This is a genomic window from Novosphingobium sp. Fuku2-ISO-50, assembly GCF_001519055.1.
Lineage (GTDB): Bacteria > Pseudomonadota > Alphaproteobacteria > Sphingomonadales > Sphingomonadaceae > Novosphingobium.
This window is the reverse complement of sequence record NZ_KQ954288.1, coordinates 167909-223443: the sequence shown is the minus strand read 5'-3', so window position 1 is coordinate 223443 and position 55535 is coordinate 167909. Positions and strand designations below refer to the sequence as shown.

57 protein-coding genes and 1 pseudogene (1 of these 58 cut by a window edge) are annotated in these 55535 nt (G+C 64.6%); 28 read left to right on the top strand and 30 right to left on the bottom strand.

Annotated elements, in window-relative coordinates:
* The first annotated feature begins 147 nt into the window (after window positions 1-147).
* Complete coding sequence (gene clpB, locus AQZ50_RS08260; protein ID WP_067745259.1) at window positions 148-2727, top strand: ATP-dependent chaperone ClpB; 2580 nt, start codon at window positions 148-150, stop codon at window positions 2725-2727.
* A gap of 86 nt (window positions 2728-2813) precedes the next feature.
* On the opposite strand, the gene AQZ50_RS08255 is transcribed toward clpB, so the two are convergent.
* The gene (locus AQZ50_RS08255; RefSeq protein ID WP_067745256.1) at window positions 2814-2996 is read right to left on the bottom strand and encodes a hypothetical protein; all 183 of its coding nucleotides are present in this window, start codon (window positions 2994-2996) and stop codon (window positions 2814-2816) included.
* A 99-nt stretch (window positions 2997-3095) separates the two neighbouring features.
* Complete coding sequence (locus tag AQZ50_RS21150; protein WP_255354602.1) at window positions 3096-3221, bottom strand: hypothetical protein; 126 nt, start codon at window positions 3219-3221, stop codon at window positions 3096-3098.
* Window positions 3222-3513: 292 nt separating this feature from the next.
* Here AQZ50_RS21150 and AQZ50_RS08250 point away from each other — a divergent pair, with 292 nt between their 5' ends.
* Window positions 3514-5106 (top strand): amidase, encoded by a 1593-nt coding sequence (locus AQZ50_RS08250; protein ID WP_231730171.1) that lies wholly within the window; start codon window positions 3514-3516, stop codon window positions 5104-5106.
* Here the strand turns inward: AQZ50_RS08250 and AQZ50_RS08245 are convergent.
* The 5 genes from AQZ50_RS08245 to AQZ50_RS08225 form a co-directional block, all read right to left on the bottom strand.
* Window positions 5084-8404 (bottom strand): DUF3857 domain-containing protein, encoded by a 3321-nt coding sequence (locus AQZ50_RS08245; protein ID WP_082703498.1) that lies wholly within the window; start codon window positions 8402-8404, stop codon window positions 5084-5086. The genes AQZ50_RS08250 and AQZ50_RS08245 overlap by 23 nt on opposite strands.
* 57 nt (window positions 8405-8461) lie before the next feature.
* Complete coding sequence (locus AQZ50_RS08240; RefSeq protein ID WP_067745253.1) at window positions 8462-9541, bottom strand: phosphotransferase family protein; 1080 nt, start codon at window positions 9539-9541, stop codon at window positions 8462-8464.
* A gap of 22 nt (window positions 9542-9563) precedes the next feature.
* Complete coding sequence (locus AQZ50_RS08235) at window positions 9564-10655, bottom strand: Zn-dependent alcohol dehydrogenase (protein WP_067745250.1); 1092 nt, start codon at window positions 10653-10655, stop codon at window positions 9564-9566.
* An 85-nt stretch (window positions 10656-10740) separates the two neighbouring features.
* Entirely contained in the window at window positions 10741-12033 is a 1293-nt protein-coding gene (locus AQZ50_RS08230; protein WP_067745247.1) for an acyl-CoA dehydrogenase family protein, read from the bottom strand.
* Between the two features lie 171 nt (window positions 12034-12204).
* Entirely contained in the window at window positions 12205-13092 is an 888-nt protein-coding gene (locus AQZ50_RS08225; RefSeq protein WP_067745244.1) for an SDR family NAD(P)-dependent oxidoreductase, read from the bottom strand.
* A gap of 193 nt (window positions 13093-13285) precedes the next feature.
* Here AQZ50_RS08225 and AQZ50_RS08220 point away from each other — a divergent pair, with 193 nt between their 5' ends.
* The 3 genes from AQZ50_RS08220 to AQZ50_RS08210 are packed head-to-tail and all read left to right on the top strand — an operon-like array spanning window position 13286 to window position 16447.
* A complete protein-coding gene (locus tag AQZ50_RS08220) occupies window positions 13286-14449 on the top strand; it encodes an acyl-CoA dehydrogenase family protein (protein ID WP_067745241.1) in 1164 nt (387 codons plus the stop codon).
* A gap of 46 nt (window positions 14450-14495) precedes the next feature.
* Window positions 14496-15635, top strand: a complete 1140-nt coding sequence (locus tag AQZ50_RS08215; protein WP_067745239.1) for an acyl-CoA dehydrogenase family protein — start codon at window positions 14496-14498, stop codon at window positions 15633-15635.
* Window positions 15636-15646: 11 nt separating this feature from the next.
* Window positions 15647-16447 (top strand): SDR family oxidoreductase, encoded by an 801-nt coding sequence (locus AQZ50_RS08210; protein ID WP_067745431.1) that lies wholly within the window; start codon window positions 15647-15649, stop codon window positions 16445-16447.
* On the opposite strand, the gene AQZ50_RS08205 is transcribed toward AQZ50_RS08210, so the two are convergent.
* Both AQZ50_RS08205 and gmk read right to left on the bottom strand, forming a co-directional pair.
* Entirely contained in the window at window positions 16401-17315 is a 915-nt protein-coding gene (locus AQZ50_RS08205; protein ID WP_082703497.1) for a metallophosphoesterase, read from the bottom strand. The genes AQZ50_RS08210 and AQZ50_RS08205 overlap by 47 nt on opposite strands.
* Window positions 17316-17373: 58 nt before the next feature.
* Window positions 17374-18051 (bottom strand): guanylate kinase, encoded by a 678-nt coding sequence (gene gmk, locus AQZ50_RS08200; protein WP_067745236.1) that lies wholly within the window; start codon window positions 18049-18051, stop codon window positions 17374-17376.
* Window positions 18052-18119: 68 nt separating this feature from the next.
* Here gmk and AQZ50_RS08195 point away from each other — a divergent pair, with 68 nt between their 5' ends.
* Window positions 18120-18650, top strand: a complete 531-nt coding sequence (locus AQZ50_RS08195) for a hypothetical protein (protein WP_231730170.1) — start codon at window positions 18120-18122, stop codon at window positions 18648-18650.
* Here the strand turns inward: AQZ50_RS08195 and AQZ50_RS08190 are convergent.
* Both AQZ50_RS08190 and AQZ50_RS08185 read right to left on the bottom strand, forming a co-directional pair.
* Entirely contained in the window at window positions 18641-19012 is a 372-nt protein-coding gene (locus AQZ50_RS08190; RefSeq protein ID WP_067745234.1) for a hypothetical protein, read from the bottom strand. The genes AQZ50_RS08195 and AQZ50_RS08190 overlap by 10 nt on opposite strands.
* 30 nt (window positions 19013-19042) lie before the next feature.
* A complete protein-coding gene (locus AQZ50_RS08185) occupies window positions 19043-19528 on the bottom strand; it encodes an SspB family protein (RefSeq protein ID WP_067745231.1) in 486 nt (161 codons plus the stop codon).
* Between the two features lie 137 nt (window positions 19529-19665).
* On the opposite strand from AQZ50_RS08185, the gene hisB reads away from it, so the two are divergent.
* The 15 genes and pseudogenes from hisB to AQZ50_RS08115 all read left to right on the top strand — a co-directional run.
* Window positions 19666-20259: an imidazoleglycerol-phosphate dehydratase HisB gene (gene hisB, locus AQZ50_RS08180; RefSeq protein WP_067745228.1), complete on the top strand. Its 594-nt coding sequence runs from the start codon at window positions 19666-19668 to the stop codon at window positions 20257-20259.
* A complete protein-coding gene (gene hisH / locus AQZ50_RS08175; RefSeq protein ID WP_082703496.1) occupies window positions 20252-20884 on the top strand; it encodes an imidazole glycerol phosphate synthase subunit HisH in 633 nt (210 codons plus the stop codon). Before hisB ends, hisH begins: the two co-directional genes overlap by 8 nt.
* Window positions 20885-20900: 16 nt before the next feature.
* A complete protein-coding gene (hisA, locus tag AQZ50_RS08170; protein WP_067745224.1) occupies window positions 20901-21629 on the top strand; it encodes a 1-(5-phosphoribosyl)-5-[(5-phosphoribosylamino)methylideneamino]imidazole-4-carboxamide isomerase in 729 nt (242 codons plus the stop codon).
* Between the two features lie 17 nt (window positions 21630-21646).
* On the top strand, window positions 21647-22408 hold the full coding sequence (gene hisF / locus AQZ50_RS08165) for an imidazole glycerol phosphate synthase subunit HisF (protein WP_067745221.1): 762 nt from the start codon (window positions 21647-21649) through the stop codon (window positions 22406-22408).
* Window positions 22409-22501: 93 nt separating this feature from the next.
* A complete protein-coding gene (locus AQZ50_RS20930; RefSeq protein ID WP_231730169.1) occupies window positions 22502-22681 on the top strand; it encodes a PEP-CTERM sorting domain-containing protein in 180 nt (59 codons plus the stop codon).
* Window positions 22682-22731: 50 nt separating this feature from the next.
* Window positions 22732-23055 carry a phosphoribosyl-ATP diphosphatase gene (locus AQZ50_RS08160; protein WP_067745219.1) on the top strand — a complete coding sequence of 108 codons (324 nt, stop codon included), beginning with the start codon at window positions 22732-22734 and terminating at the stop codon, window positions 23053-23055.
* 2 nt (window positions 23056-23057) lie between these two features.
* Window positions 23058-23435, top strand: coding sequence for a histidine triad nucleotide-binding protein (locus AQZ50_RS08155; protein ID WP_067745217.1), 378 nt, complete (start codon window positions 23058-23060; stop codon window positions 23433-23435).
* Window positions 23436-23508: 73 nt separating this feature from the next.
* Entirely contained in the window at window positions 23509-23967 is a 459-nt protein-coding gene (locus AQZ50_RS08150) for a YbgC/FadM family acyl-CoA thioesterase (protein ID WP_067745214.1), read from the top strand.
* A 22-nt stretch (window positions 23968-23989) separates the two neighbouring features.
* Window positions 23990-24691: a protein TolQ gene (gene tolQ / locus AQZ50_RS08145; protein ID WP_067745425.1), complete on the top strand. Its 702-nt coding sequence runs from the start codon at window positions 23990-23992 to the stop codon at window positions 24689-24691.
* 3 nt (window positions 24692-24694) lie between these two features.
* The gene (locus AQZ50_RS08140) at window positions 24695-25150 is read left to right on the top strand and encodes an ExbD/TolR family protein (RefSeq protein WP_067745210.1); all 456 of its coding nucleotides are present in this window, start codon (window positions 24695-24697) and stop codon (window positions 25148-25150) included.
* Between the two features lie 11 nt (window positions 25151-25161).
* Window positions 25162-26202 (top strand): hypothetical protein, encoded by a 1041-nt coding sequence (locus tag AQZ50_RS08135; RefSeq protein WP_067745207.1) that lies wholly within the window; start codon window positions 25162-25164, stop codon window positions 26200-26202.
* Window positions 26203-26215: 13 nt separating this feature from the next.
* Window positions 26216-27619: a Tol-Pal system beta propeller repeat protein TolB gene (tolB, locus tag AQZ50_RS08130; RefSeq protein ID WP_067745204.1), complete on the top strand. Its 1404-nt coding sequence runs from the start codon at window positions 26216-26218 to the stop codon at window positions 27617-27619.
* Window positions 27620-27693: 74 nt separating this feature from the next.
* On the top strand, window positions 27694-28227 hold the full coding sequence (gene pal, locus AQZ50_RS08125) for a peptidoglycan-associated lipoprotein Pal (RefSeq protein ID WP_067745201.1): 534 nt from the start codon (window positions 27694-27696) through the stop codon (window positions 28225-28227).
* 112 nt (window positions 28228-28339) lie between these two features.
* Window positions 28340-28888, top strand: a complete 549-nt coding sequence (locus AQZ50_RS08120) for a J domain-containing protein (protein ID WP_067745422.1) — start codon at window positions 28340-28342, stop codon at window positions 28886-28888.
* 14 nt (window positions 28889-28902) lie between these two features.
* A pseudogene (locus AQZ50_RS08115) lies at window positions 28903-29730 on the top strand (S1C family serine protease); the annotation flags it as partial.
* Here AQZ50_RS08115 and AQZ50_RS08110 read toward each other — a convergent pair.
* From AQZ50_RS08110 to AQZ50_RS08090, 5 genes are all read right to left on the bottom strand, one after another.
* A complete protein-coding gene (locus tag AQZ50_RS08110; protein ID WP_067745195.1) occupies window positions 29723-30898 on the bottom strand; it encodes a CCA tRNA nucleotidyltransferase in 1176 nt (391 codons plus the stop codon). The pseudogene AQZ50_RS08115 and the gene AQZ50_RS08110 overlap by 8 nt on opposite strands.
* The gene (locus AQZ50_RS08105) at window positions 30895-31512 is read right to left on the bottom strand and encodes an NUDIX hydrolase (protein ID WP_067745192.1); all 618 of its coding nucleotides are present in this window, start codon (window positions 31510-31512) and stop codon (window positions 30895-30897) included. The genes AQZ50_RS08110 and AQZ50_RS08105 overlap by 4 nt, the downstream gene beginning before the upstream one ends.
* The gene (locus AQZ50_RS08100) at window positions 31509-32081 is read right to left on the bottom strand and encodes a DUF1285 domain-containing protein (protein WP_067745420.1); all 573 of its coding nucleotides are present in this window, start codon (window positions 32079-32081) and stop codon (window positions 31509-31511) included. Before AQZ50_RS08100 ends, AQZ50_RS08105 begins: the two co-directional genes overlap by 4 nt.
* Window positions 32082-32103: 22 nt before the next feature.
* The gene (locus AQZ50_RS08095; protein ID WP_067745190.1) at window positions 32104-32628 is read right to left on the bottom strand and encodes a GNAT family N-acetyltransferase; all 525 of its coding nucleotides are present in this window, start codon (window positions 32626-32628) and stop codon (window positions 32104-32106) included.
* An 89-nt stretch (window positions 32629-32717) separates the two neighbouring features.
* Entirely contained in the window at window positions 32718-34130 is a 1413-nt protein-coding gene (locus tag AQZ50_RS08090) for a helix-turn-helix domain-containing protein (protein ID WP_067745187.1), read from the bottom strand.
* A 157-nt stretch (window positions 34131-34287) separates the two neighbouring features.
* On the opposite strand from AQZ50_RS08090, the gene AQZ50_RS08085 reads away from it, so the two are divergent.
* Complete coding sequence (locus tag AQZ50_RS08085) at window positions 34288-35886, top strand: isocitrate lyase (protein WP_067745183.1); 1599 nt, start codon at window positions 34288-34290, stop codon at window positions 35884-35886.
* A 120-nt stretch (window positions 35887-36006) separates the two neighbouring features.
* Window positions 36007-36165 carry a hypothetical protein gene (locus AQZ50_RS20720; RefSeq protein ID WP_197412417.1) on the top strand — a complete coding sequence of 53 codons (159 nt, stop codon included), beginning with the start codon at window positions 36007-36009 and terminating at the stop codon, window positions 36163-36165.
* A 117-nt stretch (window positions 36166-36282) separates the two neighbouring features.
* On the opposite strand, the gene AQZ50_RS08080 is transcribed toward AQZ50_RS20720, so the two are convergent.
* Entirely contained in the window at window positions 36283-37506 is a 1224-nt protein-coding gene (locus AQZ50_RS08080) for an alkaline phosphatase family protein (protein WP_067745181.1), read from the bottom strand.
* Between the two features lie 127 nt (window positions 37507-37633).
* On the opposite strand from AQZ50_RS08080, the gene AQZ50_RS08075 reads away from it, so the two are divergent.
* Window positions 37634-39541 carry a KUP/HAK/KT family potassium transporter gene (locus AQZ50_RS08075; protein WP_067745178.1) on the top strand — a complete coding sequence of 636 codons (1908 nt, stop codon included), beginning with the start codon at window positions 37634-37636 and terminating at the stop codon, window positions 39539-39541.
* 11 nt (window positions 39542-39552) lie between these two features.
* Here AQZ50_RS08075 and AQZ50_RS08070 read toward each other — a convergent pair whose 3' ends face one another.
* On the bottom strand, window positions 39553-41265 hold the full coding sequence (locus tag AQZ50_RS08070; RefSeq protein WP_231730168.1) for a transferrin-binding protein-like solute binding protein: 1713 nt from the start codon (window positions 41263-41265) through the stop codon (window positions 39553-39555).
* Between the two features lie 62 nt (window positions 41266-41327).
* Window positions 41328-42644: a surface lipoprotein assembly modifier gene (locus tag AQZ50_RS08065; protein ID WP_231730167.1), complete on the bottom strand. Its 1317-nt coding sequence runs from the start codon at window positions 42642-42644 to the stop codon at window positions 41328-41330.
* Between the two features lie 538 nt (window positions 42645-43182).
* On the opposite strand from AQZ50_RS08065, the gene AQZ50_RS08060 reads away from it, so the two are divergent.
* Window positions 43183-43875 (top strand): glutamine amidotransferase, encoded by a 693-nt coding sequence (locus tag AQZ50_RS08060; RefSeq protein ID WP_067745171.1) that lies wholly within the window; start codon window positions 43183-43185, stop codon window positions 43873-43875.
* Here AQZ50_RS08060 and AQZ50_RS08055 read toward each other — a convergent pair.
* Window positions 43867-45030, bottom strand: coding sequence for an aminotransferase (locus AQZ50_RS08055; protein ID WP_067745168.1), 1164 nt, complete (start codon window positions 45028-45030; stop codon window positions 43867-43869). The two genes, AQZ50_RS08060 and AQZ50_RS08055, sit on opposite strands and share 9 nt — an antisense overlap.
* Before the next feature lie 125 nt (window positions 45031-45155).
* Here AQZ50_RS08055 and AQZ50_RS08050 point away from each other — a divergent pair, with 125 nt between their 5' ends.
* Window positions 45156-45410 (top strand): GlsB/YeaQ/YmgE family stress response membrane protein, encoded by a 255-nt coding sequence (locus tag AQZ50_RS08050; protein ID WP_067745165.1) that lies wholly within the window; start codon window positions 45156-45158, stop codon window positions 45408-45410.
* A 524-nt stretch (window positions 45411-45934) separates the two neighbouring features.
* Here AQZ50_RS08050 and AQZ50_RS20385 read toward each other — a convergent pair.
* From AQZ50_RS20385 to rlmN, 3 genes are all read right to left on the bottom strand, one after another.
* Window positions 45935-46354 carry a hypothetical protein gene (locus AQZ50_RS20385; protein ID WP_197412416.1) on the bottom strand — a complete coding sequence of 140 codons (420 nt, stop codon included), beginning with the start codon at window positions 46352-46354 and terminating at the stop codon, window positions 45935-45937.
* Window positions 46355-47040: 686 nt separating this feature from the next.
* Window positions 47041-47631, bottom strand: a complete 591-nt coding sequence (locus AQZ50_RS08040) for a hypothetical protein (RefSeq protein WP_067745159.1) — start codon at window positions 47629-47631, stop codon at window positions 47041-47043.
* A gap of 27 nt (window positions 47632-47658) precedes the next feature.
* On the bottom strand, window positions 47659-48927 hold the full coding sequence (rlmN, locus tag AQZ50_RS08035; RefSeq protein ID WP_067745417.1) for a 23S rRNA (adenine(2503)-C(2))-methyltransferase RlmN: 1269 nt from the start codon (window positions 48925-48927) through the stop codon (window positions 47659-47661).
* 178 nt (window positions 48928-49105) lie between these two features.
* On the opposite strand from rlmN, the gene AQZ50_RS08030 reads away from it, so the two are divergent.
* On the top strand, window positions 49106-49804 hold the full coding sequence (locus tag AQZ50_RS08030; RefSeq protein ID WP_067745156.1) for an outer membrane protein: 699 nt from the start codon (window positions 49106-49108) through the stop codon (window positions 49802-49804).
* A gap of 10 nt (window positions 49805-49814) precedes the next feature.
* Here AQZ50_RS08030 and AQZ50_RS08025 read toward each other — a convergent pair whose 3' ends face one another.
* From AQZ50_RS08025 to AQZ50_RS08000, 6 genes are read right to left on the bottom strand one after another with little or no spacing between them, the layout of a single operon-like run.
* Entirely contained in the window at window positions 49815-50324 is a 510-nt protein-coding gene (locus AQZ50_RS08025; RefSeq protein ID WP_067745153.1) for an invasion associated locus B family protein, read from the bottom strand.
* Window positions 50321-50524: a hypothetical protein gene (locus tag AQZ50_RS08020; protein ID WP_067745150.1), complete on the bottom strand. Its 204-nt coding sequence runs from the start codon at window positions 50522-50524 to the stop codon at window positions 50321-50323. Before AQZ50_RS08020 ends, AQZ50_RS08025 begins: the two co-directional genes overlap by 4 nt.
* On the bottom strand, window positions 50524-50706 hold the full coding sequence (locus AQZ50_RS08015; protein ID WP_067745147.1) for a DUF4169 family protein: 183 nt from the start codon (window positions 50704-50706) through the stop codon (window positions 50524-50526). Before AQZ50_RS08015 ends, AQZ50_RS08020 begins: the two co-directional genes overlap by 1 nt.
* Complete coding sequence (locus AQZ50_RS08010; RefSeq protein WP_067745145.1) at window positions 50706-51335, bottom strand: phosphoglycerate mutase family protein; 630 nt, start codon at window positions 51333-51335, stop codon at window positions 50706-50708. Before AQZ50_RS08010 ends, AQZ50_RS08015 begins: the two co-directional genes overlap by 1 nt.
* A gap of 4 nt (window positions 51336-51339) precedes the next feature.
* Window positions 51340-51831: a GreA/GreB family elongation factor gene (locus AQZ50_RS08005; protein ID WP_067745142.1), complete on the bottom strand. Its 492-nt coding sequence runs from the start codon at window positions 51829-51831 to the stop codon at window positions 51340-51342.
* Between the two features lie 45 nt (window positions 51832-51876).
* A complete protein-coding gene (locus AQZ50_RS08000) occupies window positions 51877-53913 on the bottom strand; it encodes a lytic transglycosylase domain-containing protein (protein ID WP_082703494.1) in 2037 nt (678 codons plus the stop codon).
* Window positions 53914-54015: 102 nt separating this feature from the next.
* Here AQZ50_RS08000 and dapA point away from each other — a divergent pair, with 102 nt between their 5' ends.
* Entirely contained in the window at window positions 54016-54897 is an 882-nt protein-coding gene (gene dapA, locus AQZ50_RS07995; protein WP_067745136.1) for a 4-hydroxy-tetrahydrodipicolinate synthase, read from the top strand.
* Between the two features lie 635 nt (window positions 54898-55532).
* On the opposite strand, the gene AQZ50_RS07990 is transcribed toward dapA, so the two are convergent.
* Window positions 55533-55535, bottom strand: the 3' portion of a protein-coding gene (locus tag AQZ50_RS07990; protein ID WP_067745134.1) for a 3-hydroxybutyrate dehydrogenase. It continues 780 nt past the right edge of the window; 3 of the gene's 783 nt are visible here — the last part of the coding sequence; its start codon lies beyond the right edge, outside the window; its stop codon occupies window positions 55533-55535.

Sequence of the window (55535 nt, the reverse complement as noted above, 5' to 3'; positions counted from 1 at the left end):
GGGATACTGCCCCAAAAACTTGGCGAAAGCGCCATCCGTTAGCTGTCTTCGCCGACAGATGGAGGTTTTGTCATGCTATATTTGATCCACCTCCTTGTGTGGCTGAAACGCAACACTACCTTCCGTGAAAAGGAGGGAACCTGACCCATGAACCTCGAAAAATTTACCGACCGCGCCAAAGGCTTTTTGCAGGCTGCGCAGACGCTCGCCATCCGCCTCAATCATCAACGCATCACGCCCGATCACGTCCTGAAAGTGTTGCTCGAAGACCCCGAAGGCATGGCCAGCGGGCTGATCCAGCGCGCCGGGGGCAATGCGGCGATTGCCAATGCCGAGATCGACAATGCCTTGGGCAAGATTGCCGCAGTCAGCGGGTCCGGCGCGCAAAGCTCGCCCGGGCTCGACAACGATACCGTGCGCTTGCTTGATCAGGCCGAACAGATCGCGACGAAGTCGGGCGACAGCTATGTCACCGTCGAACGCATTCTGGTCGCGCTGACGCTTGCCACGACGACGGGGGCGGGCGCAGCGTTGAAGGCTGCCAATGTCAATGCGTCTGCGCTCGAAGCGGCGATTTCGGCGCTGCGCGGCGGGCGCAATGCCGACAGTGCTGGCGCGGAAAACGCCTATGACGCGATGAAGAAATACGCCCGCGATCTGACCGAAGCAGCGCGCGAGGGCAAGCTCGACCCGGTGATCGGTCGCGACGAGGAAATCCGCCGCACCATCCAGATCCTGGCCCGGCGGACCAAGAACAACCCGGCGCTGATCGGCGAACCCGGCGTCGGCAAGACTGCCATCGCCGAAGGCCTTGCGCTGCGTATCGCCAATGGCGACGTGCCCGAATCCTTGCGCAATCGCCGCTTGATGGCGCTCGACATGGGTTCGCTGATCGCGGGGGCGAAGTATCGCGGCGAATTCGAGGAACGGTTGAAAGCCGTGCTCGACGAAGTCAAAGGCGCCGAGGGCGAGATCATCCTGTTCATCGACGAGATGCACACGCTGATCGGCGCGGGCAAGACCGAAGGCGCGATGGACGCCTCGAACTTGCTCAAGCCTGCTCTGGCGCGCGGCGAGCTGCACTGCATCGGCGCGACCACGCTCGACGAATATCAGAAATACGTCGAAAAAGACCCCGCCTTGCAGCGGCGGTTTCAGCCGGTGTTCGTCGGCGAACCGACTGTCGAGGACACCATCTCGATCCTGCGCGGGATCAAGGAAAAGTACGAGCTGCACCATGGCGTGCGCATCGCCGATGCTGCGATCGTGGCCGCGGCGACGCTGTCCAACCGCTATATCGCCGACCGCTTCTTGCCCGACAAGGCGATCGACCTGATGGACGAGGCGGCGAGCCGCATCCGCATGGAAGTGGAAAGCAAGCCCGAGGAAATCGAAAACCTCGATCGCCGGATTATCCAGCTCAAGATCGAGGAAATGGCGCTCGCCAAGGAAACCGATGCCGCATCGAAAGAGCGGCTCGTTGCTTTGCGTGAGGAACTGGCCAATCTCGAACAGCAATCGAGCGAGCTGACCACCCGCTGGCAGAACGAACGCGACAAGATCGCCGCCGAAGGCAAGATCAAGGAAGCGCTCGACACCGCGCGCAGCGAACTGGAACAGGCGCAGCGTCAGGGCGATCTCGGTCGCGCCGGGGAACTGGCCTATGGCCGCATTCCCGAGCTCGAACGGCAATTGGCCGATGCGCAAAGCCAGTCGCAGAACGCGCTGCTGCGCGAGGAAGTGACGGCCGACGATATCGCCGGCGTGGTCAGCCGCTGGACCGGGATTCCGGTCGACCGGATGCTGTCTGGCGAGCGCGAAAAGCTGCTGCACATGGAAGAAGCGCTGGGCAAGCGCGTGATCGGCCAGACCCAGGCCGTGACGGCTGTGTCCAAGGCGGTGCGACGCGCACGGGCGGGGTTGCAGGATCCCAACCGGCCTTTGGGCAGTTTTCTGTTCCTCGGGCCCACCGGCGTCGGCAAGACCGAGCTGACCAAGGCGCTCGCCGGATTCATGTTCGACGATGATAACGCCATGGTCCGCATCGACATGTCGGAATTCATGGAAAAGCACAGCGTCAGCCGGTTGATCGGCGCGCCTCCGGGCTATGTCGGCTATGACGAGGGCGGTGTGCTGACCGAGGCAGTGCGGCGTCGACCCTATCAGGTCGTGCTTTTCGACGAAGTGGAAAAGGCGCACAGCGATGTGTTCAACGTGCTGTTGCAGGTGCTCGACGACGGGCGCCTGACCGACGGGCAGGGTCGCGTGGTCGACTTTACCAACACGCTGATCATCCTGACCAGCAATCTGGGCAGCCAGTATCTGGCCAATCTGGACGAAGGGCAGGATGTGGCGAGCGTCGAACCGCAAGTCATGGACATCGTGCGCGCCCATTTCCGCCCCGAATTCCTTAACCGGCTGGACGAGATCATCCTGTTCCATCGGCTGGGGCAGCAGCACATGGCGCCGATCGTCGAGCTGCAGGTGGCGCGCGTTGCCGCCTTGCTCAAGGATCGCAAGATCACGCTCGACCTCTCCGACGCGGCCAAGCGCTGGCTGGGCCGGGTGGGCTATGACCCGGTCTATGGCGCCCGCCCGCTCAAACGCGCGGTGCAGCGCTATATTCAGGATCCGCTGGCCGAAAAGCTGCTCGCCGGCGAAGTGCCGGACGGCCATGCCGTTCACATCGACGAAGGCGACGGCGCGCTGACCTTCGACGTGGAGTAAGACGAAGAGGGGCGATTCTGAGCCGGGTCGCCCCATTCGTCATGAATGGACCCGCGCCGCGCGCGTAATGCAGGTTTGATCAGGCTTCAGTGCGGCTGGCCGCAATGGGGCAGGCGCACCGCCAGCGTGTCGATCGCGTGCTGCAGGTGAATTGCGGCGCGCACTTCGCCCGCGCTGTCGAGCAGGTCGATCGCCTGTTGCATCAGGATTGCGGCCTGAAGCAGGCAGGTATCGTCTTCACTTTCAAAGTGGTGAAAGGCAGTTTCCATCGCATCATCCGCAAGCGCTACAAGGGTGGGGACGGCTGGTAGGCCGCTGGGAGAGTTTCGCAAATCGCCGTTACGGACGGGTTCACTGAACCATAAGGTTCATTCGCCCATCAGGTGCAGCGCAATGCGCCGCCGCTGCCCGGCATGGCGATGCTCGATCAGAACACCCCCTGCCAAGTGCCGGGCGCGCGCCTGTCGCATGCCGTTATGATAGGGCAAAGTCATACGCGCGTGCCGCTATTTTTTGGGTTCATTGCGGATTTGCGGGAACTCGCATTTGAGTGCGTTTTTCAGAGTATCGTCATCCCGGACTTGATCCGGGATCCAGCTTCCTTCTTGGCACGCGCCGATCATCAACGCACCCTGCCAGCGGTCCGACACATAAAACGGTGGCGTCAAACGAAAGCTGGACCCCGGATCAAGTCCGGGGTGACAAAGTTGACAAACTCATCCAGCAAATCCGCGATGGACGACTTTTTTGCGACCCGGCTTGTCATCCGGTCAAAGGCGCGGTGTCATGGCGCCCATGGATCTGACCCGAACCGCTTCGCGCGCCCACCTTTCCCGCCCCAGCCTTTCGCGCCGCTCGATGATCGCGCTGGCCGCTGTTGCCGCAGCGCTTGTCACGCGGCGAACCGCCGGTGCCGCGTCACCACCGGCGGGGCATGCAGACTGGGGATCGGGGCCCCTGACCGGCTGGTCCGCGCGGGCGCTGGTCGCTGCGATTGCCGCGAGGCACGTCTCGGCGGTCGAAGTCATGACGGCGCACCTCGACCGGATCGATGCGGTCAATCCCAAAGTCAACGCGATTGTCGGCATGCCCGATCGCGCGCACTTGCTGGCGCAGGCCGAAGCCGCCGACCGGCTCGTGGCCAGCGGGGCGCCGCTCGGCCCGCTGCACGGCCTGCCCCATGCGGTCAAGGATCTCGAAGCCGTGGCCGGTCTGCCGTTCACGATGGGCTCGCCGATCATGGCGCATCAGATCGCCGCGCATGACGGCATCGTTGCCGAGCGGTTGCGCCGCGCCGGGGTGGTGTTCATCGGCAAGACCAACACGCCCGAATTCGGGCTGGGCTCGCACACGTACAACCCGGTCTGGGGCGTGACTCGCAACGCGTGGAACCCGGCGCTTTCGGCTGGCGGCAGCAGCGGCGGCGCGGCGGTCGCGCTGGCGACCCACATGGTGCCTTTGGCCGATGGCAGCGATTATGGCGGTTCGCTGCGCAATCCGGCGGGATGGAACGGCGTTTTCGGATTTCGCACCAGCCTCGGGCGCGTTCCGTCCGAAGCGCATGATGACTGGATTCCCTCGCCGGGCGTGGCCGGGCCGATGGCGCGCAATGTCGGCGATCTGGCGCTCATGCTCTCCGTCCTGGCCGGATGGGACGCGCGCATGCCGCTGTCGATGGAATCCGACGCGAGCGTGCTGCGCGCGGTCGAACCTGTGGCGATGAAGGGCAAACGGATTGCCTGGTCGGGCGATTTCAGCGGCAAAGTCCCGTTCGATCCCGGCGTGCTCGATACTTGTCGTCAGGCGCTCGACCGCTTTGCCGCTATGGGCGCGCATGTCGAAGAGGCGGTGCCCGATTTCCCCGTAGACGAGGCCTGGCGCGCATTCGTCGGCCTGCGCCATTGGCACAACGGCGCAAGCATGCTGCCGCTTTACAACGACCCGGCCAAACGCGCGCTGCTGAAACCGGAAGCGATCTGGGAAGTCGAAGGCGGCTTTGGCCTGTCGGGCTATGACGTGGCCGCGCTGTCGGCGATCCAGACCGGCTGGAGCCGCGGGGTCGCCGCCTTGTTCCGCCGCTATGACTATTGGATCGTGCCGACAGCACAAGTCTGGCCGTTCCCTGTCGAACAGCACTGGCCCAAAGTGGTCGGCGGGCAGGCGATGCACAGCTATCACGAATGGATGCAGGCAGTCTGCCTGATCACGCTGTCTGGCTGTCCCGCCCTGGCCGTGCCCGCCGGCTTCGGCCCTTCGGGCCTGCCGATGGGCGTCCAGATCATCGCCCCGGTCCATGGCGAGGCGGCGTGTCTGGCGGCAGCGGCGGCCTACGAGGCGGCGGCGGGCGATTTGTTGGCTAGAACCCCGCCGGTGGGGTGATGCCGTAATCGGCCCAGATCGTGTCGATCTCCGGCCGGGTGCTGCGCGCGCGGGACAAGTCGGCGAGCGCGTGGTTGCGGTCGCCGAGGCGGGCATAGGCAATGCCCCGGCCATAGAGCGAACTGACCAGATCGGGCGAATGGCGCAGCGCTGCCGAATAGTCGGAGATGGCGCCTTTGGTGTCGTTGCTGCGCAGACGGGCAAGGCCGCGACTGTCGAGATAGGTCGGGGTGTCGGCAGAGAGTTTCAGCGCCGCATCGCAATCGGCCAGTGCGGTGTCGAGCGCCAGATTGCGCGTCGCCTTGAACCAGCACACCATATTGAGCGCGTGCGGATCGTCAGGGTGTTTCGCAACGGTCTCGCCGGCGAGTTTCAGTGCTGCGGCGGCCTCACCGCGTTTGGCGAGGAGATCGAGCCGCAGCCCGGTCAATATCAGGGGGTCGGCCTTCAGCCGCTCGGCTTCGTCCAGCGCTGCGGCTGCCACATCGAGCCGCCCGCCGGTGATCGCACCTTGCGCGCGCAGCAGCCATGCCCGCGCGTCTTTCGCATCGAGCTTGAGTGCGGCGGCAATATCCGCTTCGCGCCGTGTGGTATCGGTGATCGGCACGAGTTGGGCATGGATCAGGTAATCGTGCGCCGTCGGATGATGCGCGAGCAGATACTCGGCATCGGCCATCGCGCCTGTGATATCACCGGTTTGCTGGCGCACGCTCAGGCGCAGGAGGCGGACCCGGCGATCGTCGGGCGCTTTGTCGAGCGCCGCGTCGGCGGCATCGAGCGCTTCTTCGCGGCGGCCCACACCGGCCAGGGCCATGGCACGCAGCGCTGCGATGCGCAGGCCGGGCGAGAGCGCCAGCGCGGAATCGAAATCGGCGAGCGCCAGCGCGGTATGATCGAGTGCGAGATGCGCGGTGCCCCGACCGATCAGGGCCACGAGATCGCTGCGATTGGCTGCGATGACTGTGTCAAAGGCCGCCAGCGCGCCAGCATAATCCTTTTGCCGCAAGAGCACGGTGCCGCGCGCCGACAGCGCGAGGCCGTTTTTCGGATCTTTCGCCAGCACGTTTTCTGCCTCGGCCAGCGTGCGCGTGTCATCCTTGCCATCGCGCGCCAAGGCCTGCGCGAGCACGCCATGCGCGACGGGCAGTGCGGGGTCGATCGCCAGCGCGTCCTGTTCCTCGGCGATTGCTCTGGCTGTCTCGCCCCGGTCGAGCAGGACCGCGCCGTTTTGCACATGCGCCTTGGCCAGCGCCGCCCGGTCTCCGGCCAACGCGGCGAAATCGGCGCTGGTGTGCAGATAGGTATCGGGCAGGCGAATGAACGCGCCGTCGTTCGACAGCTCCTGCAGCGCAGCGCGTACGCCTTCCGCCTCGCTCGCGGGCAATTCCGCCTTGAGCGCGCGGCTGTCGTTGTCCATCGTCACCGTGGCGTGGTCGAGCGTGACTTTGCGGTGAAACGCATAAAGCTCGCCGACCGTGCGATCGACATCGTGCGACTGCAGCGTAAAGCCCTCGCCCGCCTGCGGCAGGATCACGACTTCGTGATTGGCCCACCATTGCGGGTACGTGAAAGCATAAGGCGCCTGGGGATCAAGTTCGCCATCGCGGGTTGTGTCGAATTTCCATCCGACGCGCGCGCGATCGAGCTCGTACCAGCGTATCCTGCCGCTGCTGTACCAGTCCATCTTTGCCTTGCCGCGCAATGTGATCACGTAATCGCCGCTTGGTTCTTCCTGTCCGGCGGTGACCGCGTCGGGCGTGATGAAGTCATAGGTTTCGCGCCACAGCTTTTTGAGCGCGAGGTCGAGATCGGCGGTCGACAGCCCGGCGTATTTCATCCGCATCGATGCGCCGTTTTCCCCACGAAAGCGCATTTCCGCCGAGGCCCTGGCCGGAACTTCGATCCCTTGCGACGCGTCGAGCGTCAGGCTCGTCAGGCTTTGCGGGGCAGATGGGGCGGGGGGCTTGAGCGCGATGAGGTCGCTGCCTAGCGCGGTCGCGGGCAGGCCCACCTGATAATCGGGCGCTTCCAGCCGGTCGAGCCGGGTGTCGCCTTCACGCGTGCCGTCGAGCCAATAGCTTTTGCCGCCGATCCGCGCCTCGACCAGGACATGGTCAAACGCGGCCATCGTCGGCAGGCGGTGCGCGGTGGCATCGCCGTCTTCGGTGTTGACCATGACGGGGCGCGCCTCGATGCCGAGCCCATGGAGCAGCGCGATCAGCAGCGCGGTCTTGCCCTTGCAATCGCCATAGCGGCGTTGCCAGGTCTGGTCGGCGGGGGCGGGGACATAGCCGCCATCGTCCATGCCGATGAACAGATAGCGGACCTGTTCCTCGACCAGCGCGAGCGCCAGTTCGGCGCGGCGCAGCGGATCGGGCGAGGCGACGGCAAGGCGCGCGATTTCGGCCTGCAACGGGTTGCGATGTTCGGGAACGTCGGGCGAAAGCGTCGCGGCATGGTCGAACAGCGCGGCGAACGTGCGCGAGACCTGCCGCCAGTCGGCAAAGTCGCTGATATCGACAAGATTGACCATGCCAAAGCGCGCCGGCGCATTCGACGGCGCGCTTTGGGTGACGACATTGCCGACATCGGCGAGCAATTCATCCTGACCGCCGTTTTCGATCAGCTTCGGCTGCACCACGCCGGGCATGGCGCGCCACTGCACCGGGTGGCCTTTGGGCCAGGTCACGCGCAGGCGATAGCGGCCATAGGCCCAGCCGTCCTGTGGGCCATAGAACCCGGCTATGCGTCCGCCGGTCGCCGGATCGCGGCGCACGATCGTATAGGCCGCGTCGATGACATCGCCGACGCGCACGTCCTCGCCTTGTTGCGAGGCGGTCAGTTCGCCATCGAGCGTCGCGTTCTCGAGGTTCTTTTCGCGCTGGACGACCTGTAATTTGGCACCTTTGCCAAGCAGGTCGATCGTCTTGCCATCGCGCAGGATGCGAAAGCGATGGATCGTCAGCACTTCGAGGCTGGGATCCCAATTGATTTGCAAGGCGCCCGCATCGAGCCCTTGCGATGTGGCGATGCGATAGGTGTTGGCGCGATAGCTGGCGACCCCGCCGTCGATGACATGAACCTGCTGGTCGAGCAAAAGTTCGATGACGGCGGCGCCGTCGACTTTGTCGGGCGCGGGCGGGATCGTCGCGGGCAAGACCCAGTCGGGCGGCGGCGCGATGGTCGGTCGCGCGGCCTCGTCCGCCAGTGCCGGTTGCGCTGTCGTGGCGAGCAGCACGGCCACTGCAAGCGGACGAGGGGGAAAACGGAGGCTGGCGGGGGATCGAAAGCTGAGCATCGGTGTCAGCCTAACGCGATCCCCCATCCGGCGCCAGCACCGGAAAGATCCGAATCTTCAGGCGCCTGCGCGGATGGCGTGATCGAGCGCCAGCGCGGCCAGCGGCTGGACCCGTTCGGACATGGCCTTGGCATGGGCGGACGAGGCGGTGCCGTCGATGACTCGCTTCTTGATCCCCTGAATAATCGAGGCGAGGCGGAAGAAATTGTAGGCGAGATACCAGTCGATCTGCGTCAGGCCGTCGCGCCCGGTGCTGGCGCAATAGCGTTCGACGACTTCTTCGAGTTCAGGAATGCCCAGCGCCTTGCGGTCGAGATCCTTGACTCCGGAACGTCCGCCGTTGTCCTGCGCCCAGGCGGTGCAGAAATAGGTGAAATCGGCCAGCGGATCGCCCAGCGTCGACAGTTCCCAGTCGAGCACGGCGAGCACTTTGGGTTCGCCCCTGGCAAAGATCAGGTTGTCGATGCGGTAATCGCCATGGACCACGCTCACGCGGGTCTGTTCGGGCAGGGTCGTCGGCAGGAATTCGATCAGCCGCTCCATTTCGGGCATCGTTTCGGTTTCCGACAGGCGGTACTGCTTGGTCCAGCGATCGACCTGGCGCCCGAAATAGTTGCCCGGCTTGCCGAAATCGGACAGCCCCACGGCATCGACATCGATCGTATGAAGCGCGGCCAACGTATCGACCATCGCGTCATAATGCGCGCGGCGCTCGGCAGGCGTCGCGTCGGGCATTGCCCCGTCCCAGATCGTATGCCCATCGACGCAGCCCATGACATAGAACCACGATCCGATCACCGCATCATCGGTACACAGCCCATATTGCCGCGCGACCGGAAAGCCGGTTTCAAACAGCGCGGCCTGCACCTTGTATTCGCGATCGACCGCGTGGGCCGAAGGGAGCAGCTTGCCAAACGGCTTGCGGCGCAGGACATAAGGGCCCGAAGGCGCATCGATGCGATAGGTCGGGTTCGATTGGCCGCCCTTGAATTTCGATACCGACAGCGGGCCGGTGAACCCCGCGACATGGGCCTCGAACCATTGCGTCAGCCGCGCTTCGTCGAGCCGGTCGTCGCCTTCGGGCACGACGGTCCCGGTAAACGCGGTCTGCGCGTCCATCGCGGGGGGTGTGGTCATGGTATTCTCCGGGGATTGCTGGTCATTGATCGAAGACGATGACGGAACGCGCGGAATGGCCCGCTTTCATCTTGTCAAAGCCGGCATTGATGGCTTCGAGCGGGATGCGTTCGGCGATGATCGTGTCGAGATCGAGCAATCCGCGCATGTAGAAATCGACCAGACGCGGCAGATCGACCGGAAACCGGTTCATCCCCATGATCGCGCCCTGAAGCTTCTTGCCCGACAGCAGATCCATCGCGCTCAGGCTGACGCGTTCGGCCAGCGGCAGCATGCCCAGGATTGTCGCCGTTCCGCCACGCCGCAGGCTGGCCACGGCAAGGCTGGCCGATTGCGGGCGACCGACGGCCTCGATCGCATGATCGACCCCGCCTTTGGTCAGCTCGACGATCTGTTTGGCCGCATCGGGCGCGGCGGCGTCGATCGTGTCGGTCGCGCCCAGCCGGATCGCCAGATCGCGCTTTTCAGGGATCGGGTCGGCGGCGATGATCCGCCCTGCGCCGGCAATTTTCGCCGCGTTGATCGTGGCAAGCCCGACGCCGCCGCAGCCGACGACGGCGACCGTTTCACCCGGCGTCACTTTGCAGGCGTTGAACACCGTGCCCGCGCCGGTCGTCACTGCGCAACCGATCACCGCCGCGCGGTCGAGCGGCATGTCGCGATGGATCGCGACGCAGGCATGTTCGTGAATCAGCATCATTTCGGCAAAGGCCGAAAGATTGAGCATCTGGTTGACCATGGCGCCATCGCTTTTGCGCGTCAGGCGCGGCGGCTCGCCGGGGGCGCGGCGGGTCTCTGCGCCCAGGCACAAGGCCATGCGCCCGGTCACGCAAAATTCGCAATGACCGCAAAATGCCGAAAGGCAGGTGACGACGTGGTCGCCCTTTTTCACCGTGCGCACTTCGCTGCCGACTTCTTCGACAATACCCGCCGCTTCGTGCCCTGCAACGCAAGGCATGGCGTGGGGATAGGTCCCTTCGATGAAATGGAGATCCGAATGGCACAGGCCGCAAGCCGCCGTGCGGATCAGGACTTCGTGCGGGCCGGGCTTTGAAATGCCCAGGCGTTCGATCACCAGCGGCTTGCCGGCTTGTTCCAGAACGGCGGCTCTCATGGCAGGATTCCCCTATTTTCGGCAGGAACGCGATTGCGGCAGGTATGGGGATGCCCCGACCTTCATGGCCGGGGCATCGACAGGATCAGCGCGCGACGCCCAGGTCGCCCGAGCTGAATTCGGTCTTGTCGCCCGGTTTGTCGCTGTGACGCGCAAATTCGATGCGGGCGATGGCGCGGTTGTGCACTTCGTCGGGACCATCCGCGAGGCGCAGCGTGCGCTGGCCCGCATAGGACTGGGCAAGACCGAAATCTTCGGACACACCGGCGCCGCCGTGCGCCTGGATCGCATCGTCGATCACGCGCAGCGCCATGTTCGGCGCCTGCACCTTGATCATCGCGATTTCGAGCGCAGCCGCCTTGTTGCCGACTTTGTCCATCATGTCCGCCGCCTTGAGGCAGAGCAGGCGGGTCATGTCGATGTCGATACGCGCCGCTGCGACGCGCTGTTCCCAGACCGATTGTTCGGAAATTGCCTTGCCGAACGCGACGCGGCTTTGCAGACGGCGTACCATCTTGGCCAGCGCTTCTTCGGCTGCGCCGATCGAGCGCATGCAGTGATGGATGCGGCCCGGCCCGAGGCGGCCTTGCGCGATCTCGAACCCGCGCCCTTCGCCGAGCAGGATGTTTTCCACCGGCACGCGGACATTGTTGAGCCGCACTTCCATGTGGCCATGCGGTGCGTCGTCATAGCCGAATACCGGCAAATGGCGGATGATTTCGACTCCCGGAGCGTCCGCGGGGACCAGCACCATCGACTGCTGCGCGTGGCGCTTGGCTTCGAAATCGGTCTTGCCCATGACGATCAGGATCTTGCAGCGCGGATCGCCGAGGCCCGAAGACCACCATTTGCGCCCGTTGATCACATAGTGATCGCCTTCGCGCCGGATCGAGGTTTCGATATTGGTTGCGTCGGACGATGCGACTTGCGGCTCGGTCATCAGAAAGGCAGAGCGGATGCGCCCATTCATCAAGGGTTCGAGCCATTCGTCCTTTTGCGCACGGGTGCCGTAGCGATACAGCACTTCCATGTTGCCGGTATCGGGCGCGGCGCAGTTGAACACTTCGCTCGACCAGGCGATCCGGCCCATTTCCTCGGCGCATAGCGCATATTCGAGATTGGTCAGGCCGGGGCCTTCGAATTCGAAGCTGTCATCGACATGGTGATGGCCGGAATTGCGCGGCGGCATGAACAGGTTCCAGATCCCTGCCGCCTTGGCGAGGGCCTTTTCCTCTTCGATTACCTGAAGCACTTTCCAGCGATCGCCGGTCAGCTGTTCCGCCTTGTAGTCGCCCTGACGCGGGCGCACCCGGTTTTCGATGAAATCGCGCACGCGGTCGCGCCAGTATACCTGCCGTTCGGTCGGATCGAAATCCATGTTGCCTCTCCATTGCGCCCGGCCTGTCCGGGCGTCGCCATGCGCCGATGCTCCGGCGCCGAATCCATGCGTTTTTAATCTATCGGTTAAATTCTTTGCGCGATGCCCGGAAACAAATCAAGCGCTGTCGAGCGGGCCGCCATGCCCGACATCGTCGCTGTGGCCGCGATTTCAGGCTGCCGGCGGCTGCACAAATTGTTCCAGCGCTTCGAAAATTCCCGGACTGTTGGGGTCCCAGCTGTGGCGCGGGCCGATCGTCATGCCGCCATCGACGATCAGCGACGTGCCGGTGACAAATCCGGCCGCTTCGCTCGCGAGAAACAGCACGGCCTCGGCGATGTCGCTTGCCTGTCCGCCGCGTGCGACCGGCTGCGCTTGCTGCGACATGGCGGCGATGGCCGCTTTGGCCGAAGTCTCGGCATCGCCGGTCAGGTCGAGCGCGCGGGTAAAGATATTGGTGTTGATGAAGCCCGGCTGGACCGCCGCGACGCGGATGCCGTGTTTGGCAAGGTCTGCCGCCGCGACTTTGCTCAGATGCAGCACGCCCGCCTTGGCGACGGCATAGGCTGTCGGCGAATAGCCGGGGCCGACAGCCGCGACGCTCGATGTGTTGATGATCGCCGCCCCGCCGTTACGGGTCGACGCGCGCCCCTTCATGTGCGGCACGGCATAGCGGATGCCGAATGCGACCGAACGCAGCAGCAGGTCCATCGTGCGGTCCCAGCCGGCGGGTTCGATTTCGTCGATCGGCGCGCGGTCGCCGCCCGCGCCGGCATTGTTGAACACGACGTCGATCCCGCCGGTTTCGGCCGCCGCGCGATCCATCAGCGCGCGGATGTCTTCAGTCTGCGTGACATCGGTCACAACGGTGCGGATTTCGCCGTTCGACGCGGCGGCGGTGGCGGCAAGCCCGGCGGCATCGATGTCGGCGGCATAGACGATCCCGCCTTCGCCCGCGAAAGCGAGCGCGGTGGCGCGCCCGATTCCCGACGCGGCGCCGGTGACGACAATGGTTTTCCCGGTGAATCGGGCCCCGGCTGAATTTTCGGTGCTGCTCATGATTGTGCTTGTCCTGTCCCGCATGGTGTCTTGTTTGCGCCAGACTGCGGCGCATTTTTCATTGCGTCAACGGTCACGGCGTTGACGCTACGGCAAGCGTAGATCCCCGGATTTTCCCGAAATTCGGGCCAAAATCCGGGCTTGAAGCCCTTTGCGAGTCGCCTTAACCTCTCGCTTAAGAGAGGAGCCCATAATGTCCGAACTGGAAGCTTTCCGCGCGGAAATCCGCGCCTGGCTGGATACCAATTGCCCGCCCGAAATGCGCGCGCCCGTGCAGGATGAAGATGACATCTGCTGGGGCGGTCGCCATGTCGTGTTCAAGAACGAGGCGCAGAAGGTCTGGCTCGAACGCTGTGTGGCCAAGGGCTATACCGTGCCCGACTGGCCCTGCGCCTATGGCGGCGCGGGGATGAGCCCGGCGCAAGCCAAGATCTGGCGCGAAGAGCTCGCCCGCATCGGCGCGCGGCTGCCGCTGTCGAGCTTTGGCATCTGGATGCTCGGCCCGGCGCTGCTCAAATTCGGCACCGAAGAGCAGAAAGTCCACTATCTCACCCAGATCGCGCGCGGCGAAATCCGCTGGTGCCAGGGCTATTCCGAGCCGGGCTCGGGCTCTGACCTCGTATCCTTGCAGACTTTTGGCGAGGATCGGGGCGATCATTGGGTGGTCAACGGCCAGAAGATCTGGACCAGCTATGCCGACAAGGCCGACTGGATTTTCTGCCTCGTGCGCACCGACAAGGCGAACAAGTATCAGGGGATCAGCTTTCTCCTGTTCGACATGACCACGCCGGGCGTGACGACCAAACCGATCAAGCTGATCAGCGGCGCCTCGCCGTTTTGCGAAACATTCTTCGACAATGTCGTCGTGCCCAAGAGCCAGATCGTGGGCGCGCTCAACCGCGGCTGGGATGTCGCCAAATACTTGCTGGGCCACGAGCGCGAGATGATCTCGGGCGCAGGCGGGGGCGACCGGCTCAATGCGATCGGCGCGGTGGTCCATCGCCACGGCGGGATCGACAATCCGGTGCTGCGCGCCGAATTGGCGCTGTTTGATGTCGACGCGCTGGCATATGCCGCGATGGGCGAGAAATTCCTCGACGAGGTCAAAGTCGGCAAGGCTCACCCGGCGCAGCCCAACATGATGAAATATGTCGGGACCGAGCTCAACAAGCGGCGCCATGAACTGCTCATGGCGGCGGGCGGCTCGACCGCGCTCGAATGGGACAGCGCGGAAACCCGGGGCGGCGCGGCACCGCGCAACTGGCTGCGCACCAAGGCCAATTCGATCGAGGGCGGCACCAGCGAAGTGATGCTCAACGTCATCGCCAAGCGCATCCTCGACCTTCCGGGCGGGTAACTTTCGCGGGCCTTCTTGAAACAAACCCTATTCAGCGGAGAGACTTATGCCGCTCTACCATACCGAAGATCAGGCCATGCTGGCCGAAACCGTTACCGGCTTCATCGGTGACGAAGGTGCAATCAAGACCCAGTTGCGGCGCCTGCGCGATGCCGCCGATCCGGCGGGCTATGACCCGGCGCTGTGGAAGCAGTTTGCCGAATTGGGGCTGACCGGGATCTGCATCGCGGAAGCCGATGGCGGGCTCGGCCTCGGCCATGTCGAAGCGGGGATCGTCCTGCGCGAGATCGGCCGCAATCTGACGCCTTCGCCGTTTCTGTCGACTGCCGTGATCGGCGCGACGGCGCTCGGCGCGGCGTCGGACGATGTGAAGGGCCGCTATCTGCCCGGGATCATCGCGGGCGAAACCGTTCTGGCGCTGGCGCTGGACGAAGGCGCCAAGCATCGCCCCGAGCGCATCGCCCTCAAGGCGGAGCGCGCCGGGAATGGCTTTCGCCTGACGGGCCGCAAGGACTTTGTCGTCCATGGCGCGACCGCCGATGCCCTGATCGTTGCCGCGCGCACGTCGGGCGCCGACAGCGATGCCGACGGGATCACGCTGTTTGCAGTGCCCCGGGATGCGGCGGGCATTGGCCACAATGCCGTGCGCCTGGTCGACAGCGCGATGGCCAGCCATGTCACGTTCGATGGCGTGGAAGTCGATGGCGGCGCGGTGATCGGCGATGTCGGCGGCGGGCGCGCGTTGCTTGAAAAAGTGCTCGCCGCCGGACGGATCGGCACGGCGGCCGAATTGACCGGGGTGGGCAGCGGGGCCTTTGCCTTGACCACGGACTATCTGAAAACGCGCAAGCAGTTCGGCAAGCTGATCGGGGAATTCCAGGCCTTGCAGCACCGCGCCGCGCATCTCTACAGCGAGCTTGAAATCGCCGATGCGGCGGTGATCAAGGCGCAGCAATTGCTCGATGCGGGCTCGGCCAAAGCCGATGTGATGGTCTCGGTGGCCAAGGCCAAGGCCAGCCTTGCCGCCAATCTGGCTGTGCGCGAAGGCGTGCAGATGCATGGCGGGGTCGGCATGACCGACGAATTCGACATCGGGCTTTACATGAAGCGCGACCGCGCGCTCGCCGAATTCCTCGGCGATGCCGCCTATCATGCCGACCGCGTCGCGACGCTGTCCGGATATTGAAGGATCAGATGATGGATTTTTCCAAGCTTTTCAGCCTTGAAGGCCGCGTCGCGGTGGTTACCGGCGGGTCGCGCGGGATCGGCGCGATGATTGCCGAGGGCTTCCTCGCCGCAGGCGCCGCGCGGGTCTATATCACCGCGCGCAAAGCCGAAGTCGTTGCCGACACGGCCGCGCGGCTGGGCGAACGCTGCGTGCCGCTGCCCGGCGATATTTCCACGATTGCCGGGATCGAGGCGCTGGCCGAGGATCTCGCCGGGCGCGAAAGCCGCCTCGACATTCTGGTCAACAACGCCGGGGTGGCCTGGGGCGCGGATTTCGAGGTCTTTCCCGAAGCCGGGTGGGACAAAGTGATGGCGCTCAATGTCAAGACGCCGTTTTTCCTGACGCAGAAGCTGCTTCCCCTGCTCAAGGCGGGCGCTGTCGATCATCCCGCCAAAGTGATCAACATCGCCTCGATCGACGGGCTGCGCATCAATCCGTGGGAAACCTATTCCTATCAGGCGTCAAAGGCGGCGGTGATTCACCTGACCAAGCGCATGGCGGCGCGGCTGATTCGCGACAATATCGTGGCCAGCTGCATCTGCCCCGGCGCGTTTCCGTCGGAGATGAACAAGGCGGCCAAGCTTGCCCCGGAAAAGTCGGCGGCGGGCATTCCCTCGCGTCGTGTCGGCACGATCGAGGACATGGCAGGCGGCGCGATCTATCTCGCCAGCCGGGCAGGGGACTATGTCGTGGGGACGCCGCTGCCGATTGACGGCGGTATCGTCAACGGCTGGATCCCGGATGAATTTGCCGACCCTTCGGGGCATTGATCGGGGCGCTGATCGGGGGAAGGGGCGCCCCGGTCAGCGTCAACATCCAGAAATCGGGCGGAGCGCCAAGTCGGATCGGCGGTATCGTCGCCGCCCCGACGCCTCCGGTCACGATCACCGTCTGGCGCTCGACATGCGCGATTCCGCAACGCAGGTGCGGCGGGAAGCGCAATCTCCAGGCCAGCACGTCGAAGGAATTGTCCCAGCCTGGAAAGACGATCTGGCCGCAATGCGAATGACCGGCAAGGATCAGCGGAATTTCTTGCGACACTTGCCAGGAAAATGGCGGGGCATGCGTCATAAGGACCGGAAAACCGCCCATTTCCCGCGCGCGTGCCAGAACCGGGGCGATCCGGTATTTACGGACCGATAGCATGTCCATACCGATCAGTGCGATGGGACCGATGCGTGCCACCTGGTCGCTCAGCAGGGTGATGCCCGCAGCGCGCAGCGCCGCTTCGACTTCGGGGCGTGACGTGTCGGTATCATGATTGCCGAGCACGGCGATCACGCCAAGCGGCGCGCGCAGGCGCGAGAGCGGTGCGATGATGTCGCGCGGATGAAAGTCCCAACTGTCGGCGCCTGTGCCGTTGACGAAATCGCCCGCGATCAGCACCGCGTCGGGGTGTTCTGCGTTGATCTGATCGACAATGCGGTCAAGCCGGCTGATCGGCATGGCAAGATTGCTGACGTGGATGTCCGACACCAATGCGATGCGCAAAGGACGCGCCTTTGGGTCGCCGCCGACCAGCGTGATTTGCGCGCGGCGCACGATCGGGTCTGACCGCGCCTCGTGCCAGCCATAGGCCAGCACCGCGATCAACGTCAGCAGCAGGGCGGCAAGAATCGGGCGATGAAGCAATCGCATGACGGAAAAGGGAGTATCCTGCGTGCGCGAGGAAAGAGATGCGCTGTTTGTGGGCGGGTCAGCCGCGCGTCAATTCCCTTACAAAATCAATCAGCCCGGTCTGACGCTTGCGCCGCATGCGTTCGGCGGCGAGGATATGGCGCACTTTGTCAAAGCAGATTTCGACATCGTCGTTGACCACGACATAGTCATAGGTGTCCCAGTGGCTGATTTCCGCCTGGGCACGCGCCATGCGCGCGGTAATGACGTCTTCGCTGTCGGTGCCGCGCCCTTCGAGCCGACGGCGCAATTCGTCGAGACTGGGGGGCAGGATGAACACGCGCACGACATCGGCCTCGGCCTTTTGGTGCAATTGCTGTGTGCCCTGCCAGTCGATGTCGAACAGGAAATCGCGGCCCGCCTTGAGCCCGGTACGGATCTGCCCTTTGGGCGTACCATAGCAATTGCCGAAAACGCGCGCCCATTCATAGAATTCGCCCGCTTCGACCATCTGGTCGAATTGCGCCTGATCGATGAAGTGATAATCGCGCCCGTCGACTTCGCCGGGGCGGATCGGTCGGGTCGTGGCCGAGACCGAGAGGCCGAGTTCGGGTTCCGCTTCGAGCAGTTTGCGCGCAATGGTGGTCTTGCCCGCGCCCGATGGCGACGACAGGATGAACATCAGGCCGCGCCGATGCAGGGTATCCCTGTCGGAATGGGACGGGTCGGCCGGAAAGGGAGAAGCAGTGTCGGTCATGCGCGCAAGTGGCAAACCCGTGGGGGGGCGGTCAAGCGCGGTTTTTCGCAGACGCCGGATCGCGCGCCGTGGCTGAGCGCGCGCGGGCGCGTCTGTTGGCCGATCCGGCGATGGCGCGCGCCTTGCTTTCCGGCGCCCAACGGCAGGTGCGGGTGCCGCTGGCATCCCCGCTTGCTGCGCTGGCGCCGGGGGCCCTGATCGCGATGGCAGAGGCGGTCGTGCCCGGACGTTTTGTCGATGGGGCGGAAATGGCGACCGATCGCCGCCGCGCCACGCACGTCGCCTTTGCCGATCGCTGGCGCCGCGATCGCGCGGGCACGATGTGGCGCGGGGCGCCGGTGGCCGATGCGGCGGAAAAATGGCTGGCGGCGGTGCATTGTCCCGCCTGGGCGTGCCGACTGGTATTGTGCGTCGAATGGACTCGCGCCGAATCGCTGCAGGCAATCACCCGCGCCGATGCCCGCGCCGAAGGGTTTGGCCCGTGGGCGCCGATTCGGGGCTTTGCGAAACGCTGGGACAAGACCCATGCCGTGCCCGGCTTGCGCTGGGCCGACGATCCGCACGTCGTGGTGCTGGGGATCGTGCGGGTTCAGGTCTGATCGTCGGCCCTGGCTGCTTTGGCGTCGGCTTTGCCCTTGCGCCGATCGCTGAGCACTTTGGCAATCAGTCCGCCGCCGACGAGGATCGCGCCGGGGACCGAGCGGCGCGCTACTTCCGCCAGTGCGGTACCGATCACCGTTTCCTTGAACGTGCGGCCGCGAATCACCCGGCCCGGCATCGCTTTCCCTTCCAGAAGGCCGCGCTCGATCCCTTGCCTCAGCGCCGTTTCCCCGGCGCGCAAGGCGACATCGGCGACGATCAACGCGATCACCGGCGCCGCCGAAGCCTGCTGAGGCTTCGCGCTGCCGTCACCGATCGTGTCACCGTCGGCTGTGCTGCGTTTCTTTCCGAAAAGAGCCATGGCCGCCTTTCGCGTCCGCCCCGGCGTGCGTTATTTCTTGCGCCCGAAATCGATCGTCACGACATTCGATCCGTCGTCGGGGCCCGCAGACGGGGTATCGGGGCTGTCGTTTTCCGCGTCTTCGTGAATTTCCTCGTCGAGATCGTGTGCGGCCTGGAATTGCAGGCCGAAATCGACGGCGGGATCGACAAAGGCGGTAATCGCGCTGAACGGGATGATCAGCATGGCCGGAACCTGATTGAAGGTCAGTCCGACGCTGAAACCCTCGTCCGTGACTTTCAGATCCCAGAACTTGTTCTGCAGGACGATCGTCATTTCGTCGGGAAAGCGTTCCTTCAAGCGAGTCGGAATCGACACGCCGGGGGCGCTGGTCTTGAAGGTGATATAGAAATGGTGCGAACCGGGCAGCGTGCCGCCGCCCGCCTCGACCTGGCCGAGCACGCGGCCGACCACGGCGCGCAGGGCTTCCTGCACGATCTCGTCATAGGGGATCAGGCTGTCGGGCGCTTCGGTCATGACGCATCGAATGACGCCGCCGGGCGCATGGGTCAAGCACCGATTAAGCAATCAAGCGCCGATCAAGCAATCAAGAGACGGGACAGCTTCGACGAGCCGATTGATTTGCCGGGCTCGCGGCCTATAGGCATGTGTCCATGCGTACAGCCACCATCGCCCGCACTACCGCCGAGACCGATATTGCCGTCACGGTCAATCTTGACGGCACCGGTCGCTATGACGTGTCGACCGGGATCGGCTTTCTCGATCACATGATCGAACAGTTCAGCCGTCATTCGCTGATCGACGTGACTTTGCGGGTCAAAGGTGACCTCAACGTCGATCAGCACCACACCACCGAAGACAGCGCGATCGCGCTCGGTCAGGCGATTCATCAGGCGCTCGGCGACAAGAAGGGCATCGCCCGCTATGGCGAAGCGCATGCCCCGATGGACGAAGCGCTGGCCCGCGTCGCGCTCGACATTTCGGGCCGCCCGATTCTGGTGTGGCATGCCACATTTACCCAGCCGCGGCTGGGCGAAATGGATACCGAGCTGTTCGAACACTGGTTTCAGTCGCTCGCCCAGGGCGCCGGAATCACGCTGCACATCGCGAGCCTTTACGGAACCAACAACCATCACGTGATCGAAGGCATCTACAAGGGCTTTGCCCGCGCGATGCGCGCCGCCGTGGCGATCGATCCGCGCAAGGGCGATGCGATTCCTTCCACGAAAGGCCAGCTCGGTGGCTGAAGTCACGGCCCTGATCGATTATGGCGCGGGCAATCTGCGCTCGGTCGCCAATGCCTTGCGCGCGGCGGGCGGCGAAGGCGTGGTGGTTACCGCCGATCCCGACGTGGTGCGTGCCGCCGACCGGATCGTCCTGCCCGGCGTCGGTGCGTTTCGCGCCTGCATCGAGGCCTTGCGCGCCGTGCCCGGGCTGGTCGAGGCGATGACCGAGCGGGTGCAGGTGGGCGCCGCGCCGTTCCTGGGCATCTGTGTCGGCATGCAATTGCTGGCGACGCGCGGGATTGAATTCGGCGTGACGCCGGGGCTCGACTGGATCGGCGGCGAAGTGCGTCCGATCGTGCCGGCCGATCCGTCGATCAAGGTGCCGCACATGGGCTGGAACGATGTCGCACCGCGCCCCCATCCCAGCAGCGCATCGGCGCTGGTCGAGCCGGGTGAGGCCTATTTCCTGCATTCCTATCATTTCGTGCCCGATTCGGGCGATGATGTCGCGGCGATGACCGATCATGGCGGCGGCCTCGTCGCGGCGGTGGCGCGCGACACCGTGCTCGGCGTGCAGTTTCACCCCGAAAAGAGCCAGGATTACGGCCTCTCGCTGTTGGCCAATTTCCTCGCCTGGAAACCTTGAACAGAAAGCCCGTCCGATGATCGTCTTTCCCGCCATCGATCTCAAAGGGGGCGAAGTCGTCCGCCTGGCCGAAGGCGACATGGCCCGCGCCACCGTCTATGGCGACGATCCCGCGCATCAGGCGCGGCTGTTTGCCGAAGCCGGCAGCCCTTATCTGCATGTGGTCGATCTTGACGGCGCCTTTGCCGGCGAAGCGCGCAATCGCGCCGCTGTCGAGGGCATTCTCGAGGCGTTTCCCGGCCATGTCCAATTGGGCGGCGGCATCCGCAATCCGATCGCGGTCGATGGCTGGTTCGATCTTGGCGTGTCGCGCGTGGTGATCGGCACCGCCGCGCTCAACGATCCGCAATTCGTGAAGGACATGGCCAAGGCCTATCCCGGCGGGATCGTCGTCGCCGTCGACGCGCGCGGCGGCATGGTCGCAACGCACGGCTGGGCCGAAGTTTCCGACGTCTCGATCGCCGACATGGCGCGCCGCTTCGAGGACGCAGGCGTTGCCGCGATCCTGTTTACCGATGTCGGCCGCGACGGGCTGCTCAAGGGCTGCAACATCGAGGCGACTGTCGATCTGGCGCGCGCGACGCGCATCCCGGTGATCGCCAGCGGCGGGGTCAAGGGGCTCGATGACATCCGCCTGCTCAAGATTCACGAAGCCGACGGCATCGAAGGCGTGATCACCGGGCGCGCGCTTTATGACGGGCGGCTCGATCTGGCGGCGGCAATCGCCATCGCCGAAGCGGCCTGAGCAAGGACGATAGCGCCATGACCGTTCGCATCCGGGTCATCCCCTGTCTCGATGTTGCCGAAGGGCGCGTTGTCAAAGGGGTCAATTTCGTCGATTTGCGCGATGCGGGCGATCCGGTCGAACAGGCCCGCGCTTATGATCGCGCCGGGGCCGACGAATTGTGCTTTCTCGACATTTCGGCAACGCATGAAGGGCGCGGCACGCTGCTCGATGTCGTCGCGCGCACGGCCGAGGTGTGCTTCATGCCGCTGACCGTGGGCGGCGGGGTGCGCGAAGTGGCCGATGCGCGCGCGCTGCTGCTGGCAGGCGCGGACAAGGTCGCGGTCAATTCCGCCGCAGTCGCGCGGCCCGAAATGGTGCGCGACATTGCCGAAAAGTTTGGCGCGCAATGCGTGGTCGGATCGGTCGATGCGCGGCGTACCGGGCCGGGCAAATGGGAAATCTTTACGCACGGCGGGCGAAAGCCGACGGGGATCGACGCGCTGGCCCATGCAGTGCGGCTGGCCGAACTCGGCGCGGGCGAATTGCTGGTCACGTCGATGGACGGCGATGGCACACAGCGCGGCTATGACCTCGAATTGACCCGCGCGATCGCCGATGCCGTATCGGTGCCGGTCATCGCGAGCGGCGGGGTGGGCACGCTCGATCATCTTGTCGCGGGCGTCGTCGAAGGCCATGCCAGCGCGGTTCTCGCCGCCTCGATCTTTCATTTCGGCACCTATTCGATCGCCCAGGCCCATGCGGCGCTGCGTGCGGCAGGGCTGCCTGCGCGGGGCTAACGCTTTGGCGGGCAACCGTGTCCTTTCGGGACGGTCCCTTGATCCTTCGCGGCTTTCCTTGTCGAATCGAGCGGCGGGGCCTAGGGCGCGGCAATGCCTTATCGCTTCACCCTTATACTCATGACGTTGTTCGCGCTGGCGGGATCGCCGCTATGGGCCAATCCCGTCGCGGGCGGGGGCACCCCGGTCGACGAGCCTGCGGCACTGGCCTTGCTCGCGCTTGGCGTTGCCGGGCTGGTGATCGGGCGGCAAGTTGCCAAACGGCGCGACTGATTTGTTTCGCGCTTGACGGCGCAAGGCCTCCCCTTCATGGCCCTTGGCCGATGGATCATGCCGAAATTCTCGCCCGTCTTGAAACGGTGATCGCCGGCCGGCTCGGCGGCGACCCTGCGTCCAGCTATGTCGCGCGGCTCCATGCCAAAGGCACGGGCAAGATCGCGCAGAAAGTCGGCGAGGAAGCGACCGAAGTGGTGATCGCCGCGCTGACGGGCGATGCTGTCGAACTGACCGGCGAAGCGGCCGACCTTGTCTTTCACCTCATGGTCCTGCTGGGCGCACGCGGCGTCGCGTTCGACGCCGTGCTGGCCGAACTGGCCCGGCGCGAGGGAACCTCGGGGATTGTCGAAAAAGCCAGCAGGAGAGACTGATCATGGCCGTCGATGCCACGCAGCCCTATGACGATCAGAACATTTTCGCGAAAATCCTGCGCGGGGAAATCCCGGCGCGCAAAGTCTACGAAGATGACTGGGCATTCGCCTTTCACGACATCAATCCGCAGGCGCCGACGCATATCCTGGTGATTCCCAAAGGTGCCTATGTGAGCTGGGACGATTTCTCGGCCAAAGCGAGCGAGGCGGAAATCGCGGGATTCGTCCGCGCCGTCGGCCATGTCGCGCGCGAAGCGGGGCTCGTTGCGCCGGGCTATCGCCTGCTCGCCAACACCGGCTCCGACGCCCATCAGGAAGTGCCGCATCTGCATGTCCATATCTTCGCCGGGCGGCTGCTCGGGCCGATGCTGGTGCGCTGATCTTTCGCGAAAATCCGTTACTTTGGTTAAGGCGGCCTTGCCCTTGCCGCTCTCGCGCGGTTACTAAGGCGTGATGCAGGCCCCCCTCCCGCCCTCAGGTCGTTTCGACGGCACGCGGCATCTCTTTGCCGTCAGGGTCTATTTCGAGGACACCGATCTGTCCGGGGTGGTCTATCACGCCAATTACTTGCGCTGGTTCGAACGCGCGCGGTCCGACATGCTGCGGCTGGCGGGGATCGATCAGCGCGCCGCGCACGATGCGGGGCAGGGCGCCTATGCCGTCACCGACATGGGCTTGCGCTATCATCGTCCGGCCCGGCTTGACGATGCGGTGTTGATCGTCAGCCGCGTGGTCGAGGTTTCGCCCGCGACATGCCGGCTGGATCAGGAAGCCTGGGGCGGCGATGTCCGGCTCTGCGCGGCTTCGGTGCGGGTTGCCTTCGTCGCGCCCAATGGACGCCCCCGACGTCAGCCGCCCGAATGGGTGGCGGCGTTCCGCGCGTTGATCGCGCCGGGGGATGAAACGCTTTGATGAGAAGGATGAAAGTCAGCGCATGATGCTCCAAGTGCTAGCCGCCGGTGCGATCGGCGCGCCGACCCGGCTCAATCCGGTCGAACTGTTCCTGCACGCCGACATCGTTGTCGAATCGGTGATCGGCGGGCTGCTGCTCGCTTCGGTCTGGGTGTGGATGATCATCATCGGGTTTATCGTGCGGCTTGCGCTGATCGCCAGGCGTTGCCGCAAGTATGAAGCCGGGTTCTGGAGCGCGCGCGACATCGACGCGTTTCAAAAGGAACAAGCCGACAAGGACATCCCGACCGCGCGCGTGGTCAGCGCGGCGCTTGGCGAATGGCGCCGGTCGACTGCGGGCAAGACGATCGATCGCGAAGGTACGCGCCAGCGGCTCGCCTCGGCGATGGACGGCGCGGTGACCGAGGAAAGCGACCGGCTGGCTGCAAGGCTCAATTTCCTCGCCACGGTCGGCACGGTGGCGCCGTTCGTCGGGCTGTTCGGCACGGTCTGGGGGGTGATGGACAGCTTTTTCCGCATTGGCGCGATGCAGAATTCGTCGCTCGCGGTCGTCGCGCCGGGGATTTCCGAGGCGCTGTTTGCCACTGCGATCGGCCTGTTTGCGGCGATCCCGGCGGTCGTTGCCTACAACCGCTTTTCGCACCGGGTAAACGCGTTCGAAGCCGGGCTGTTCCGCTTTGCCGACCGGTTCCACGGCACGCTCAGCCGCGAACTGGAGCAGTAGGCAATGGCGATGAACCTTGCCTCCGGGCGCGGCGGGCGCAGGCGGCGCGGTCGCGGACGCGCGGGGCCGATGTCGGACATGAATGTGACGCCGCTGGTCGACGTCATGCTCGTCCTGCTGATCATTTTCATGGTCACCGCGCCGATGCTGACCGCCGGTGTGCCGATCGACCTGCCCGACAGCAAGGCCGAGGCGCTGAAGGAAGAGCCGCACGCGATCACCATCAGCATGGACGGCAACGGGCGCCTGTTTCTCGATCAACAAGAGCTGGCGCCGGGCGAACTGGGCGACCGGCTGTCGGCGGTGGTGCGCGATGCGGGGGGCAAGCTGCCGCTGGTCACGCTGCGCGCCGACCGGCATCTGGATTATGGGCGGGTCATCGCGGTGATGGGTGAGCTTAACGCAGCCGGGTTCAAATCGATCTCGCTGGTCACCAACGGTTCAGTTGAAGCGCCATAGGGGCATCCGTGATGCGCGATTCGCGAACCTTTGGATTGACCCGGGAAGAGGCGTTTGGCCTTGGCGTGGCGGTGCTGGCGCATGCCGCGCTGATCGCGGGGCTGACGCTGTCGCCGCTGGGCCGCCAGGTTCAGCCGCCGCCGCAGCGGATGACGGTGTCGTTTGCCGATACGATTGCCGACCAGTCGGTATCGCCCAAGCCCGACGCGAACCCCGCACCCGACAAGGCGCCGACGCTGGGCGAACCCGATCAGGCCGACCAGCCGCAGCCGGTCGCTGCGCCAAGGCCTGAGCCGAAGCCCGAACCCAAGCCTGAGCCCAAGCCGAAGCCGGAGCCAAAGGCCCAGCCGAGACCGGAGCCCCAGCCGAGACCGGAGCCCCAGCCGAAACCGGAACCCAAGCCGAAACCGGAGCCGAAGCCCCAACCGAAACCGGAGCCGAAGCACGAGCCCAAGCCCGTGGCCAAACCGAAAGTTGAGCCCAAGCCCAAGCCCAAAGTCGAGCCAAAGGTTGAGGCAAAGCCCAAAGTCGAAGCGAAACCCAAAGCCGAGGCAAAGCCCAAAGCCGAGGCAAAGCCGAAAACGGAGGCGGCGGCCAAGCGCGGCGACGCCCACGCGCACCCGCATCCCGACAAGCCGACCGGCGGCAGCAGGATCGACAACGATTTCCTCAAGGGAATTCCGGGCGTAGCCGGCCCCGGCACCGACAAAGTTTCGCCCGGCGCCAAAGTCGGCGCGGTTTCGACGGCCACGCTGGTCAGCACGATTTCGCGCCAGATCAAGCCGCACTGGAGCGCGCCGCAAGGTGTCGATACCGACAAACTGGTAACCGTGCTGGCCTGGTCGCTCAAACCTGATGGCTCGCTCGACGGCAGGCCGATTGTCGTGTCGCAGACCGGAATCACCGACGCCAATCGCGCTCAGGCGCAGCGTCATGCCGAACTGGCCATCCGCGCAGTCGAACTGGCCGCGCCTTTCGCCTTGCCGCCCCAGGCCTATAGCCAGTGGCATCGCGTCGCCGCCTTCCGTTTCGATCGCAAGCTTTCGCAATAGGATCCCCCACCTGATGAAACTGCGCCCGACGACTTTGAAGCCGCTCCATTCCGTTGCTTTTGCGCTGCTTGCCTTGTCCGGCGGTGCGGCCATCGCGCAGCAGCAGGCCATTCCGGCATCGAGTGCTGCGGCACAGGCGCCCGATTCAGGCGGATTGACGGGCTCCGTCACCGATGACAGCGCCTGGCGCGATCTTGGCATCGCCATCCCCGCGTTCCCCACCGATCGGCCGGTGCCGACCGGCGCCGATGGTGGCAATACCGAGGCGCTGGGGCGCAATCTGGCGCGCGTGGTGTTCAGCGATCTGAAGGACAACGGCCTGTTCAAGCCGACCGGCCCCGATGCCTTGCCCGGCATCGGCTATGGCGAAGTGACCGCGCCCGCCTTTGCCGGATGGCGCGCGCGTTCGGCGGAAATGCTGGTGCAGGGCTTCGTCAAGGGCGGGGCTGACGGTCGGTTGACGGTCGGCTGCTATCTCTATGACGTTGCGCTGGGCAAGGAACTGGTGCGCCAGGGCTATGTGGTCAAGCCGGAGGAATGGCGCCGCGCCGCGCACAAATGCGCCGACATGGTCTATTCCCGCCTGTCCGGGGAAAGCCCGTTCTTCGATTCGAAGATCGCCTATATCGCCGAGACCGGGCCCAAGGGGCATCGTCGCAAGCAATTGGCGATCATGGATTCCGATGGCGCCAACCACCGTTTCGTCACCAATGGCCAGGCGATTGCACTGACACCGCGTTATTCGCCTGACTATCGCCAGATCGCCTATCTCAGCTATCTCGACGGGCGCCCGCGCATCTATGTCTATGACATCGGCAGCGGGCAGCAACGGCTGGTGACCGCGACCAAGGGGCCGACATTTGCCCCGCGTTGGTCGCCGGACGGCAAATATATCCTCTATTCGATGGCGGTCGCGGGCAATACCGACATCTGGCGCGTGCCCGCCACCGGCGGCGAATCGCAACGGCTGACCAACACGCCCGGCATCAACATCGGCGGCAGCTATTCCCCCGACGGCCGCCGGATCGTGTTTGAAAGCGACCGTGGCGGCAGCCAGCAGGTCTACGTCATGAACGCCGACGGCTCGGGCCAGCACCGCATCAGCTTTTTCGGCGGTCGTGCCGCGACGCCTGAATGGAGCCCGCGCGGCGATCAGATCGCCTTTACCTGCATTTGCGGCAATCTGCGCATCGCGGTGATGGACCCCGAAGGGCACGACAGGCGGTTTCTGACCGACAGTTGGCAGGACGAGGCGCCGACCTGGTCGCCCAATGGCCGGATCATCCAGTTTTTTCGTACCGAGCGGGGCAACGGCCATACCAGCATCTGGCAAGTCGATCTGACCGGGCGCAACGAACGGCGGCTGAAAACCCCGGTCGATGCCTCCGACCCGGCGTGGGGGCCGGTGTTGCCGTAAAACCGACGCTTTCCGTTTGAATTTTGCCTGCGGGCGATGCACCTTTCCCCCGACTGACCAAGGAGCTTTCCCTCATGTCTCCCCATCGCGTCCCCTTCCGCCTTGCGACGCTGTCGCTGCTTCTCGCCGGTGTCGGCCTTGCCGGTTGCGCCAACAAGCCCAAGGAGCTGCCGCCGCAGCCGGTGGCCGCCAGCACGTCGACGCGCGAAGCTGCGCCGTTGCCGCCCCAGCCCGCCGGTCCGGTGCCGGGCAGCCAGGCCGATTTCCTCGCCTCGGTGATTTCCGACACGGTGCACTTTGAATACGACAAGTATTCCATCGATCCTGAAAGCGAAGGCATTCTGCGCAGTCAGGCGCAGTGGCTGGCGCGCTATCCGGGCAGGGCGGTGACCATCGAAGGCCATTGCGACGAGCGCGGCACCCGCGAATACAATCTGGCGCTTGGCGAACGCCGCGCCAATGCAGCCAAGAACTATCTGATCGGTCTTGGCGTCGATGCAGGCCGCATCAGCACGGTCAGCTATGGCAAGGAGCGCCCGGTCGCGCTTGGCTCGGACGAGGCAAGCTGGGCCAAGAATCGCCGCGCGGTAACGATCACGATCAACTGATCGATCGCGCCTCGCGCAAATTGCGAGCCCGGGGCATGCAAGTGCCCCGGGTTTGTGTTAGTGTGAGCACGGCTTGACCTTTTTTGGAGCCGGTTTGTTTTTTGGGCCAACGATGACGCGTGCGACACGATCAAACGACTGGGGATTTCCGCGCTGGGGCGGCTATGGTGGCTCGCGCGAGGCAAAGCCTTTGCGCATGTGCGACCGCTCCGGATGTGACGAGCCGGGCAATTGCCCCGCGCCCAAATCGCCCAATTCGCCCGATCGCTGGTATTTCTGCACGACGCACGCCGCCGAATACAATTCCGGCTGGAACTATTTCGAAGGGCTCGACAAGGAAGAGGCGGCGCAGCGCGAACGCAACGAGCGCGACGAGGCTGCGGGCTGGCAACAGTCATCCTGGGCCGAATGGGGCGGCTCGGGCGACGGCAGCCGCAGCCGCGACGAATTGCGCGCGCTCGAAGCGCTGGAGCTCGATCCCGACGCCGATTTCGAAGCGGTGCGCAAGGCCTGGCGGACGAAGGCGAAGCTGGTCCATCCCGATGTGCGGCCCGGCGATGCCGATGCGGCGCGCGAATTCCAGCGCTTGCAAGTGGCCTATGAAGTGCTTCGCGCGGCCGAAGACCGCCGAAGCTGGAAGGGCCCGCAGAACGGTGCCTGAAAGCCTGATCTGAAATGGCCGACCCGTTCTCGCCTCCGCCGTTCAAGACGCCCCGGCGCCCCTCCGGGCCCGGCCGAATACTTCTGGTCACGCTGTGTATCGCCGCGTTGATGGTGCTGTGGCAGGCCTTGCCGCGCATCGATGCCTGGCTGTCACCCGATCGAGGCACCCCGCGCACGGTCACTCCGCGCGGCGATCTGGCAGGGGATGAAAAGGCCACGATCCGCCTGTTCGAAAATGCGCGCGGCTCGGTGGTGTCGATTTCCACCTCGCAACTGGTCGAAGATGTCTGGTCGCAGAATGTGTTTTCGGTCCCGCGCGGAACGGGTTCGGGGATCATCTGGGACGATGCGGGGCATGTCCTGACCAATTATCATGTCATTCAGGGCGCGTCGGAGGCGACCATTCGCCTTGCCGACGGGCGCAAGTTTCGCGCCGCGCTCGTCGGCGTCAGTCCCGAACATGATATTGCGGTGCTCAAGATCGGCGTGGCGTTTCACCGCCCGCCGCCGATTCCGATCGGCACCAGCGGCGATCTCAAGGTCGGGCAAAAGGTGTTTGCCATCGGCAATCCGTTCGGGCTCGACTGGACGCTGACCACGGGGATCGTTTCGGCGCTCGACCGGACGTTGCACAATGACACCGGCGGGGTCGGGGTGCAGCACCTGATCCAGACCGACGCGGCGATCAATCCGGGCAATTCGGGCGGTCCGCTGCTCGATTCCAGCGGACGCCTGATCGGCATGAACACCGCGATCTACAGCCCCTCGGGCGCGTCGGCGGGCATCGGCTTTGCCGTCCCGGTCGACACGATCATGGCCGTCGTGCCGCAGCTTATCCGGGCAAACTGAGCGCCGTGTCGAGCAATTGCGCGATCCGCGCATCGTCGGGAAAGCCCTCGGCGATCCACTGGTCTTCGACCTTGCGCAAAGTGCGCGCGACCGCGGGGCCCGCGCTGACCCCGCGTGCGACGATCGCGCCGCCTTTCAGCGGAAATTGCGGCGGGGTCCACCCGGCCAGCGGGGCGAGGCTTTCGCCCGCGATCAACAGGCGGTCGCTCGCTTCGATCAGCCCGAGGCGATAGGCGAGCGCGCGCGGATCGCCGGTTTCGCGCACGACGGCACAGGCAAGGCGCTTTTTCTGTGCGCCCGACAGCCGCAGCCGCGCGGCAACGGATTCGGCAAGCGATGGATCGGCGGGAAGCAGCGCGGCAAGGCGGCGCAAGGGATCGGCGGCCACATGCTCGCGGGTTTCGGCAGTGATCAGCGCGGGCAGGGCGGCCGGGTCGGCTTCGGGCAGGACCATTGCCAGCACGCCCAGCTCGGCCATGCGCGATACCGTCGGCGCGGGGTCGGGATGCGCGAGCAGGCGCATCAGTTCCCACCCCACGCGTTCGCGTGACAGGCCTTTGAGCCCCGGAGCGAGCGCGGCGCAGGCCTGCTCTGCCGCCGCGTCGGCAGGCATGGCGCCATAGCGCGCCTGAAATCGGAAATAGCGCAGGATGCGCAGATAATCCTCGCGGATGCGCGCTTCGGGATCGCCGATAAAGCGGACCCGGCGCGCGGCAAGGTCGGCGCGTCCGCCGAAAAAATCCGTCAGGGCCAGCGTGCGCGGGTCGGCATAGAGCGCGTTGATCGTGAAATCGCGCCGACTGGCATCTTCTTGCCAATCGGACGAAAAGGCGACCGTGGCATGGCGCCCGTCGGTCGTGACATCACGGCGCAGCGTGGTCACTTCGGCCGGGCCGCCGGGCAGCACGGCGGTAATCGTGCCATGCGCGATACCCGTCGGCAGGGCACGAATGCCCGCCGCGTCCAGCCGCGCCACGACCTCATCGGGCAAGAGGCTGGTGGCCATGTCGATGTCCTTGACCGCAAGGCCAAGCAGCGTGTCGCGCACCGCGCCGCCGACCCAGCGGCAATTGCCCACATGCGCGGGATCGAGCGCGGCGACCAGCGCGGCCAGATCTTCGCGCTGCGTCCACGCGGCGGCGGGCAGAGTGTCTGTCACTGGTCGTCACCATGCCAGGCGATGCGGTGCGCCAGATTGGCGATGATGCCGCCCGTCACGCCCCAGATGCGGTGTCCCTGCCACAGGATTTCGACATAGTTGCCGCGCAGGCCATTGAATTCTGCGGTGCGGCGCTGTTGATGGGCGGGATCGAGGACATAGCCGAACGGCGGCTCGAACCATTGCGCGACTTCGCCCGGATTGGGCGTGATGGCGATCGTGCCCGGCACGACGGCGACGACCGGGGTGACGTCATAGCCGGTGCCGGTGCGGAAGCGGTCGGTTTCGCCGACCACGCGGACGAGCGCCGGGTCGATACCCAGTTCTTCCTGCGCCTCGCGCAGTGCGGCTTCGATCGGGGTTTCATCCGCGTCGATCTTGCCGCCGGGAAAGGCGGCCTGGCCGGGATGCGCGCGCATTGTCGTCGGGCGCTGGATCATCAGCACGCCGGGCCCGTCGGGATGGCCGGGGCGGTCGGTTACCGCGATCAGCACTGCCGCCGGGCGCAGCGTTACGCCTGTGGGCGGGCGCCAGTCGCGCCAGGGCGGATTGGCGTCCTGCTCGTGGCCTTTGGCGAGCAGGCGCGACAGGCGATCGTAAAGCGCGTCGGTCATGCACAGGGCGCCAGGGCAAAGCGCAAGCCCGCGCTTTCGACCGCGAGAGCCTCGATCGGCGAGACGGTGAGTGCTTGGTCGATCAGTTGCGCATAAGTGCTGCGATTGAGCCGCGCCTCGGTGCCATGGCGCACGCCGAGATAGAACGCGGGCACCTCGGCGGTGCCGGCGGTGCGCAAGCGATGGTCGGGCCCGGCGAGCAGCACCTCGTCGGTATTGAGCCGGAATGCCAACACCGCGCGGCCTGCGCCGTCATGGCGGACCTGCATGTCGGTGGCCAGGAAAGCCGCGTCATCGACAGCGATCGACAGCTTTTCGATCGGGGTCAGCAGATAATGGCGCCCGTCATCCTCGCGCATCAGCAGCGCGGAAAAGGCCCGCACCATCGCGGGGCGGGTGATCGGCCCACCATCGTGAAACCACGTTCCGTCGGCGGCAATGCGCATCAGGCTGTCGCCGGTCTGCGTCGGCGTCCATTGCTCGACCGGCGGCAATCGGCGCGCGGCGGCAGCTTCGGCCAATTCGGCCAGAGTCAATGCGGCAAGATCGGGGGCGGGAACATAAGGCACGCCCATGCCCTGCCAGATCGGATCAGCCGCGCCAAGGGCCCAGCATGCCCTCAGTGGGCAGAACGGTCGGATTGGCCGTGCGACACAGCAGGCGGCGCTGCTCGAACGGGCCGGGCAACCGCCATCCGCCGGTATGGGCGTTGGAAAAGCCGAAAAAGCGTCCGTAGTATTCCGGATCGCCGATCATCACCTGGGGCAAGGGCGCGCGCGGGTCGATCGCCGTCAGCGCGGCGGTGACGAGCGCCTGGCCATAGCCTTTGCCCTGGAGCGTGGGCATGACCGCGACCGGGCCGACCATGATCATCGGGTGGCGGCGCCCCGTCGCATCGGTTAACGCCACCGGCCAGCACTGGATCGTGCCCGCCAGCATCTCGTTTTCATCGAGCGCGGCAAATGACAGGCCCGGCAGCCAGTCCGACCCTTCGCGCACTTTGTAGGCCGTGCGCTGGTGGCGCGCCGGCTCGAACGCGGTGTCGAGCAGGGCTTCGACCAGAGCGGGGTCGACATCGGCGAGCGGGATGATGGTGGAGGAGGTGGTCGTGGGCAAGGGAACAGGGCTTTCAGGGGGGGAATCGGGATGGGAAAGCGCGCGGATAGCGCTCCTGCCGCGCGGTCGCAACCAAATCGCCGGGCGGGTCAACTTTCGGCAAAGGCAAAGGGCGCTGCGATCCGGCGGTAATCGTCGGGCAGGATGTCGCGGCCCAGCGGCGGCTCGGCGCGCGCGGTGCATTCGGCACGATTGCACAGGCGGCAGGTCATGCCGATCGGCGTTGGCACAGGGGGATTGGCCGTGTCGCGTGCATAGACCAGCCTGGGGGCGTGCTCTGCGGTGCAGGTCAGCGCGATCGCGCGCAATGCGGTCGGACGGTCGTGCGCGCCGCCGCCGCTGGTTACCGTGCGCGCGATCGAAAAGAAGCGTTGCCCGTCGGGCAGGTCGAGCCATTGCGTGAGCACTTCGCCCGGCTTGCGAAACGCCTGATGCAGGTTCCACAAGGGGCAGCCGCCGCCATGCGCGGCAAACGGAAAGCCCGCACCGTCGAGCCGCTTCGATACGTTGCCTGCCGCATCGACGCGGATGAAGAAGAACGGGACGCCTTCCTGTCCCGCGCGGCCAAGCGTGGTCAGCCGATGCGCGACTTGTTCAAAACTCGTGCCGAACAGGCCGGACAGAGCCTCGATGTCATAGCCGCGCGCTTCGACGGCGCGGGCAAAGCGGTCGTAGGGCATGATCATGGCCGAAGCGGCATAAGCGGCGAGCGCGCGGCGCACGAGTTGCGCGGCAGTCTGGCCCGCGAAGCTTTCGCCGCGGACGAGCGCGGCAATTTCGGCGCGCATCGCGGTATAGGCAATGTGCAGCGCGATCTGCCACTGGCGCGCGGTGGCCGACAACGTGTCGTCGAGCAGCAATTGTTCGCCATGCCGGTCATAGCGACGCAGCGCCCCCATCATCACATCGCCCGGCAGAAACCGCACCCGGACTCCCAGGCGGCGCAGCCATTCGATCTGGCCTCCTGCCCGCGCGATGTCTTCGGCCAGCGATTCGGCGCGCGCATCGAGCGTGGGGAAATGGTTGCGGGTGCGCGTCATGAAGCGCCGCGCCTCGCCCACCGCGTCGGCGGCGGGATCGCTGACCGCGCCCTCGCGCAGGCCGGCAAGCGCCTGTTGTTCGCGGGCATAGGCGCCGTGCAGCCGCAGCATGGCTTCGGCAACGCCGGGAAAGCTGGTGGCAATATCGGCGATTTCGAGCGTGGTCAGGTCGATGTCGGCAAAGATCGGATCCTTGAGCATGGCGGACAGTCGCTGCGCGTAATCGTCGCGCTCGTCGGCGGCGAGTTCGCCCATGTCCAGCTTGTAGCTGCGCGCGAGGCGCAGCAGGATGTCGGCGGTCAAGGGGCGCTGATTGCGCTCGATCAGCGCGACATAGCTGGGCGAAATGCCGAGGTCTTCGGCCATCGCCTGTTGCGTCAGGCCGAGTTCGCGGCGCAGGCGCTTGATGCGCGGGCCGAGGAACAGCGGGCGAGAGGCGGAATCGCGCGGCCCTTGGGCCATGTCTTTGTCTCCGTAAAGGTCTGCACAACTGTACAAGCATTTTTTGTAAAGTTTGACAACAAGACTTCGCGCGCTCTCCCCATGCGGCATGCGCGGCGCTAACCCGGCTTCACCAACCGGCCCTTCCGGATACATTCTTGAAGCAGGACACGCGCACATGACTTATCAGCAGACCATCGCCGAAGCGGGTACGGCAATCGCCACCTACGGCCGGAACTGGGACGGCATCGAAGCTGAATCGGCCGCTCGCATGCGGCTGCAGAACCGCTTCCACACCGGGCTCGACATTGCGCGCTATACCGCCAAGATCATGCGCGCCGACATGGCCGCCTATGACGCCGACACGTCGCAGTACACGCAGTCGCTGGGTTGCTGGCACGGTTTCATCGGTCAGCAGAAGCTGATCGCGATCAAGAAGCATTTCGGCACCACCAAGGGCCGTTATCTCTACCTGTCGGGCTGGATGGTCGCCGCGCTGCGCAGCGAATTCGGTCCGCTGCCCGATCAGTCGATGCACGAAAAGACCAGCGTCCCGGCGCTGATCGAAGAACTCTATACGTTCCTCAAGCAGGCCGATGCCCGCGAACTGGGCGGCATGTTCCGCGATCTCGACAAGGCGCGCGAATCCGGCAACGCGGTCGAAGCGCAGCGCATTCAGCAGGCGATCGACGGCTTTGAAACGCACGTCGTTCCGATCGTCGCCGACATCGATGCCGGTTTCGGCAACGCCGAGGCGACTTATCTCCTCGCCAAGAAGTTCATCGAGGCGGGCGCTTGCTGCATCCAGATCGAAAACCAGGTTTCGGACGAAAAGCAGTGCGGTCACCAGGACGGCAAAGTCACCGTCCCGCACGAGGACTTCCTCGCCAAGATCCGCGCCGTTCGTTACGCCTTCCTCGAACTGGGCGTTGATGACGGGGTGATCGTTGCGCGCACCGACTCGCTCGGTGCCGGGCTTACCAAGCAGATCGCCTATACCCGCGAACCCGGCGACATCGGCGACCAGTACAACGCGTTCCTCGATTGCGAAGAAGTCGATCAGACCAATCTGGGCAACGGCGATGTGTTGATCGCCCGCAATGGCAAGCTGTTGCGTCCCAAGCGTTTGCCGTCGAACCTGTTCCAGTTCCGCCCCGGTACGGGCGAGGACCGCGTCGTGCTCGATTGCATCAACAGCCTGCAGAACGGCGCCGACCTGCTGTGGATCGAAACCGAAAAGCCGCATATCGGCCAGATCGCCAACATGGTGAACCGTATCCGCGAAGTCGTGCCCCATGCCAAGCTGGTCTACAACAATTCGCCAAGCTTCAACTGGACTCTCAACTTCCGTCAGCAAGTCTTTGACGCATGGGCCGCTGAAGGTCGCGATCTGTCGGCCTTTGACCGGGCCCGCCTGATGAGCGTGGACTACGACGGCACCGATCTCGCGATCGAAGCCGACCATCGTATCCAGAACTTCCAGCGGGATGCCGCGCGTGAAGCCGGGATTTTCCACCACCTGATCACGCTGCCGACCTATCACACGGCCGCGCTCAGCACGGACAACCTGGCCAAGGGCTATTTCGGCGAAGAAGGCATGCTGGCTTATGTCGCCGGTGTGCAGCGTCGCGAAATCCGCGAAGGTCTGGCCTGCGTCCGTCACCAGAACATGGCCGGATCGGACGTTGGCGACGATCACAAGGAATACTTCGCCGGTGACGCCGCGCTCAAGGCCGGTGGCGCGCACAACACGATGAACCAGTTCGCCGCAGCCTGATCGGATCAGGCCCCGCATCTGGCCCTGCATCGGCGCATGGCGGGTGCAGGGGGGCGGCAAACCAATCTGATTACCCATTCGCGGCATTCCGCCACGAAGATTCTACAATGGAGACTGAGCATGGCTGAACCGCAACGTGCCCGCGCGGTCCTCTCAACGGAGGACTTCAAGCTGATCCGCGAAGCCGTACTGTTTTACCTGAAGCACATCGAGGACACGCCGGATTCGGTGAAATTCTCGAACCTCTATCACCGCCTTGGCAGCGCCTTGGGCCGGTAAGAGGCTTCAGACCGGAACTTTCCTGGGGAGGAAAGCGGGCCCGCAGTGTCGCAATGGCACTGCGGGCCTTTTCTTTGTCGGCATTTCAGGGCGCGTTCCTGTCAAGGTGCGTTCTTGTCAGGGGGCCAGGATCGGTGCGACATCGGCCAGATTGCCGTCATTGGGCAGCGGGGCAATGCCCAGAACCTTGGTCATCAGCGGATAGACATCGACATTGGGGAAGGGCGGTGTGACCACGCCGTGCCGGAATGCCGGGCCGTTGGCGATAAACAGCGCGCCCATCAGCGGATCGTGGATGTCATAGCCGTGCGCGCCCTTTTCGATGCCGGGGTGAAAGGCCTGGCCGCGCTGAAATCCTTCGCGAGTCATCACCAGCCACCCGGTTTCGACCGAACAGACGACATCGGGCACGCGCGGGTTGCTGCCGTAATGCAGATCGGCGGGAACCTGATCCTTGTTCCAGCAATGCATGTGCCGCTGGGGCCCGAGCAGCTTTTGCCGCGCCGCTTCGCCTGCCGGGGTCCTGGCAATGGCGATCCCGACGACGGTGCCGTCGAATACCACTCTGGCCGCACCCAGGTCGATCGTATCGTCAAGCAGGACAAGGTTGTCCGGCCCGACCGGCGCCATCCCGTGATCGGCGACAATGATCAGGTTGGCGGCAATTCCGCGTGCTTTCAGTCCCGCGATCAGCCGGGCGATGGCCTGATCGATCGAGCCGATCGCCCGGTTCACTTCCGGCGAATCCGGGCCGAAGCCATGGCCCGCGCCGTCCACCGCCTCGAAATAGAGCAAGGCGAGGCGCGGGCGCTGGTCCGCCGGCAGGTCAAGCCAGCCGAGCACGGTATCGACCCGCTCTGCCGGTGGTATCTTGTGGTCGAAATCGTGCCACAGGCTGGCGCGCACACCGTCATGCGCAACGCTGACGCCGGGCCAGAACATCACCCCGGCGTGGACCCCGGCGCGCTCGGCGGTAACCCAGATCGGGGTGCTTTCGCTCCACCAGCGTTCCTCCTTGCTGGCCATCGAAAACATCCCCGGCATGGCAGGGTCGGCAAAGGCATTGTTGACGATGCCGTTGTGATCGGGGGTGAGCCCGGTCACCAGCGTGGTGTGGTTGGGAAACGTGACCGAAGGAAACGAGGGAATCATGCGCTGCGCCCGCACGCCGTCAGCGGCAAGCGCGGACAGGGTCGGGCTGACCCCGCGATCGAGATAATCGGCGCGAAACCCGTCGATCGAGACCAGAATCAGCGGCGCATCCGGCGCGGGATCGGCCCGCACCGGCCCGGCAGCGATCACCATCAACAGCGCCAGCGTTGTCCGAACCCAAATCTTCATCTCACACCTCGGTATTTGCGGAGCCCTACCGGCACTTGCTCTGAACCTGTTGCAGCGCAAAGACACTCTCTGCAAAGACTGATTGGGTGCGCAAGCATTTTGCATTGACAGGGGGTGGGGGCCGCCGATGAACCATCGCAAGACTTCATGGACGCTGGGGATTGGCGCGCTTGGCGTGGTTTTCGGCGATATCGGGACATCGCCGCTCTATGCGATCAGCCTGCTGTTTCTGCATCGGCACAGCGCGCTGCCGCCCGAGCGGATCTATGGCGGGATCTCGCTGGTGATCTGGTCGCTGGTGGTGGTGGTCGCGTTGAAATACGCGCTTCTTGCGCTGCGGGCCGATAACGACGGCGAGGGCGGGGTGTTTGCGCTCTATGGCCTGCTCGACAAAGTCAACCGGCGCGGCCGCTCGCTGCTCGCCTGGTCGCTGCTGCTGGGCGCGGGGCTGCTGGTGGGCGACGGCATGATCACGCCCGCGATCAGCGTGTTGTCGGCGACCGAGGGGCTGACCGTGGTTGCGCCGTGGACGGCGGGGGCTGTCGTGCCGCTGACGCTCGTGCTGCTTGGCGCGCTGTTTGCCATTCAGCATCGCGGCACGGGCAACGTGGGCCTGGTGTTTGGCCCGGTCATGCTGGTGTGGTTCGTCGCGATCGGCGCGCTGGGTCTGTGGCAGGTCATGCTTCATCCCGCGATCCTGAATGCGCTGTCGCCGGTCTGGGGCGTTCGTCTGCTCGTCGGATTGAACCTTTCGGACGGGCTGCGTGTGCTCGGCGCGGTCATGCTGGCGGTGACCGGGTGCGAGGCGATGTATGCCGATATGGGGCATTTTGGCGCCGCCGCGATCCGCCGGGTCTGGTTTGCAGGGGTCTTTCCTGCGCTCGTGTTCAATTATCTGGGTCAGGGGGCCTGGCTGCTCGGTCAGCCGGGCGCGATGAGCGAAGGCGTGTTCTTTCGCATGATCCCCGCAGCGCTTGCCCTGCCGGCGGTGATCCTGGCCACGATGGCCACCGTGATCGCCAGCCAGGCGCTGATTTCGGGGACGTTTTCCTTGATCTCGCAAGCGATCGAACTGGGCTTCTTTCCGCAATTGCGCGTCGATCACACGCATCATGCGCGGCAGGGCGAAGTCTATGTGCCGTTCTTCAACTGGCTGCTGTTTTTCGGCTGCGTCACGCTGGTCCTGTCGTTCCGGTCAAGCGGCGCATTGGGATCGGCCTATGGTCTGGCCGTTTCGGGGGTCATGCTGGTGACTTCGGTCGCGCTCTATCGCCTGGCGACGCGGGTCTGGGGCTGGCGCACGGGGCTGGCCATTCCGGTCTTTGCGCCACTGACGCTGGTCAGCCTGATGTTTCTTGTCGCCAATTCGATCAAGATCCTCGACGGGGGCTATGTTCCGCTGGGCATCGGGCTGGTGTTCTTTGCGCTGATGCTGGCTTGGAACTGGGGGCGCGGGCGAACCCATGCCGCCTATTCGGCCCGGCGTTCGATGACCCTTGCCGAACTCATCCGCCTGCACCGCGAGGCCACGCAACTGGTCGACCATACCACGATTTTGATGGTGCCGCCGCGCGCGCAGACGGGGCGGACAAAGCGCGCGCCCGCGCTGGTGCAATTGATGTGGGACCGCAGCGGGATACTGCCGCGCAACCTGATCTTTGTCGAAGTGGCTCACCCGCGTCAGCCTTATGTCCATGACGACCGTTTCGACATCCGCGTGCTCGATGAAAACCCCAATGGCAGCATCGTCATCGTGGAAATGCGCTTTGGCTTCATGGAAACGCCCGATGTCGAGCACGGGCTCGAACTGCTCGCGCGTCAGTCGCGGATCGCGCTGGGCACCGATCATCGCAAATGGATCGTGCGCGTCGCGCGCGAACACCTGATCCATGCGCCGGGCGCGGGCGTACTGTCGACGATCCGGTTTCGCACGTTCGAAATGCTGCGGCTGATTTCGCAGCCGACGTATTATCACTATGGCTTGGGTCAGGACCGCCAGTTGACTGTGGAAGTCCTGCCCGTTCGGTTGCCGTAAGCCGCTTTGGTTCAGCCGCTCTTGCCTGCCGCCGCGCCGACGATCGTGGTGTTGGCGGTGGGGATGGAGATCTGGAACGGGCCGCCGAATTCCTGCCCGGTCGGGCCATAGAACGCGGGCGCAAAGCTGCCGCTGCCCGCCGTCACGCCGGTCACCCCGCCGACTGCGGCAACGCCGCTCGCAATCGTGCCCGACACGTTGAATGTGCCATAATTGGTCGTCGCATTCTTCAGGCCAAAGCTGCCCGAATAGCCGCCCATGTCGAAATTGATCGCGAACGAGGCGGTGCCGTTGACCCCGGCGGTGGCATTGGTCGCGCTGTTATAAGCGGTGCCATAGGCGACGCCGGTATAGCTGGCCGATCCGGTGCGCGCCTGGATTACCGAAGGATCGGTGCCGAGGCCATAGACGAACCACGATGTTCCGGTGCCGCTGTTGGCGGCAGTCGAAGTCGGCCCCTGCCAGCTGCCGAAGGTCATGTAAGTCAGCGCCAATTCGGTGTTGGTGCTGCCCGCCTTGTAGAGGTTGGCCGTAATCGTGCCGCTGCCATAGGCTTGGCTATAGGCGGTGAAATTGGCGTTGCTGCTGGTGGTCTTGTCGCTGCTGGTCAAGGTCGCGGCGGGCAGTCCTGCCGGGGTGACGGTGGTCGATCCGGCGGCGGTTACATCGACGGTTCCGGTGGCCAGGCTGGCGTTGGCGCTGCCGCCGCCCTGCGGTATGGTCATCTGCGCGCCCTGCGCCGCAAAGCTTTCGTCGCTGACGATATTCGCCATGGACAGGTTGGCCGGGGTCAGCGAGGCGTTCTTGTTGCCCCAGATCACCCCGCTCGTGCTGCTGCCGTCGGCACCGCTGGTGGCAAACGAGGCGCCCAGTTCCTGCGCGGTCGGGCCATAGAATTGGCCGCTCAGCGTGCCGGTCGATTTGCTGTTGAGCCCGGTATAGGTGATCGCGCCGGAAAAGGCATTGGCGCTCGATGACAGCGTGCCCGATCCTGCGATGGTTACCCCGCTGCCGTAATTGGTCTGCGAGACGATGCCGGTTTCATAGGCGGTGGCGCTGGTGGTCAGCAGACCGTCGACGAAATCGACATCCATCCGCCCCGTGCCCTGAAAAAACCGCGCCTCGCTGCCGATCGGCGTGACCAGACCATAGACGCTGGTGGCATAGGCCGCCGACCCGGTGCGCGGTATGGCCGAGGCCGCCGTGTCCAGGCCGTAGATAAAGAAATCGAGCGTGACGGCGCTGCTGCCCGATCCGGTCGCCGTGCGTTGCCAATAGCCAAGACCGGAATATTGCGGATAGCCGGCGCCATAGCCGGTGACGCTGGCGGATTCGAGAGTCAGGCGATCGGTGGTCGCGCCGTTGGTGATCGCATAGACGGCGATGCCGTTTGCCGCGCTCGACTGGTTTGCCGGGGCAAACGTCTGGTTGCGGCCCTGAGTCGAGACGGTGTAGCTGTTTGACGCAAGGTCGTAGCTGAATGTCAGCGGCTGGCTGGTCGATGCGGCCGCCGTGACATTGGCGCTGGCCGCAATCGTTGCGGATTCGCTGGCGGCATTGTTGGCAAAGCTCTGGCTGGCGACGAGCTTGGCCAGGCTGCTGTTCGTCGTCGGCGCGCTGACGCTGGCAACCGGCCCGCCGCCGCTGTCGCCGCATCCGGCCAATGCCAGAATCATGCCGATGCCCGCCAGATTCCCGGCCCGGTCTGTTGTTGCCTTGCGCATTGCCCACTGCCCCCTTGCGCTGTGGCGTCGTGGGAAAGCTGGCCGAAAAGCTCCGTTTTCGATCAAAACGCGGATGCCAGCCCCACTTCGCCCGCGACCCTTTTATAATCATAGATTTGCACGGTTGATTGATTTCGATCTAGCCGCAACCGAATGAGCGGTGACAAGGAACCTACTCGAATTTGGCGCAATGTTGCCGCAAGGCTAAGGCCATAGGCATTGTCGACCCGCCGGTCGGTGAACAGATCGAGCCGGTCATCGGCGGCAAGATGGCCGTAGGACAGCGTCGCGGTCAGCGTGGCATGGCCCACTTCGCGAAACAGATAGGGGCTGACGCCAAATCCGGTCGTGGCATAACCCGCATCGCGCGCGCCCTGACGATTGGCATTGACCATCATGCCGCCGCCAAACCGCGCGGAAAAGGCGCGGTCGAGCCCCAGCGTGCCGCCCCAGGCGACGCCGGTCTCCAGCGTGTTGAGCGAGTTCTTGACAAAGGCATGGCTCAGCCCGGCGCGGATTTGCCCCCGTTTGCCCAGCCGGTGTTGCCAGTCGAGCGCCTCACTGACCGAAAAAGTATAAGGCGTACCGCCATACCAGCGCCAGCCCGGCCCGGCGGAAAGGCTGATCCGGTCGGGCCCTTTGGCCCATTCGGGGCCGACCTGCGGCGCGACGATGACATCGTCGAATTCGGGATCGCGATAGAGGCTCGCGCTGCCCGACAGGCGCGCCAACAGGGTAAAGCGCGGATCGATCGGCACGCGGGCAAAGGCCTGGCCGCGCGCGATGCCGCCGATTCCCGATGTCGCGCGGGCATCGCGGCTGAGCGTGAAATCGCCGATCACGGTGTTGAGCGCAGAGGCAGTAGTGGCGCGGTTGACATTGCTGTCGGGCGCGATTGCCAGTTCGATGCTGCCGCCGATCGGGCGCATCGCGTCGAGCGCCTGTTGATAGAAGCGGACCGTGCGCGACACTTCGGGGGGAAGGCCGATCGCTTGCGCCGCGCGCAATTCGCGCGCTGCCGCGCCCATGTGGCCCATTTCCGCGTCGAGTCGGGCCAGTTCGAGGCGCACCGGCGCGGCATTGGGCGTTTCATCGAGGATGTGGCGCAACAGAATTGCCGCCTCGGCCTTGCGCTTGAGCGGGCCCGACAACAGCTTGGCCAGGCGAAAACGCGCTTCGTTGCGGATGTCGCGGTCGGGATTGCCGGTCAGCGCGTGCAGCGCCGCCTCGGCGGTTTTCGTATCGCCCTGCGCGGCGGCGCGGGCGGCGAAATCAAACAATTGCGCCGGGGTCAGCCGCGCCCTGACGGCGGGTTCTCCGGCGGGTTTTTCTTCGGGCGCAGGCGGGGCAGGGGGCTCGGTCGCGACGGCAGACGCCAAAATTGCAATCCCTGCCGCGATCATCCAACACGCCCCCGTAAAGCCCGCGCTTTCATGGCCTTGGCCCCGGCTTTGCGCAAGGTGGGAGATTGGCCCGATATGGCAACGATCAAGCCAGGCTTTTCAGGGCATGAATTTTTCTCGGCAGACTCATCTCAATTGATTCGGTAGAGAAGTGCTTGTCGGGCCGGAATGATCCTCTCCTCGTTCCGGTCCGGCCGCGGCTTTTGATGTGTGTCAGCTTGCGCCGCGTCACCAACAGCTAAAGCGCACGAACAGGCTTCGTTCATCCGCGCCTTGCTCGTGTCGATCGTGAAAAGGAATTGCGCGATGGCAAAAAAGTCTGTTTTTCGACAAAGGCAGTTGGTCGACCGGCCCCTGCCGCGTTTGCCGCATCCTTCGTGGCGCTGGGCGCTTCCCGGTGGGGATGGCGAACGTCAGGGTCGGGCGGCGATCGGATCTGCCGATGACTTCTGGACCCGGCTCGGTCTTTGACCATGGGCTTTACCACGATGAGAATTTACCGACCTATATTGCCATGAAAACCGCTCTGATCATCCGCCATGTCCCTCATGAAGGCGTTGCCGGTTACCGCGATCCGATCGAGACTGCGGGATACCGGGTCGACCGGATCGACGTGTGCGATCCGGCCTTTTCCGCGTGCGATCTGGTCGAGCCCGATCTGGTCATCATGATGGGCGGGCCGATGGGGGTCTATGAACAGGAAACCCATCCGTGGATCGCCTGTCAGATCCGGCGGCTGGCGCGGCGGCTCGATGCCGACCGGCCGACGCTTGGCGTGTGTTTCGGCGCACAGATGATCGCGGCGGCGCTCGGCGCGAGGGTCTATCCTGGCAAGGCGAAGGAAGTCGGCTTTCATCCGGTCACGGTCCATGACGAGGAAAGCCCGCTGCGCCATCTCGCCGATGTGCCGGTGCTGCATTGGCATGGCGATACGTTCGATTTGCCCGATGGCGTCGATTTGCTGGCGTCGAGCCATGTCTATCCGCATCAGGCGTTTCGACGCGGGCGCAATCTGCTGGCGCTGCAATTTCATGGCGAAATGGGCGAAGATCCGCGCTTTGACGCGTGGATCGAACAAGGGCCGCATGACATCGCCGCCGCCGGTCACACGCCATGCACCTTGCGCGCCGCGCATGACGAACACGGGCCCCGCGCGGTCGCCGCCGGGCGCGCGATGATCGCCGAGTGGCTTGCCGGGCTAGATTAGGGAATCCCGCCAGCGTGCGATCCGCCCGAGGGCGTCCTGCAACATAGCCGCCGGTTTCGCATGGCACAGCCGCAGGATATGGCGCGGCGCGTCATCGCCCTCCCATAAGGCCGATAGCGGGATCGAGGCCACACCCGCCTCGCGCACCAGCCGTTCGGCGACAGTGCGGTCGTCGAGGTCAATGCCGCTGGCGGCCAGATCGATGCACGAAAACCACGTCGCCACGCCCGGCAGAACGGCGAAGCCGAGCGCGGCCAGGCCATCGTTGAGCACCGCGCGCGTCGCTGTCCAATCGGCGACCTGACCATCGATCAGGGCATCATCGGCCAGCCCTTCGGCGACGGCCCATTGCAGCATCGGCGGCGTCGTAAACGTCAGAAACTGGTGCGCCTTGGCCAAAACCCCGGCCACGTCGGGCGCGGCGATCATCCAGCCGACTTTCCACCCGGTCGCGCCGAAGATCTTGCCCGCCGACCCGATCTTGACCGTCCGCCCGGCCATGCCCGGCTCGGCGAGCAGCGAGGCATGCACCGCGCCGTCAAAGCGCACCGTTTCCCACACTTCGTCGCAGATCACGAACAAGTCATGCGCCACCGCGATTTTGGCCAGCATCGCGCGGTGCCCGGCGTCCATCACCGTGCCGGTGGGGTTAAGCGGATCGTTGACCATCATCGCCCGCGTGCGCGGGGTGATCGCCGCCGCAATCGCATCGCGGTCATAGCCCCAATGCGGCGGACGCAGCGGCACAAACACCGGCACCGCGCCGACCCGGCGGACCAGCGGGGCATAGGCATCATAGGCAGGCTGAAACAACAGGACTTCATCGCCCGGACTGATCACCGCGAGCACGGCAGCGGCAATCGCCTCGGTCGCGCCCGATGTCACGATCACGTGATCGCGGGTCAGATCGAGCCCCTGCCGCCGCTGATAAAACGCGGCAACCGCATCGCGCAATTCGGGCACCCCGGCCATCGGCGGATAATGCTGCGACCGCTCGGCCATCGCCCGCGTCACGGCGGCGGACAAGGCGGCGGGCGGCGGCGCATCGGGAAACCCTTGCCCCAGATTGATCGCCCCATGCGCCCGGGCAAGCCCCGACATATATTCGAAAATCGTCGTGGGCAGCGCGGTATAGACCGGATTGAGCGTATGCATGCCCCATGGTCTAGCAACCCCGATCCACGATGCAACCCGCCGCCCATTCACCTGCGAGCCCATTCACCGGCGAGACAGTCTTTCGTCGATAGACTTCGGGCAGACAATCAGGATGGAGAGAGCAAATGGAACACGGCCTTATCGCATGGCTGATAATCGGCGCCATCGCCGGATTTCTCGCCGGAAAAGTAACCCGAGGCGCAGGCTACGGCCTGATCGCCGACATCGTCCTCGGCATCATCGGCGCCTATATCGGCGGGCACCTGTTCGCCTTCCTCGGCATGGCCCCCGGCACCGGCATGATCGGCTCGATCATCACCGCCTTCATCGGCGCCGTCGCCCTCCTGCTGGTCGTGCGGCTTTTGACTCGCGGGGGGTGATCGGCGTGAGGTTGGGGGCAGTCCTTGAGGACAAAACGGCCGGTGGCCGCCACGCCCGGGAACGTCAAGTTAGACCGAAACCAGCCATTCGCCGGACCGCGGCGGACATCCCTCCTATTTCCAAGTTGGTGGACGGACCGGAATGTCGGGTTCTGAAGTTGCCACCCATTTGATCTTCCTGACTTACCTGCAATCCCGCGTTAACGCTTCACATTGCATCATATTCTACCGTCTCGTCGTCCCGGCCTTGAGCCTGGACCCAGCTAGTCCTTTGGCGTAATTGGGTATTGCGTCCCTGGAATTGCCTGGAATTGCCTGGCGTCCCTGGAATTGCCTGGAATTCGTTGCGTCCCTGGAATTAGTCCTTTGGGTATTGCGTCCCTGGAATTGCGTCCCTGTTGCGTCCCTGGAATTGCGTCCCTGGAATTCGTTGCGTCCCTGGAATTCGGCGTCCCTGGAATTCGCGGGCGCGCGAGGAGGGCAGGCATTAAGTGCACTGGCACCGCAATCCTGGCACCGTAATCTCAATGCGCTCCCCGCATCACCAAAGGGGCTTGCTTCGATTTCAGGCGAGCGCCGACATAACCACCTCCTTCAAGCAGCACGCAGGGCTCATGGTATCCTTTGATGACCCAAGCAGGTCCAACTGCCACGACATCAGTTTCTGACCTATTTGAAATATTGAAATCAAAATCAGACGCCCTTTTTCCTCCTATCATCGGCTCCATAGGGAAGCGTTTTCCGTTTCCTGAGCACTCATTCAATACGATTGAAAAATATACCTGATTGCGTTTTATAAATTCCGCATCATTCGCAGATATGCCGACGTGAATAATGACGTTGTTGCCTTGTGATTTCTCAGCCCAAGCATTCCTTATGGTCGCATTGTTCGAGCATCCGCTCAAAATAAGCGCCGAAACCACCAACATAATTAGCCTCAACATGGGGAAGTTCCATTACGTACACAAGTCTGTGGAGGAGGAGTATATGATTGCGATACGATGTTATTCGCACCGGATTGAGACATCATCTTTGAAAAATCACCGTGGTGAGCGTCAACGGTGGCTTGACTATCCGCGCCCGATGTAGCGGTCGTTCCCAAAAGGGCTCGGCCTGTCCCGGCAACCGCATCGGAAAAGTTAGGCCAACCCTTCGGAGATGCATTCACGTTCCCCCAAAACGATACGCCAGCAGGTTTCGTCCCATCACCAGCTTTCGCGACCGGATCGATCGTAAGGAGGTTCGTTATTTTTGCGCCCGTCGAGTTTGCGGCAATAATCGCAGCAGAGCCACCGAGGCTATGGCCAATAACATTGAGGGGCTCCCCCTTGGCGAGTGGAGCAGAAACAGCCGCGTTTATGGCCTTCTGATCGGCCCAACTGAAATACTGAATGTCCCGTCCAGGAGTTCGGGGGACAGGAGTTCGGGGGACAGGAGTTCGGGGGACACCAGGAGTTCGGGGCACACAATATCCAATTGTGTCAAAGCACTGGCGGGTTCCCGGCTCAAGGCTGGGAAGACGTCGGGGGCGGAACGTAACGCGGTTGAGCTTGTGAACGAACGGCGGGTTTCGAGACGCTCGGACAGTCACTTGAACGACTGCAATTAAGGCGACCTCGGTCACCCGTTCCTAAACGGCCCGGGCCTGCTTGATGACGGCGAACGCGTCGCCCATCAGGCGGGTTACTTCGTCCGCGCTCAGCACGTAATGCGGATCGTAATGCAGGCCGACGCGCGGGGTTTTTTTCCAGTGATCGACGTAGAGGCCTTTGCCGGGGCCGAAGGTCAGGTCGACATGGCGGGCCAAGCGGGCCGGGCCCTGTGCCGAATAGGCGGTGCGGAAAATCGCCATGTCGACGATATGGGGGCCGATCATGATCCAGACATGGCCGTCCCAATCGGGGGCGGATGGGCTGAATATGTGCGCCCCGTCAAAGGGCTGCCCGTCGCCGAAGATCGGCACGCCTTCGACCGACAAGGTTCCGGCCACGACGTGAATGGGCGCGGTCATGCGGCGTTCGAGGCTTACGGCCAAGGCGGCGCTGATCAGGGCGCTTGATCCCGCAGCCGGCGGAAAGATCGCCAGCAGGTCAAGCGCGCACTGCGACAGCACCGCGCGATCGGCATCGGTCATGGCATAGGCCTTGAACGCTTTTGCCGCTGCCCAGCCGTGTTGCGCGGCGATGCGCTGGGCCAGTTGCGTGATGTCTTTGCTTGCCAATGTCGTCGTCCGGTCTGCCTTGCGCGTTTAGCCGAGTGCGGCCTGCTTCTCTTCGGCGAGGCGGTCGAGTTCGGCGCGGCTTTTGCGTTCGGCGGCAGTTTTCAGCTGGCCGCAGGCGGCGTCGATGTCGCGGCCTCGGGGCGTGCGGACCGGGGCGGAAATGCCCGCTTCGAAGACGATGTCCGAAAAGCGGCGGATGCGTTCGGGCGTCGAACAGTCATAGGGTGCGCCGGGCCAGGGGTTGAAGGGGATCAGGTTGACCTTGGCGGGCAGTTTGTAATGCTTGAGCAGGCGGACCAGTTCGCGCGCGTCGGCGTCGCTGTCGTTCTTGTCCTTCAGCATGACATATTCGAACGTGATCCGCCGCGCGTTCGATGCGCCGGGATAGGCGGCGCAGGCGGCGAGCAATTCGTCGAGGCCGAACTTGCGGTTGATCGGCACGATCTCGTCGCGCACCTCTTTTGACACCGCGTGGAGCGATACCGCGAGGTTCACGCCGATTTCTTCGCCGCAGCGGGCCATCATCGGCACCACGCCGCTGGTCGACAGGGTGATGCGCCGTTTCGACAGCGCGAGGCCGTCGCCGTCCATGACGATTTTCAGCGCGTCGCGGACATTGTCGAAATTGTACAGCGGCTCGCCCATGCCCATCATCACGATATTGGTGAGCAGGCGACCATCGGCGCTGTAGGCCCGCGCGGCTTCTTCGCCTTCGTCGTCGGGAACGTCGTCGAGGCCCGCCATGTTTCCGCCCGCCTTGGGCCATTCGCCCAGCGCGTCGCGCGCGAGCATGACTTGCCCGACGATTTCGCCCGGCGTCAGATTGCGCACCAGCCGCATCGTACCGGTATGGCAGAACCGGCAATTGAGCGTGCAGCCGACCTGGCTCGAAACGCACAGCGTGCCCCGGTCGGCATCGGGGATGAACACCATTTCGTAATCGTGATTGTCGGCGGTGCGCAGCAGCCATTTGCGCGTGCCGTCGGTCGAGGCCTGCGCTTCGACGATTTCGGGCCGGGCGATGACGAAGCGTTCCGCCAGCCAGGGTCGCATCGTCTTGGCAATGTCGGTCATCGCGTCGAATTCGATCACGCCGCGATGATAGATCCAGTGAAACACCTGTTTCGCGCGCAGTTTCGCCGCGCGCGCATCGAGCCCGGCGGCGGCGAACAGATCGGTGATTGCCGCACGCGACAGGCCGAGCAGATCGACGCGACCATCGGCGCGCGGGGTGACTTCACGGGGCAGGGGCACGGGATCGATATGGCCCGGGATCGGCATCAGCGGTGTTGGCATGGGGCGCATATAGTGCGCCGCGCGCAGAAGCGCAAATCGCGCGCCACGATTGCGCCACGATCGGCGGCATTTGTAACACATTGTCACGCGCGGGCATTTCCGCCGCACAAAGGCAAGGGGCGGCGGCGTCGCAGCGTTTCATCAGGCAGCGGGGGACAAATGCGAACGGAGAAAACCGATGAAGACCATATATGCCCTTCTCGCCGCCGGTCTGGCGGTAATCTCTGCCAATCCGGCCTTTGCGCAAGAGGACGACGATCAGCAGGCGGCGAAAACCCCCGCCGAAGCGTTCAGCGGGGCGCATGCCGAAGTCAGCCTTGGCTGGGATCACCTGAGCAACAAGTCGATCAAGGACATCGACTCCACCGCCTATACGACGGGTTCGAGCGACGGCGTGACCTATGGCGGCGCGATCGGCTATGACTTCGCGCTGACCGATCGCGTGACCCTGGGCGGCGAATTCGGCGTCTATGGCAGCTCGGCCAAGTGGAACAACACGACCAATCTCGTTTCGGGCACGTTCAACACCGAAACGGTCAAGCCCGGGCGCGACATCTATGTCGGGGCCAAGCTCGGCTATGCGCTGAGCCCCAAGACCGAGATCTTCGGCAAGGCCGGCTATACCAATGCGCACTTTTCGATCACGGGCGACAACGGCAGCGACCCGCTTTACGAGGGCATCAATGCCAACGGTTTTCGCCTCGGCGCCGGTGTCGAGCAAAAGCTGACCAAGGCGACCTATGTAAAGCTCGAATACGACTATTCGCACTATGGCAGCGGGCAATTCAATTACAGCAACGCGACGCCGGATGCGAGCAACTTCGATTTGCACAACGACCGCCATCAATTGCTGGCGAGCGTCGGCTTCCGGTTCTGACGGAGGTGATTCAGGATGCCGCGCAGCCCAGGCTCGCGGCATCCATTGCCGAGGCCGAGCCGGTCAGGCGATAGCTGTCGTGAAAGCGGCGGCCATCGCGGCCCGGCGCGGCCACGGTCATGTCGCCGCCGCTGCGCATCGCGGCGATGATGCCCGCATCCATCCGCCGATCCGCGGCCCAGGCGTCGATCCCGCTAAAGACCAGGGCAAATTTCTGCCCCGCGATCGACATCGTGACCGACTTGCCCGGCGCGGGGGTGCGCGACAGGCGCACATGGACTTCGCCCCGGATGGCGCGGCGGGGCCATGTCGCGATGGTGACATAGGGTTGCGTTTCGCGGCCGCGTTCGCGCTGGTCCGCCGCCATGGCAATGGCATAGCAGCGCGGCACGGCGGCATCGCGAAACGCGCCCCAATCGTTCCACACGCCCAATCGATCGCGCGCGAGCGCGCCGTTTGCGCTCAGCAGCGCGGCCAGCGCCAGCCCGGTCATTGCCGGCAAGGCCGCCGCGCGCTTCATTCGTTCACCAGATCGCGCCAGGCGATCACGTCGTTTGACGTGGCGATCCACAATCCGTCCTGCACGCCCGGTTCCTGTCGCGCGGCGAGAGCCATGGCATCGGCGAGCGAGCCATACATCAAGGTTTCGGCCATGCCGCCGTCGGGTCCGTCGGACAGGTAATAGAGGCGCACCGTGGCGCCTTCATCGGTCGTGCGCATCAGTCCGTCTCGTCTCGTTTATGCCCGGCCAGCGTGCGTTCGGCGCGCTCGGCCTCGGAGGCTTCGGCTTCGCGTTCGTGGCGGGTACGTCCATGGCGGGCGCGGTTTTCCGCCGCCGTTTCGGCAGCTTGGCGGCGGCTTTGCGCCTTGCGCGCCATGCGCAGATTGATGATCTCGGCCATCAGGCGTGTTCCGTGCCTTGTTCGCTGCCGTAAAACACGGTCTCGGCGCCGTTTTCGATCAACGCGATCGAGCCTTGCACCAGCGAGGGCCCCACCGGCGCGCCGATTTCGGGGCGCAGCGGTTGCCCGGTCATCATGCCGCGCAAGACCCGGCTCGAAATCCCGTGCATGACCACGACATGATCGCCGGGCGCAGACCCCGGTCCTGCCAGCCAGCGCGACAGCCGCGCCGCAATCGCCGGATAGTCCTCGCCATCGGGCGCCGGGCGCAACAGATGGTCGGCCATGCGGATCGGCCCGACTTCCGCTTCGATTTCGTCATACCCGCGCAGGCACCATGATCCCATGTCGATTTCGCGCAAGTCGGCAGAGCGTTGTGCGGCGAACCAGTCGAACCCGGCCACTTCGGCAATCAGCCCGAGCGTCTGCAACGCGCGCCCCGTGTCTGAGACATGGATGTGCGCATCGGGCGATGGCCCCGGCGCGCCGAGCAGCGCCTGGCCCATGCGCGTCGCCTGATCGCAGCCGCGCCGGGTCAGCGGGGTATGGATCGTGTTGGATTGCAACCGGCGCGTCAGATTATAGACGGTTTCGCCGTGGCGCATGATGAAATGGCGGGTACGGGTCATGGCCTCAGGCTCCGGTTGCCGGGTAGGTGATGGCGATCACTTCCCATTCCTTTTCGCCGCCGGGCAGGCGCACGCGGCGCAAATCGCCGATTTTGGCGCCGCGCAACGCACGGGCGATCGGCGCGCTCCATCCGATCAGGCCCTTGCCGGCGTCCTGTTCGTCATCGCCGATCAGAGTCAGCACGCGGCGATTGTCATCCTCGTCGGCGATTTCGACTGTCGCGCCAAACAGCGCGCGGGTGCGGTCCTGTTGTCCGGCCGGATCGATCACGCGCGCGGCCTTCATCCGTCGCGCGATGAACGACAGTTCGCGGTCGATTTCACGCATGCGCTTGCGCCCGTAAAGATAATCGCCGTTTTCCGAGCGGTCGCCATTGCCTGCCGCCCAACTGACGATTTCGACGATCTGCGGGCGCTCGGTGCCGAGCAAGTGGTCATAGCGTGCGCGCAGCGCGGCCATGCCGGCGGGGGTAATCGGATTGCCATCGGGTTTCATTGTGCGCGGCCATACCGCGTGAACGGCGGCTTGGGGAGGGGGCGCTTAACCCGGATGCGATTTGCCCAGAAAATGGCTGAGCGGATCGGGCCCGCCATAGCTTGCCTTGTCGGGGTTCATCGTTTCATAGATGACCGCGTTTTCAAGGACATGCGTGACATAGCCGCGCGTTTCCGACAGCGGGATGCGCTCAATCCAGTCGACCCATTCGATCTGCCCGGTGCGCGGATCGCCATTGGCGCGCAGCCATTTGCCGACATTGCCCGCGCCCGCGTTGTAGGCGGCGACCGCCAGCGGATAGCTGCCGCCGAAAACCTGGAGCAAGTGACCGAAATAGGTTCCGCCCACTGCCATGTTGAACTGCGGGTCGGCGATCAGCTGATTGGGCGAATAGGACAGGCCGAGCTTGCCCGCCTGCTCTCCGGCAGTGCTGGGCATCATCTGCATCAGTCCGCGCGCTCCGGCATGGCTGACCGCGTTTTGCGCAAACTGGCTTTCCTGGCGGATGATCGCATGGATCATGGTCCAGGATCGCGCCTGTCCCGGCGGGACCGGGATCAGCGGAAAGGCGATTGCTTCGAACTGCGGGTAACCATGCGTTGCTGCGGCTTGTCCCACGATCACGCCGAGATCGCGACGGCCAAGGTTTTGTGCCAGTTCGGCAACGAGCTGGTGCTGGCCCGGAGTCTGTTGCTGTTCGGCGATTTCCTTGAAAAAGCGGATTGTCGTGTGCCAGTCGTCCGCCCGCGCGACTTCGCGCACCGCCTGCGTCAGCGGCGCGGCGGCAAAGCGCGCGCGTTCTTCGGGCGTGGGTTCGGGCGCGGTGGCGGCGGCGAGGCGCGGCACCGGTTGGCCCAGACGTTCGAGCGCGAGCAGGCCATAGAACTGATCGGGATGGCGCGCCGCACCGGCAAAGGCGTCTTGCGCTTCGGCGGGATGGCCGCTGCGCGTGAGCGAGAGCCCGGCCCAATAGAGCCCTTTGGCCTTGACCCCGGGGCCGCGCCCCGCGTCGGCATAGCGGCGGAACAGCGTCGCCGCATTGAGTCCGTCATGGTTTCGCCACAGCGCATTCGTCCCGCCGAGCCAGGTCAGCGAGGTATAATCGTCACGCACGGCATAAGGCTGCTGGCAGACATCCTCACCGGGGGCAAAGGCGTCGGCGGCGCCCAGCGCAATGCGCGCCGCGCTGGTCGAATCGCCCATCGCTGCGGCCCCGCGTGCGGCAGACAAAAGCTCGGCAATCCAGTGCGGCCGATCGAGCGGCCGGGCGTTCAGGAGCGGGCGATTGGCAAGATAGACCGCTTCGGCCTCGATTCGGCCCAGCCGATGCAATTCGCGCGCGCGCTGAAAGACAAAGCCGGGATCGCTGTCGAGCAGTGCGGTGGGAAGCGCGGCGGCGGCATAAGGATCGCCGCCCGCCAGCGCCGCCAGCCGCCCTTGCGCGATCGGGCGCACGCCGGGAGAGGTCCATGGCAAAAGCCGCTGCGCCGAAACAGCGGCTCCGGCCCAAAGCAGCGCATCGATCCGCGCGTCATGGTCGGCGGTGACAAATGTGCTGCCCCAAGTGGTCAGGATCGCGGTTTCCGCCGCATCGCTCATCACCCCGCCGCGCCAGGCCGCCCGCGCCATCTCGGCAGCTTCGGGTCGGCCCATTGTCCGCAAGGCGAGCGCATATTGCGCGCGCGCCGGGTTGGTCAGCGGCGGATAGCGGTCGAAAAAGGCCGTCAGCGCCTCGGGCGAGGGGACTTCGTGATCGAGCGCGGCCTCGGCGGCGCGGCGCAGATGGTCCTCCTCGGGAAAGCCGGGGTAGCCGGTGACGAAACCGGCGTAGTCGGAAAAGCCGAACCGGGGGCTGGCGGTCAGCAGCTTCCACCGCTCGATCGCTTGCGCCATCGGGCCCTGGCTCTGGCTGGTCAACTGCGCGCGCGCGCGGTCCCAGGTCGATCCGTCGTAATCGCCGTCGCTGGCGCTCGCCAGCGAGCCTGCCGCCACCGGAGCCAGCACAAGCGCGAGCCAGCGGCGCGAGCGGACAGGCCGCCAGCGCATCAAACCGGGCTTTCTATGCATGTCCGTGCTGGACATCAGGGGGTGCGTCTCCTTATCAGGCGGACTCGTGACCGTGCGTGCTTTGGCTCGCGTTGTCCGCCCGATCTTGATTATGCCCCAACTTGAGGAACAAAGTCCATGTTTTCCGGCTCCATTCCGGCCCTCGTGACACCTTTTCGCGATGGGGCGCTGGATGAGAAAGCGTTTCGGCGACTGGTCGAATGGCAGATCGAGAACGGGTCGTCGGCGCTGGTGCCATGCGGCACGACGGGCGAAAATTCGACGTTGTCCAATGCCGAGCACCATCGCGTGATCGAAGTCTGCGTCGAACAGGCGGCGGGCCGGGTTCCGGTCATCGCCGGTTGCGGCAGCAACGACACGATGAACGCGCTGTTGCACATGAATTTTTCAAAGAAGAGCGGTGCTACGGCGGCATTGCTTGTCGCGCCTTATTACAACCGGCCGAGCCAGGCCGGATTGCTCGCGCATTTCAGCTATCTTGCCGAACACAACGATCTGCCGATCATTCTGTACAACGTGCCGGGCCGCACGGTGACCGACATCCTGCCCGAAACGGTGTGCGAACTCGCGCGGCGCTTTCCCGATCGGATCATCGGCATCAAGGATGCGAGCGGCGACTTGTCGCGCGTGACCGACCATCGCATGGGCATCGGCAAGCATTTCTGCCAGCTTTCGGGTGATGACGAACTCGCGCTGCCGGCCAATGCGGCGGGCGCGGTGGGCTGCATCTCGGTCACCGCCAATGTCGCGCCGCGTCTGTGTGCCGATTTCCAGGAAGCCTGTGCGGCCAATGATTTCGTCCGCGCGCGCGAATTGAACGACCGGCTCTATCCGCTGCACTATGCGATGTTCGAAGATGCGTCGCCCGCGCCGCTCAAATATGCGCTGACCCGCGTGCACGACTGGATCACCGAGGAACTGCGCCTGCCGCTGGTGACCTGCAGCGAGCCTGCGCGCAAGGCGGTCGATGCCGCGCTGATTCACGCCGGCCTGCTGTAAATCGTTTCCTCCGGGGCGGCGGCGCGTGAGCGTGCGGTCGCCCCGGGGTCAATAATACGGCTTGGTTGCCGCGAAACGTCCGGCGTTGGCTGGAGCGTGTCTGTCTGTCAAAATTTGACGATCGTCCTAAATAGGGCATCTCTTTGATCGGCGATTTGGCATATTTTTGGTTAACAGAAAATTTCGACGTCTGCGCAGAGTGATGCATAGTTGCATCGGTTGTGGTGCAATTTACCTATACGCCCTGTTTTACGCGCCTTTTAACGGGCCTGCGGCAGTTGTGCTGCAAATGGGTATTTGATACTTAATCCAGCGAACAAGAGAATGGTGGAGCCCCCGTTGGTTTCGCTCCTTCGATTTGTGGGCGGCTCCCATGTCTGGCCATGCACGCAACCATCGTTGCGCCGCGCCGGAACGGGGCAGCCGCGATTTTGATCCCAGCCCGCCTCTGGCCGGGAATTGGAGGTGGTGATCCCGGCGTCGGGTTCGTGGAGCGATCGGATCGGCTCGAATTCCGGCTTGCCGTTGATCACGTATGCCGGGCGTCCCCCCCGTATTCGCCCGGGATATGACCGCCATGCGGTCCATCTCTCTTTTTATTGACGGGCAATTGGGGGGAGGACGGGCCGCCTCGTTCA

Bases quoted from the DNA above. Each gene is read 5' to 3' on its own strand.
- clpB (WP_067745259.1), top strand. From the start codon at position 148: ATGAACCTCGAAAAATTTACCGACCGCGCCAAAGGCTTTTTGCAGGCT.
- AQZ50_RS08255 (WP_067745256.1), bottom strand. From the start codon at position 2,996: ATGGAAACTGCCTTTCACCACTTTGAAAGTGAAGACGATACCTGCCTG.
- AQZ50_RS21150 (WP_255354602.1), bottom strand. From the start codon at position 3,221: ATGACTTTGCCCTATCATAACGGCATGCGACAGGCGCGCGCCCGGCAC.
- AQZ50_RS08250 (WP_231730171.1), top strand. From the start codon at position 3,514: ATGGCGCCCATGGATCTGACCCGAACCGCTTCGCGCGCCCACCTTTCC.
- AQZ50_RS08245 (WP_082703498.1), bottom strand. From the start codon at position 8,404: ATGCTCAGCTTTCGATCCCCCGCCAGCCTCCGTTTTCCCCCTCGTCCG.
- AQZ50_RS08240 (WP_067745253.1), bottom strand. From the start codon at position 9,541: ATGACCACACCCCCCGCGATGGACGCGCAGACCGCGTTTACCGGGACC.
- AQZ50_RS08235 (WP_067745250.1), bottom strand. From the start codon at position 10,655: ATGAGAGCCGCCGTTCTGGAACAAGCCGGCAAGCCGCTGGTGATCGAA.
- AQZ50_RS08230 (WP_067745247.1), bottom strand. From the start codon at position 12,033: ATGGATTTCGATCCGACCGAACGGCAGGTATACTGGCGCGACCGCGTG.
- AQZ50_RS08225 (WP_067745244.1), bottom strand. From the start codon at position 13,092: ATGAGCAGCACCGAAAATTCAGCCGGGGCCCGATTCACCGGGAAAACC.
- AQZ50_RS08220 (WP_067745241.1), top strand. From the start codon at position 13,286: ATGTCCGAACTGGAAGCTTTCCGCGCGGAAATCCGCGCCTGGCTGGAT.
- AQZ50_RS08215 (WP_067745239.1), top strand. From the start codon at position 14,496: ATGCCGCTCTACCATACCGAAGATCAGGCCATGCTGGCCGAAACCGTT.
- AQZ50_RS08210 (WP_067745431.1), top strand. From the start codon at position 15,647: ATGGATTTTTCCAAGCTTTTCAGCCTTGAAGGCCGCGTCGCGGTGGTT.
- AQZ50_RS08205 (WP_082703497.1), bottom strand. From the start codon at position 17,315: ATGCGATTGCTTCATCGCCCGATTCTTGCCGCCCTGCTGCTGACGTTG.
- gmk (WP_067745236.1), bottom strand. From the start codon at position 18,051: ATGACCGACACTGCTTCTCCCTTTCCGGCCGACCCGTCCCATTCCGAC.
- AQZ50_RS08190 (WP_067745234.1), bottom strand. From the start codon at position 19,012: ATGGCTCTTTTCGGAAAGAAACGCAGCACAGCCGACGGTGACACGATC.
- AQZ50_RS08185 (WP_067745231.1), bottom strand. From the start codon at position 19,528: ATGACCGAAGCGCCCGACAGCCTGATCCCCTATGACGAGATCGTGCAG.
- hisB (WP_067745228.1), top strand. From the start codon at position 19,666: ATGCGTACAGCCACCATCGCCCGCACTACCGCCGAGACCGATATTGCC.
- hisA (WP_067745224.1), top strand. From the start codon at position 20,901: ATGATCGTCTTTCCCGCCATCGATCTCAAAGGGGGCGAAGTCGTCCGC.
- hisF (WP_067745221.1), top strand. From the start codon at position 21,647: ATGACCGTTCGCATCCGGGTCATCCCCTGTCTCGATGTTGCCGAAGGG.
- AQZ50_RS20930 (WP_231730169.1), top strand. From the start codon at position 22,502: ATGCCTTATCGCTTCACCCTTATACTCATGACGTTGTTCGCGCTGGCG.
- AQZ50_RS08160 (WP_067745219.1), top strand. From the start codon at position 22,732: ATGGATCATGCCGAAATTCTCGCCCGTCTTGAAACGGTGATCGCCGGC.
- AQZ50_RS08155 (WP_067745217.1), top strand. From the start codon at position 23,058: ATGGCCGTCGATGCCACGCAGCCCTATGACGATCAGAACATTTTCGCG.
- AQZ50_RS08150 (WP_067745214.1), top strand. From the start codon at position 23,509: ATGCAGGCCCCCCTCCCGCCCTCAGGTCGTTTCGACGGCACGCGGCAT.
- tolQ (WP_067745425.1), top strand. From the start codon at position 23,990: ATGATGCTCCAAGTGCTAGCCGCCGGTGCGATCGGCGCGCCGACCCGG.
- AQZ50_RS08140 (WP_067745210.1), top strand. From the start codon at position 24,695: ATGGCGATGAACCTTGCCTCCGGGCGCGGCGGGCGCAGGCGGCGCGGT.
- AQZ50_RS08135 (WP_067745207.1), top strand. From the start codon at position 25,162: ATGCGCGATTCGCGAACCTTTGGATTGACCCGGGAAGAGGCGTTTGGC.
- tolB (WP_067745204.1), top strand. From the start codon at position 26,216: ATGAAACTGCGCCCGACGACTTTGAAGCCGCTCCATTCCGTTGCTTTT.
- pal (WP_067745201.1), top strand. From the start codon at position 27,694: ATGTCTCCCCATCGCGTCCCCTTCCGCCTTGCGACGCTGTCGCTGCTT.
- AQZ50_RS08120 (WP_067745422.1), top strand. From the start codon at position 28,340: ATGACGCGTGCGACACGATCAAACGACTGGGGATTTCCGCGCTGGGGC.
- AQZ50_RS08105 (WP_067745192.1), bottom strand. From the start codon at position 31,512: ATGACCGACGCGCTTTACGATCGCCTGTCGCGCCTGCTCGCCAAAGGC.
- AQZ50_RS08090 (WP_067745187.1), bottom strand. From the start codon at position 34,130: ATGGCCCAAGGGCCGCGCGATTCCGCCTCTCGCCCGCTGTTCCTCGGC.
- AQZ50_RS08085 (WP_067745183.1), top strand. From the start codon at position 34,288: ATGACTTATCAGCAGACCATCGCCGAAGCGGGTACGGCAATCGCCACC.
- AQZ50_RS20720 (WP_197412417.1), top strand. From the start codon at position 36,007: ATGGCTGAACCGCAACGTGCCCGCGCGGTCCTCTCAACGGAGGACTTC.
- AQZ50_RS08080 (WP_067745181.1), bottom strand. From the start codon at position 37,506: ATGAAGATTTGGGTTCGGACAACGCTGGCGCTGTTGATGGTGATCGCT.
- AQZ50_RS08075 (WP_067745178.1), top strand. From the start codon at position 37,634: ATGAACCATCGCAAGACTTCATGGACGCTGGGGATTGGCGCGCTTGGC.
- AQZ50_RS08070 (WP_231730168.1), bottom strand. From the start codon at position 41,265: ATGCGCAAGGCAACAACAGACCGGGCCGGGAATCTGGCGGGCATCGGC.
- AQZ50_RS08060 (WP_067745171.1), top strand. From the start codon at position 43,183: ATGAAAACCGCTCTGATCATCCGCCATGTCCCTCATGAAGGCGTTGCC.
- AQZ50_RS08055 (WP_067745168.1), bottom strand. From the start codon at position 45,030: ATGCATACGCTCAATCCGGTCTATACCGCGCTGCCCACGACGATTTTC.
- AQZ50_RS08050 (WP_067745165.1), top strand. From the start codon at position 45,156: ATGGAACACGGCCTTATCGCATGGCTGATAATCGGCGCCATCGCCGGA.
- AQZ50_RS20385 (WP_197412416.1), bottom strand. From the start codon at position 46,354: ATGTTGAGGCTAATTATGTTGGTGGTTTCGGCGCTTATTTTGAGCGGA.
- rlmN (WP_067745417.1), bottom strand. From the start codon at position 48,927: ATGCCAACACCGCTGATGCCGATCCCGGGCCATATCGATCCCGTGCCC.
- AQZ50_RS08030 (WP_067745156.1), top strand. From the start codon at position 49,106: ATGAAGACCATATATGCCCTTCTCGCCGCCGGTCTGGCGGTAATCTCT.
- AQZ50_RS08025 (WP_067745153.1), bottom strand. From the start codon at position 50,324: ATGAAGCGCGCGGCGGCCTTGCCGGCAATGACCGGGCTGGCGCTGGCC.
- AQZ50_RS08020 (WP_067745150.1), bottom strand. From the start codon at position 50,524: ATGCGCACGACCGATGAAGGCGCCACGGTGCGCCTCTATTACCTGTCC.
- AQZ50_RS08015 (WP_067745147.1), bottom strand. From the start codon at position 50,706: ATGGCCGAGATCATCAATCTGCGCATGGCGCGCAAGGCGCAAAGCCGC.
- AQZ50_RS08010 (WP_067745145.1), bottom strand. From the start codon at position 51,335: ATGACCCGTACCCGCCATTTCATCATGCGCCACGGCGAAACCGTCTAT.
- AQZ50_RS08005 (WP_067745142.1), bottom strand. From the start codon at position 51,831: ATGAAACCCGATGGCAATCCGATTACCCCCGCCGGCATGGCCGCGCTG.
- AQZ50_RS08000 (WP_082703494.1), bottom strand. From the start codon at position 53,913: ATGTCCAGCACGGACATGCATAGAAAGCCCGGTTTGATGCGCTGGCGG.
- dapA (WP_067745136.1), top strand. From the start codon at position 54,016: ATGTTTTCCGGCTCCATTCCGGCCCTCGTGACACCTTTTCGCGATGGG.